Source organism: Pseudoxanthomonas sp. (genome assembly GCF_051953815.1).
In the GTDB taxonomy this organism is placed as follows: Bacteria; Pseudomonadota; Gammaproteobacteria; order Xanthomonadales; family Xanthomonadaceae; genus Pseudoxanthomonas_A.
In genome coordinates this window covers 1-51,116 of sequence record NZ_JBQCIJ010000053.1, presented here as the reverse complement: position 1 = coordinate 51,116, position 51,116 = coordinate 1, and the positions used below count along the sequence as shown (strand labels likewise).

Annotated in this window: 41 protein-coding genes; 25 read left to right on the top strand and 16 right to left on the bottom strand. The window is 67.2% G+C overall.

Translation table 11 applies throughout. The features are described from left to right. Nucleotides 1-108 precede the first annotated feature (108 nt). From carB to ACTHN1_RS16980, 10 genes are all read left to right on the top strand, one after another. Nucleotides 109-3,351 carry a carbamoyl-phosphate synthase large subunit gene (carB, locus tag ACTHN1_RS17025; protein WP_440472107.1) on the top strand — a complete coding sequence of 1,081 codons (3,243 nt, stop codon included), beginning with the start codon at nucleotides 109-111 and terminating at the stop codon, nucleotides 3,349-3,351. 8 nt (nucleotides 3,352-3,359) lie between these two features. Then, nucleotides 3,360-3,824 carry a transcription elongation factor GreA gene (gene greA / locus ACTHN1_RS17020; RefSeq protein WP_181444083.1) on the top strand — a complete coding sequence of 155 codons (465 nt, stop codon included), beginning with the start codon at nucleotides 3,360-3,362 and terminating at the stop codon, nucleotides 3,822-3,824. 7 nt (nucleotides 3,825-3,831) lie between these two features. Continuing rightward, nucleotides 3,832-4,776, top strand: a complete 945-nt coding sequence (locus tag ACTHN1_RS17015) for a phosphoglycerate mutase (protein ID WP_440472106.1) — start codon at nucleotides 3,832-3,834, stop codon at nucleotides 4,774-4,776. Beyond that, a complete protein-coding gene (gene recJ, locus ACTHN1_RS17010; RefSeq protein WP_440472105.1) occupies nucleotides 4,773-6,497 on the top strand; it encodes a single-stranded-DNA-specific exonuclease RecJ in 1,725 nt (574 codons plus the stop codon). Before ACTHN1_RS17015 ends, recJ begins: the two co-directional genes overlap by 4 nt. 90 nt (nucleotides 6,498-6,587) lie before the next feature. Continuing rightward, on the top strand, nucleotides 6,588-9,524 hold the full coding sequence (locus ACTHN1_RS17005) for a VIT domain-containing protein (RefSeq protein ID WP_440472104.1): 2,937 nt from the start codon (nucleotides 6,588-6,590) through the stop codon (nucleotides 9,522-9,524). Nucleotides 9,525-9,631: 107 nt separating this feature from the next. After that, a complete protein-coding gene (locus ACTHN1_RS17000; RefSeq protein ID WP_440472103.1) occupies nucleotides 9,632-10,513 on the top strand; it encodes a LytTR family transcriptional regulator DNA-binding domain-containing protein in 882 nt (293 codons plus the stop codon). Nucleotides 10,514-10,885: 372 nt separating this feature from the next. Next, a protein-coding gene (gene prfB, locus ACTHN1_RS16995; RefSeq protein WP_440472102.1) for a peptide chain release factor 2 occupies nucleotides 10,886-12,011 on the top strand; the annotation gives its coding sequence in 2 pieces (ribosomal slippage) (nucleotides 10,886-10,960 and nucleotides 10,962-12,011; 1,125 coding nt in all). An 82-nt stretch (nucleotides 12,012-12,093) separates the two neighbouring features. After that, nucleotides 12,094-13,620 (top strand): lysine--tRNA ligase, encoded by a 1,527-nt coding sequence (gene lysS / locus ACTHN1_RS16990; RefSeq protein WP_440472101.1) that lies wholly within the window; start codon nucleotides 12,094-12,096, stop codon nucleotides 13,618-13,620. Nucleotides 13,621-14,003: 383 nt separating this feature from the next. Continuing rightward, complete coding sequence (locus ACTHN1_RS16985) at nucleotides 14,004-15,089, top strand: response regulator (protein WP_295375686.1); 1,086 nt, start codon at nucleotides 14,004-14,006, stop codon at nucleotides 15,087-15,089. Between the two features lie 3 nt (nucleotides 15,090-15,092). Further along, a complete protein-coding gene (locus ACTHN1_RS16980) occupies nucleotides 15,093-17,276 on the top strand; it encodes an ATP-binding protein (RefSeq protein WP_440472100.1) in 2,184 nt (727 codons plus the stop codon). A gap of 116 nt (nucleotides 17,277-17,392) precedes the next feature. Here the strand turns inward: ACTHN1_RS16980 and ACTHN1_RS16975 are convergent, their stop codons facing one another. Next, the gene (locus tag ACTHN1_RS16975; RefSeq protein ID WP_440472099.1) at nucleotides 17,393-18,259 is read right to left on the bottom strand and encodes a crotonase/enoyl-CoA hydratase family protein; all 867 of its coding nucleotides are present in this window, start codon (nucleotides 18,257-18,259) and stop codon (nucleotides 17,393-17,395) included. Nucleotides 18,260-18,493: 234 nt separating this feature from the next. Further along, nucleotides 18,494-20,185, bottom strand: coding sequence for a long-chain fatty acid--CoA ligase (locus ACTHN1_RS16970; protein ID WP_440472098.1), 1,692 nt, complete (start codon nucleotides 20,183-20,185; stop codon nucleotides 18,494-18,496). A 132-nt stretch (nucleotides 20,186-20,317) separates the two neighbouring features. Here ACTHN1_RS16970 and ACTHN1_RS16965 point away from each other — a divergent pair, with 132 nt between their 5' ends. Further along, nucleotides 20,318-20,770: a nuclear transport factor 2 family protein gene (locus ACTHN1_RS16965; protein WP_440472097.1), complete on the top strand. Its 453-nt coding sequence runs from the start codon at nucleotides 20,318-20,320 to the stop codon at nucleotides 20,768-20,770. 13 nt (nucleotides 20,771-20,783) lie between these two features. Here ACTHN1_RS16965 and ACTHN1_RS16960 read toward each other — a convergent pair whose 3' ends face one another. From ACTHN1_RS16960 to ACTHN1_RS16950, 3 genes are all read right to left on the bottom strand, one after another. Next, nucleotides 20,784-21,140 (bottom strand): hypothetical protein, encoded by a 357-nt coding sequence (locus ACTHN1_RS16960; RefSeq protein WP_440472096.1) that lies wholly within the window; start codon nucleotides 21,138-21,140, stop codon nucleotides 20,784-20,786. Nucleotides 21,141-21,433: 293 nt separating this feature from the next. After that, nucleotides 21,434-24,193 (bottom strand): aconitate hydratase AcnA, encoded by a 2,760-nt coding sequence (gene acnA, locus ACTHN1_RS16955; protein WP_440472095.1) that lies wholly within the window; start codon nucleotides 24,191-24,193, stop codon nucleotides 21,434-21,436. A 198-nt stretch (nucleotides 24,194-24,391) separates the two neighbouring features. Next, complete coding sequence (locus ACTHN1_RS16950; RefSeq protein ID WP_440472094.1) at nucleotides 24,392-25,291, bottom strand: LysR family transcriptional regulator; 900 nt, start codon at nucleotides 25,289-25,291, stop codon at nucleotides 24,392-24,394. Nucleotides 25,292-25,382: 91 nt separating this feature from the next. On the opposite strand from ACTHN1_RS16950, the gene ACTHN1_RS16945 reads away from it, so the two are divergent. The 8 genes from ACTHN1_RS16945 to acnB all read left to right on the top strand — a co-directional run bounded on the left by ACTHN1_RS16945 (nucleotide 25,383) and on the right by acnB (nucleotide 34,193). Beyond that, entirely contained in the window at nucleotides 25,383-26,498 is a 1,116-nt protein-coding gene (locus ACTHN1_RS16945) for a 4-oxalomesaconate tautomerase (protein ID WP_440472093.1), read from the top strand. A gap of 50 nt (nucleotides 26,499-26,548) precedes the next feature. Further along, nucleotides 26,549-27,601: an ABC transporter substrate-binding protein gene (locus tag ACTHN1_RS16940; protein ID WP_440472092.1), complete on the top strand. Its 1,053-nt coding sequence runs from the start codon at nucleotides 26,549-26,551 to the stop codon at nucleotides 27,599-27,601. Nucleotides 27,602-27,697: 96 nt separating this feature from the next. Continuing rightward, nucleotides 27,698-28,468: an ABC transporter ATP-binding protein gene (locus ACTHN1_RS16935; protein ID WP_440472091.1), complete on the top strand. Its 771-nt coding sequence runs from the start codon at nucleotides 27,698-27,700 to the stop codon at nucleotides 28,466-28,468. Further along, nucleotides 28,452-29,225: an ABC transporter permease gene (locus ACTHN1_RS16930; RefSeq protein ID WP_440472090.1), complete on the top strand. Its 774-nt coding sequence runs from the start codon at nucleotides 28,452-28,454 to the stop codon at nucleotides 29,223-29,225. The genes ACTHN1_RS16935 and ACTHN1_RS16930 overlap by 17 nt, the downstream gene beginning before the upstream one ends. A 103-nt stretch (nucleotides 29,226-29,328) precedes the next feature. After that, nucleotides 29,329-30,774: an OprO/OprP family phosphate-selective porin gene (locus ACTHN1_RS16925; RefSeq protein WP_440472089.1), complete on the top strand. Its 1,446-nt coding sequence runs from the start codon at nucleotides 29,329-29,331 to the stop codon at nucleotides 30,772-30,774. Nucleotides 30,775-30,886: 112 nt separating this feature from the next. Beyond that, nucleotides 30,887-31,132, top strand: a complete 246-nt coding sequence (locus ACTHN1_RS16920; RefSeq protein ID WP_440472088.1) for an AbrB/MazE/SpoVT family DNA-binding domain-containing protein — start codon at nucleotides 30,887-30,889, stop codon at nucleotides 31,130-31,132. Between the two features lie 17 nt (nucleotides 31,133-31,149). Then, nucleotides 31,150-31,554, top strand: a complete 405-nt coding sequence (locus ACTHN1_RS16915) for a type II toxin-antitoxin system VapC family toxin (RefSeq protein WP_440472087.1) — start codon at nucleotides 31,150-31,152, stop codon at nucleotides 31,552-31,554. Nucleotides 31,555-31,601: 47 nt separating this feature from the next. After that, nucleotides 31,602-34,193 (top strand): bifunctional aconitate hydratase 2/2-methylisocitrate dehydratase, encoded by a 2,592-nt coding sequence (gene acnB / locus ACTHN1_RS16910; RefSeq protein ID WP_440472086.1) that lies wholly within the window; start codon nucleotides 31,602-31,604, stop codon nucleotides 34,191-34,193. A gap of 109 nt (nucleotides 34,194-34,302) precedes the next feature. Here acnB and ACTHN1_RS16905 read toward each other — a convergent pair whose 3' ends face one another. Then, a complete protein-coding gene (locus ACTHN1_RS16905; protein WP_440472085.1) occupies nucleotides 34,303-35,145 on the bottom strand; it encodes a LysR family transcriptional regulator in 843 nt (280 codons plus the stop codon). A 155-nt stretch (nucleotides 35,146-35,300) separates the two neighbouring features. On the opposite strand from ACTHN1_RS16905, the gene ACTHN1_RS16900 reads away from it, so the two are divergent. After that, a complete protein-coding gene (locus ACTHN1_RS16900; RefSeq protein WP_440472084.1) occupies nucleotides 35,301-36,809 on the top strand; it encodes an MFS transporter in 1,509 nt (502 codons plus the stop codon). 15 nt (nucleotides 36,810-36,824) lie between these two features. On the opposite strand, the gene hflD is transcribed toward ACTHN1_RS16900, so the two are convergent. The 4 genes from hflD to ACTHN1_RS16880 are packed head-to-tail and all read right to left on the bottom strand — an operon-like array spanning nucleotide 36,825 to nucleotide 39,521. Further along, nucleotides 36,825-37,436, bottom strand: coding sequence for a high frequency lysogenization protein HflD (hflD, locus tag ACTHN1_RS16895; RefSeq protein ID WP_440472083.1), 612 nt, complete (start codon nucleotides 37,434-37,436; stop codon nucleotides 36,825-36,827). Further along, the gene (gene mnmA, locus ACTHN1_RS16890) at nucleotides 37,433-38,551 is read right to left on the bottom strand and encodes a tRNA 2-thiouridine(34) synthase MnmA (RefSeq protein WP_440472082.1); all 1,119 of its coding nucleotides are present in this window, start codon (nucleotides 38,549-38,551) and stop codon (nucleotides 37,433-37,435) included. The genes hflD and mnmA overlap by 4 nt, the downstream gene beginning before the upstream one ends. Next, nucleotides 38,548-39,012 carry an NUDIX hydrolase gene (locus ACTHN1_RS16885; RefSeq protein ID WP_440472081.1) on the bottom strand — a complete coding sequence of 155 codons (465 nt, stop codon included), beginning with the start codon at nucleotides 39,010-39,012 and terminating at the stop codon, nucleotides 38,548-38,550. The genes mnmA and ACTHN1_RS16885 overlap by 4 nt, the downstream gene beginning before the upstream one ends. Nucleotides 39,013-39,032: 20 nt before the next feature. Next, a complete protein-coding gene (locus ACTHN1_RS16880) occupies nucleotides 39,033-39,521 on the bottom strand; it encodes a hypothetical protein (RefSeq protein ID WP_440472080.1) in 489 nt (162 codons plus the stop codon). A 74-nt stretch (nucleotides 39,522-39,595) separates the two neighbouring features. Between ACTHN1_RS16880 and clpS the strand changes: the two genes are divergently transcribed. Both clpS and clpA read left to right on the top strand, forming a co-directional pair. Then, nucleotides 39,596-39,916: an ATP-dependent Clp protease adapter ClpS gene (gene clpS, locus ACTHN1_RS16875; protein ID WP_440472079.1), complete on the top strand. Its 321-nt coding sequence runs from the start codon at nucleotides 39,596-39,598 to the stop codon at nucleotides 39,914-39,916. A gap of 125 nt (nucleotides 39,917-40,041) precedes the next feature. After that, the gene (gene clpA / locus ACTHN1_RS16870; protein ID WP_440472078.1) at nucleotides 40,042-42,324 is read left to right on the top strand and encodes an ATP-dependent Clp protease ATP-binding subunit ClpA; all 2,283 of its coding nucleotides are present in this window, start codon (nucleotides 40,042-40,044) and stop codon (nucleotides 42,322-42,324) included. 122 nt (nucleotides 42,325-42,446) lie between these two features. On the opposite strand, the gene ACTHN1_RS16865 is transcribed toward clpA, so the two are convergent. From ACTHN1_RS16865 to trxB, 6 genes are all read right to left on the bottom strand, one after another. Further along, entirely contained in the window at nucleotides 42,447-42,815 is a 369-nt protein-coding gene (locus ACTHN1_RS16865; protein ID WP_440472077.1) for a hypothetical protein, read from the bottom strand. A gap of 203 nt (nucleotides 42,816-43,018) precedes the next feature. Continuing rightward, on the bottom strand, nucleotides 43,019-43,237 hold the full coding sequence (gene infA / locus ACTHN1_RS16860) for a translation initiation factor IF-1 (RefSeq protein WP_079726088.1): 219 nt from the start codon (nucleotides 43,235-43,237) through the stop codon (nucleotides 43,019-43,021). 85 nt (nucleotides 43,238-43,322) lie between these two features. Next, nucleotides 43,323-44,069, bottom strand: coding sequence for a leucyl/phenylalanyl-tRNA--protein transferase (gene aat, locus ACTHN1_RS16855; RefSeq protein ID WP_440472076.1), 747 nt, complete (start codon nucleotides 44,067-44,069; stop codon nucleotides 43,323-43,325). A gap of 48 nt (nucleotides 44,070-44,117) precedes the next feature. Continuing rightward, nucleotides 44,118-45,272, bottom strand: coding sequence for a GNAT family N-acetyltransferase (locus tag ACTHN1_RS16850; RefSeq protein ID WP_440472075.1), 1,155 nt, complete (start codon nucleotides 45,270-45,272; stop codon nucleotides 44,118-44,120). After that, on the bottom strand, nucleotides 45,253-45,672 hold the full coding sequence (locus tag ACTHN1_RS16845; protein ID WP_440472074.1) for a GNAT family N-acetyltransferase: 420 nt from the start codon (nucleotides 45,670-45,672) through the stop codon (nucleotides 45,253-45,255). The genes ACTHN1_RS16850 and ACTHN1_RS16845 overlap by 20 nt, the downstream gene beginning before the upstream one ends. Continuing rightward, nucleotides 45,672-46,625, bottom strand: a complete 954-nt coding sequence (trxB, locus tag ACTHN1_RS16840) for a thioredoxin-disulfide reductase (RefSeq protein ID WP_141452944.1) — start codon at nucleotides 46,623-46,625, stop codon at nucleotides 45,672-45,674. The genes ACTHN1_RS16845 and trxB overlap by 1 nt, the downstream gene beginning before the upstream one ends. A 310-nt stretch (nucleotides 46,626-46,935) precedes the next feature. On the opposite strand from trxB, the gene ACTHN1_RS16835 reads away from it, so the two are divergent. The 3 genes from ACTHN1_RS16835 to ACTHN1_RS16825 all read left to right on the top strand — a co-directional run. Continuing rightward, entirely contained in the window at nucleotides 46,936-49,302 is a 2,367-nt protein-coding gene (locus ACTHN1_RS16835) for a DNA translocase FtsK (protein WP_440472073.1), read from the top strand. A 145-nt stretch (nucleotides 49,303-49,447) separates the two neighbouring features. Next, nucleotides 49,448-50,074 carry an outer membrane lipoprotein chaperone LolA gene (gene lolA / locus ACTHN1_RS16830; RefSeq protein WP_440472072.1) on the top strand — a complete coding sequence of 209 codons (627 nt, stop codon included), beginning with the start codon at nucleotides 49,448-49,450 and terminating at the stop codon, nucleotides 50,072-50,074. 184 nt (nucleotides 50,075-50,258) lie between these two features. After that, the coding region (locus tag ACTHN1_RS16825; protein ID WP_440472108.1) for a replication-associated recombination protein A at nucleotides 50,259-51,116 on the top strand (858 nt) is incomplete at its 3' end.

Below are 51,116 nucleotides of genomic sequence, written 5' to 3'. Positions count from 1 at the left end.
AGGACAGCCATTACCTGTTCCACCGATTCGTCGAATTGATGGGCAAGTGAGCCCCGATTCCATGCGTCTTTTCGCCCAGAACGTGATTTAAGTCCGGGACCCCTCGCCATGCCCAAACGTACAGACATCAAATCCATCCTGATCATCGGCGCCGGTCCCATCGTCATCGGCCAAGCCTGCGAGTTCGATTATTCGGGCGTGCAGGCCTGCAAGGCGCTGAAAGACGAAGGCTACCGGGTGATCCTGGTCAATTCGAACCCGGCCACGATCATGACCGATCCGGGTCTGGCCGACGCCACCTATATCGAGCCGATCACCCCCGAGATCGTCGCCAAGATCATCGAAAAAGAACGTCCGGACGCGCTGCTGCCGACCATGGGCGGCCAGACCGCGCTGAACTGCGCGCTGGACCTGGCCGACCACGGCGTGCTGGAAAAGTACGGCGTCGAACTGATTGGCGCTTCGCGCGAAGCCATCCGCATGGCCGAGGATCGCGAGCTGTTCCGCGTGGCGATGGGCGAGATCGGCCTGGAATGCCCGCGCGCGGCCGTCGCCCACACGCTGGAAGAGGCGATCGAGATCCAGGCCCGGGTCGGTTATCCCACCATCATCCGTCCCAGCTTCACCCTGGGCGGCAGCGGTGGCGGCATCGCCTACAACCGCGAGGAACTGATCGACATCGTCACCCGCGGCCTGGAACTGTCGCCGACCACCGAGGTGCTGGTCGAGGAGTCGGTGCTGGGCTGGAAGGAATTCGAGATGGAAGTGGTCCGCGACACCGCGGACAACTGCATCATCGTCTGCTCCATCGAGAACCTGGATCCGATGGGCGTGCACACCGGTGACTCGATCACCGTGGCCCCGGCGCAGACCCTGACCGACAAGGAATACCAGCGCCTGCGCGATGCCTCCATCGCGGTGCTGCGCAAGATCGGCGTGGACACCGGCGGCTCCAACGTGCAGTTCGGCGTCAACGCGCAGACCGGCCGCGTGGTGGTGATCGAGATGAACCCGCGCGTGTCGCGCTCCTCGGCGCTGGCCTCCAAGGCCACCGGCTTCCCGATCGCCAAGGTCGCGGCCAAGCTGGCGGTGGGCTACACCCTGGACGAGCTGAAGAACGAAATCACCGGCGGCAAGACCCCGGCCTCGTTCGAGCCGACGATCGATTACGTGGTCACCAAGATCCCGCGCTTCGCGTTCGAGAAATTCCCGCAGGCCGACGCCCGCCTGACCACCCAGATGAAGTCGGTGGGCGAGGTGATGGCGATGGGCCGCACCTTCCAGGAATCGCTGCAGAAGGCGCTGCGCGGCCTGGAGACCGGCAAGGTCGGCCTCGACCCCACCGGGCTGGACCTGGCCAGCGATGACGATCTGGCGCAGCTGCGCCGCGAATTGAAGTCGCCGGGTCCGGAACGCCTGTTCTACGTCGCCGATGCCTTCCGCGCCGGCATGAGCGTGGAGCAGGTCCACGCGCTGTCGTTCATCGATCCGTGGTTCCTGGACCAGATCGAGGAAATCATCGCCGACGAGAAGCAGATCGCCGCCGACGGCCTGGGTTCGCTGGACGCGCGCCGCATGCGCCGGCTCAAGCGGATGGGCTTCTCCGACGCGCGCCTGGCCCAACTGGCCGCCACCGACGAGGCCGCCGTGCGCGTGCTGCGCAAGGCGCTCGGCGTGAAGCCGGTCTACAAGCGGGTGGATTCCTGCGCGGCCGAGTTCGCCACCGGCACCGCCTATCTGTACTCGACCTACGAGGACGAGTGCGAGGCCGAGCCGACCAGCCGCGACAAGATCATGATTCTCGGCGGCGGTCCCAACCGCATCGGCCAGGGCATCGAGTTCGACTACTGCTGCGTGCACGCGGCGCTCGCCCTGCGCGAGGACGGGTACGAGACCATCATGGTCAACTGCAACCCGGAAACCGTGTCCACCGACTACGACACCTCCGATCGCCTGTACTTCGAGCCGCTGACCCTGGAAGACGTGCTGGCCATCGTCGAGCTGGAACAGCCCAAGGGCGTGATCGTGCAGTACGGCGGCCAGACCCCGCTGAAGCTGGCGCGCGCGCTGGAAGCCAACGGCGTGCCGGTCATCGGCACCTCGCCGGATTCGATCGACCTGGCCGAGGACCGCGAGCGCTTCCAGCAACTGGTCGAGAAGCTGGGCCTGAAGCAGCCGCCCAACCGCACCGCCCGCACCGACGAGCAGGCGCTGGCGCTGGCCCGCGAGATCGGCTATCCGCTGGTGGTGCGCCCGTCCTACGTGCTGGGCGGCCGCGCGATGGAAATCGTCTACGGCGAGTCCGACCTGGCGCGCTACGTGCGCGACGCGGTCAAGGTCTCCAACGATTCGCCGGTGCTGCTGGATCGCTTCCTCGACAACGCGGTGGAAGTGGATGTGGACATCATCGCCGACAGCACCGGCAAGGTGCTGATCGGCGGCGTGATGGAGCACATCGAGGAAGCCGGCGTGCACTCGGGCGATTCGTCCTGCTCGCTGCCGCCGTACTCGCTGTCGGCCAAGACCCAGGACGAACTGCGCCGGCAGGTGGTGGAACTGGCCAAGGCGCTGAACGTGGTCGGCCTGATGAACACCCAGTTCGCCATCCAGGCCAACGACGACGGCGACGATACCGTCTACCTGCTGGAAGTGAACCCGCGTGCCTCGCGCACCGTGCCGTTCGTGTCCAAGGCCACCGGCGTGGCGCTGGCCAAGATCGCGGCCCGCTGCATGGCCGGGCGCAGCCTGGAAGAACAGGGCGCCACCCGCGAAATCGTGCCGGATTACTACTCGGTGAAGGAAGCGATCTTCCCGTTCGCCAAGTTCCAGGGCGTGGATCCGATCCTCGGACCGGAAATGCGCTCTACCGGCGAAGTGATGGGCGTGGGCCGCAGCTTCGGCGCGGCGATGGCGCGCGCGCAGGAAGCCGGCGGCATCAAGGCCCCGCAACCGGGCAAGGCGTTCGTGTCGGTGCGGGATCCGGACAAGAAGCGCGTGCTGCCAGTCGCCCAGGCGCTGGTCGAGCGCGGCTTCAGCCTGGTCGCCACCCAGGGCACCGCGGCGTGGCTGCGCGAGCATGGCCTGGCCTGCGAGCAGATCAACAAGGTGGTGGAAGGACGCCCGCACATCGTCGACCTGATCAAGAACGGCGAAATCGTGTATATCGTCAACACCACCGAAGGGCGGCAGGCCATCGCCGACTCCTTCTCCATCCGGCGCGAGGCCCTCCAGCATCGCGTCACCTATTCGACCACGATCGCCGGCGCCAAGGCGCTGGTGCATTCGCTGGAATACCGTGGTACGGGCCCGGTCTGGGCCCTGCAGGAACTGCACAAGGAGCTGCAAGGGTGAGAGCACCACTGACAATGAAGGGCGCGCAGCGGCTGCGCCAGGAACTGGATCTGCTGAAGACGGTGAAGCGGCCGGAAGTGATCACCGCGATCGCCGAGGCGCGCGCGCACGGCGATCTGAAGGAAAACGCCGAGTACCACGCCGCCCGCGAGCAGCAGGGTTTCATCGAAGGCCGCATCAAGCAGCTGGAGAGCGAACTCTCGCACTCGGAGATCATCGACGTCACCAAGCTCAATGCCGGTTCGCGCATCGTGTTCGGCGCCACGGTGACCCTGGCCGACGTGGAGACCGACGAGGAGAAGCGTTACCAGGTCGTCGGCGATCTGGAAGCGGACATCAAGCAGGGCCTGATCGCGATTTCCTCGCCGCTGGCCCGCGCGCTGATCGGCAAGCACGAGGGTGACGCGGTCACCATCGACGCGCCGGCCGGACAGCGCGAGTACGAAATCGTCGGCGTCAGCTACACCGACTGAGCGGCCGATGGCGACCGCCACCCTGCTGCTGCCCGCACGCCATCGGCTGGCGGGCCAGTCGCTGCCGGCCGATGTCGCCAGGGCGCTGGGACGGGCAGATCGCCACACCGGGCAGGGCGGCGAACGCGAACAGCTTCGCCGCCATTTCCGGCTGGTGCCCGATCACTGGCCGGTGGCCGCGCTGACCCGGCAACTGGACGCCGGCGACGCCGAAGGCGCCATCTGGCTGCGCGCGGATCCGGCGCGGGTCTCGCCGGACATGAACGGTGCGCGCATGCTCGCCTACGGCGAGGCGCTGGGACTGGAGGGGGAGGATGCCGCGCAACTGCTGCCGGCGCTGAAGCCCCTGTTCGGCGACGCCGGCCTGCTGCTCGATGCGCCGCAGCCCACGCGCTGGTACCTGCGCCTGCCGCCGGATGCGCGGTTGCCCGCGTTCGCGCCGATTGGCGACGTGCTGGGCGATGATCTGTTCGCGCACCTGCCCGAAGGCGACGACGGCCGGCGCTGGCGCGCATTGCTGACCGAGGCGCAGATCGTGCTGCACAACCATCCGTGGAATGCGCGGCGCATCGCGACCGGCAAGGCGCCGGTCAATTCGCTGTGGTTCTGGGGCGGCGGCCGGCTGCCGCAATCGGTGACCACCCGCTTCCGCCAGATCAAGGGCCAGGACACCGTGCTGCGCGCGCTCGCGCGCGCGGCCGGCGTCACCGCCGAAGGCGAGGGCGGGGCGGTCGATGCGCTCATCGACCTGCGCCATCTGCGCCAGCTGGACACGCTGGCGCGCGACGCGCTGCAACCGTTGCTGGCGGCGCTGGCGCGCGGCGAACTGCACATGCTGGAACTGGATTTCGAGGATGGCGAACGGTTCACCCTGCGTCGCGATCAGCGCTGGCGCTTCTGGCGCCGTCCGCTCGCCCGCCTGGGCGGCGCGGACGCCGGATTGACCGCATGACGCCAACGGCGCGGATCCGCCGGCGCGAGGCGGTGGCCGGCGGGGACTGGCCGGCCGGCATGCTGCCATTGCTGCAACGCGTGTACGCCGGCCGTGGCGTCACCGCGGCGGCCGGCGCGCAGCCGCGCCTGGCGCAACTGCTTTCCCCCGACGCGCTGGGTGGCCTGGATGCGGCCTGCGAACTGCTGCGGGCCGCCATCGACGAACAACGCCACATCGTCGTGGTCGGCGATTTCGACTGCGACGGGGCCACCGCGTGCGCGCTGATGGTGCGCGGCCTGCGCGCGCTCGGCGCGGCGCGGGTCACCGCGACGGTGCCCAACCGGATGACGCATGGTTACGGCCTGTCGCCGTCGCTGGTGGACGAACTGGCCGCGCTCGAGCCGGAACTGCTGGTCACCGTGGATCACGGCATCGCCTGCCATGCCGGCATCGCGCGCGCCCGCGCGCAGGGCTGGCAGGTGCTGGTGACCGACCATCACCTGCCCGGCGAAACGCTGCCGGCCGCAGACGCCATCGTCAACCCGAACCTGCGCGAGGACGGCTTCCCCAGCAAGGCGCTGGCGGGCGTCGGCGTGGCGTTCTACGTACTGCTTGCGCTGCGCCGGCGGTTGCGCGACGCCGGCCGCTGGCCGCAGGGCGAACCGGATCTGACCGTGCTGCTGGATCTGGTCGCGGTCGGCACGGTGGCCGATCTGGTGCCGCTGGACGCGAACAATCGCGCCTTGGTCGGCGCGGGCCTGCGCCGCCTGCGCGCCGGCCAGGGCAGCGCGGGCCTGCAGGCCCTGATCGAAGTCGCCGGGCGTGACGCCCGCCATCTGACCGCGTCGGACATCGGTTTCGCCATCGCGCCGCGGCTCAACGCCGCGGGACGCCTGGAAGACATGTCGCTGGGCATCGAATGCCTGCTGTCCGACGACCCCGCGCAGGCGCGCGAAATCGCCGCCACCCTCAACGAAATCAACGCCGAGCGTCGCGGCGTGCAGCAGCAGATGGTGGACGAGGCCCAGATCGCACTGGCGAAGCTGGCCGCGCTGGAGGCGGATCCACCGTTGGCGCTGTGCCTGTTCGACGCCGAATGGCATCCGGGCGTGGTCGGCCTGGTCGCCTCACGGATCAAGGACGGCCTGCACCGCCCGGTGATCGCCTTCGCGCCGGCGGAACCCGGCGCGGATTCGCTGCGCGGTTCGGCACGCTCGATTCCCGGATTCCACATGCGCGATGCGCTGGCGGCCGTCGATGCGGCGAATCCGGGGCTGATCGAGAAATTCGGCGGCCATGCGATGGCCGCCGGCCTGAGCCTGGCGCAGGCGCGGCTGCCGGCGTTCGAGGCCGCCTTCCGCCAGGTCGCCGCGCAGTGGCTGGACGACAGCCTATTGCAGGCCGAATGGCTGAGCGACGGCGAACTGCTGCCGGAGGAGTTCGATCGCGTCCACGCCGAAGCGCTGCGCGATGGCGGGCCCTGGGGACAGGGCTTCCCCGAACCGCTGTTCGACGGTGAGTTCGAGGTGATCGACTGGCGCGTGGTCGGCGGCAAGCACCTGAAGTTCTCGCTGCGCCTGCCCGGGCGCGCGCAACCGCTGGGCGCCATCCAGTTCGGCGGCTGGCGCGACCAGGCCAGGCCCAGGCGCGTCCATGCCGTCTACCAGCTCGACACCGACGACTACCAGGACCGCCGGGGCATCCAGTTGCTGGTTCGCCATTGGGTGGCGCTGCCGTAGGCAGGCAAAAGCACGCGATCCCGGGTAACCCCAGGGAGCCGCGCCGGACGTTTGTCCGTTCCAGACCGGAAACAAGAAAGGGGATTGCATATGCAGGGGAAGCACGGGGCCGCGATGCTGGCCTGCCTGGTGGCGCTGGTGTTGTGGCTGGGATGCGGGGGCGGGGACCTGCGCTCCCAGCGGCTGTCCAGCGATGCCGTGCCGTTGCTGGAAGTCGCCGGCGCCGAACTTCCGGTGCGGCTGCGCCAGGCGCGGGTGGAGACGATGGTGGTCGGCGGCGTCGCCCAGACCACGGTCGAACTGGAGTTCCACAACCCCAATCGGCGGGTGCTGGAAGGACAACTGGCGTTTCCACTGCGCGACGGACAGCGCATCACCGGTTTCGCGCTGGATATCGATGGGCGCATGCGCGCGGCGGTGCCGGTCGAGAAGGCCAAGGGCCGGCAGGTGTTCGAAGCGATCGCGCGGCAGGGCGTGGATCCCGCGTTGCTGGAACAGACGGCCGGCAACCACTTCCGCCTGCGCATCTTCCCGATTCCCGCCGCCGGCAGCCGCCGGGTGCGCCTGGTCTACAGCGAGACGTTGGCGCGTGAAGGCGACCACTACCGGTTGCCGGTATCGCTGGCGTTCGCGCGTGGCGCCGCCGAGCTGAGCTGGGACATGCGTGTTGACGGTGCCGCCAGCGCGCCCCGGATCGCTGGAACGCTCGCGGGCACCTTGAGCGGGCGCATGGGCCCCCATGGCTGGGATGCCCGCTTCACGCGCCGTGATTTCAGCGGACAGGGCAGCCTGGAACTGCGTATCCCGCGCGCGAAAGGGCCACGCAGTCATGTGCAACGGATCGACGATCAGCTGTATTTCCTCGCCGAGTTGCCGGTGGAGGATGCGCCGGTGGCGCGCACGCCACCCAAGGCGGTGATGCTGCTGTGGGACAGCTCGGGATCCGCGCGCGGTCGCGATCACGAGGCCGAACTGGCGGTGCTGGATCGCTACCTGCGCACGGCCGGCGATATCGAAGTCAGCCTGGTGCGGTTGCGCGATGTGGCCGAACCTGCGGTGCGCTACCCGGTGCGCCAGGGAGACTGGTCGAGCCTGCGCGAGGAACTGCGCGCCACGATCTACGACGGCGCGAGCCGGTTGGGCGCGTGGCGGCCGCAGGCCGGCATCGACGAGTACCTGCTGGTCAGCGATGGCGTGGACAACTACGGCCCGTCCGCGGAGTTTCCCGAACTGCAGCCGGGACAACGCCTGTTCGCCCTGAGCGGCGCCGGCCCGCATGCCGACGGACGTCGCCTGCGCGACTGGGCCGAAGCGCGCGGTGGCCGCGCGATCCTGTTCGACGCCTCCGGCGTGGAAGCGGCGGCGCGCGACCTGCTCAGCGAGCAGGTCCGGCTGCAGGCGATCGAAATGGAAGGCGGCGAGGAGTGGATCGCGCCGTCGGCCACGCCCCAGGACGGACTGCTGCGCGTGGCCGGTCGCCTGACCGTGCCGGTGGCGGAGCTGCGGGTCAGCTATCGGGCGCCGGATGGTCGCCTGCGTCGGATCCCGATACCGGTCGATGGCACGCAGGCCGCGCTCAGCGGTCCGGTCGGGCAATTGTGGGCCGGTTACTGGGTGGATCGCTGGAGCCGTGACCGCGCCGCCAACGCGGGACGGATCCGAAGCCTGGGCCAGCGGTTCGGGCTGGTCACCGGCGAGACCTCGCTGATGGTCCTGGAGACCGTCGAGGACTACGTGGAGCACGAAATCGCGCCGCCGGTCGAACTGCGCGCCGCGTACGAACAGGCCTGGGCGTCGCGTGTGCGGGATCGCGAACGCAGCCAGCGCGAACGATTGGATGAAGTGGCGATCGCGTTCGGGGAGCGCCGGGAATGGTGGAACCGGGATTGGCCCAAGGGCCGGCCGCCGGCGCCGCCGAAGCTTGAACGTCGCCGGGGCGAAGCGGATCGCGTCACGGATGGATACGCAGCCGCGGACGCTGCAGCGGCACCGGTGGCCGCCGCGCCTTCACCCCCGCCGGCGCCCGCGTCGGTCACGCAATCGATGCCGGAGGGCAACCTGGCGCTGGCGAGGGAGAGATCGACGCTGGAGAGCGTGGCGGTGACCGGCGCCGCGGAAAGCGTGCAGGTGACCCTGCAGCCCTGGCAGCCGGATTCCCCCTACGCCCGTCGCCTGCGCGCCGCGCCCGCGGATCGCATCTACGCGCTCTACCTGGACGAGCGCGACGAACACGCGGCCAGCACCGCGTTCTACCTGGACGTGGCCGACATCCTGTTCGAGAAGGGACAGCGCGGACTCGCGCTGCGGGTGCTGTCCAATCTGGCCGAACTGGATCTGGAGAACCGCCATATCCTGCGCGTGCTGGCCTATCGCCTGATGCAGGCGAGGGAACCGGCGCTCGCGCTGGAACAGTTCCGGCGGGTGCGCGGGATGGCCGAGGAAGAACCGCAGAGTTTCCGCGATCTGGGCCTGGCGCAGGCGGAGGCCGGGGACCCGCAGGCCGCCATCGAGTCGCTGTACGAAGTGGTGCGACGCGACTGGGACGCCCGCTTCGACGGGGTCAAGATGATCGCGCTGACCGAACTCAACGCCATCGTCGCCAACGCCGGAAAACCGCTGGATACCCATGCCATCGATCCGCGCCTGCTGGGCAACCTGCCGCTGGATCTGCGCGCGGTGCTAACCTGGGACAGCGACAACAGCGACATGGATCTGTGGGTCACCGATCCCAACGGCGAGAAGTGTTTCTACAGCCATCCGGAAACCTACCAGGGCGGTCGCCTGTCGGATGATTTCACCGGAGGTTATGGTCCGGAGGAATTCGCGCTGCGGGTGGCCAAGCCGGGCAAGTACCGGGTCGAAGCCAATTTCTTCGGCGACCGCCAGTCGCTGGTGACCGGCGCGACCACCCTGCAGTTGGCTTTCATCACCCGGTTCGGCACGCCGCGCGAGCAGCGGCAAATCGTCACCCTGCGCCTCAAGGAGGCCAAGGAAACGGTTCTGGTCGGCGAGTTCGAGGTGCGTTGAGCGCCCGCGCCCCCGCGCGATGACGGGGGCGTCCATCGCGATTTCGGGATGGACGGTCCGGCGCGCCCGCGAACGCGGAAGCGGGCGCGCCCACCTACAATGCGCCGATGGCTTCCTCCTCCGACACGCTCTACCGCCGTTTCCAGCCCTGGCGCCGCAGCTTCGAGATCGGCTTCTGGGTGGTCGGTATCCTGGTCAACGTGATCGGCAACAGCATCACCACGGTGATGGACGTGCGCCGGGCCGGCTTGCGGATCGCGGATTGGGAACCGGTGGTCTGGGAAACCTCCAGCGGCCTGGTGCTGCTCGCGCTGGTGCCGGCGGTGGTCGCGTTCACCCGCCGGTTCCCGCTTCACTGGGATACGTTGCGACGGCAATGGCCGTGGTACCTGCTGGCCAGCGTGGTGTACTCGCTGCTGCACGTGGTGGGCATGGTCGCGTTGCGGATGCTGGCCTACCGCTGGCAGGGGAGCGACTACGACTTCGGTCCCTGGGCGCGGGAATTCTTCTACGAGTACCTCAAGGACGTACGCACTTTCATCTGGGCGGTGCTGACCATCGAGATCTACCGCTTCCTGCTGCGTCGCTGGCAGGGCGAGGCGAGCCTGCTCGACGAGCCGGACGAAGGCCCGGCGCTGGAACCGGTCGAGCGGCCGGAGCGCTTCCTGGTGCGCAAGCTGGGACGCGAGTTCCTGGTGGCCGCGCGCGACATCGAATGGCTGCAGGCCTCGGGCAACTACGTCAACCTGCGCGTGCGCGGCCATGATTACCCGCTGCGCAGCACCATCGCCGGCATCGAAGCCAAGCTGGACCCGGCGCGCTTCGCCCGCATCCACCGAAGCTACATCGTCAACCTGGACCAGATCGCGTCCATCGAGCCTCTGGAAACCGGCGACGCGCGCATCCACCTGAAGGACGCCACGGTGTTGCCGTGCAGCCGTCGCCATCGCGCCGACCTGCGCGGCCGCACGGGGGCCGATCCCGGTTGAGGCCAGGCAGCGGACCGCGTTGCCGCATCGTTGCCCAAGGCCCGGTTTCGCGTGAAAGAGAGCGCTGGCCGTGACGACGTGAAAGCCCCTGGAGGTCCGACAGCGTCCGGCTCAGTGGGACCCCGCGGGTGCTTCCAGCGTACGTTCCCGGCGCAGCCGGCCAGGAACAATCCGCCAGCATGCCTGGGGGAGGGGCTGGGGTCTCATGCGGGGCCACGCCTGAAAGGCGGGCGATGCCGCCTGCGGGGAACGGCGGAGGCCCATGGGAGTGCTTCCGGATCCCCGGACCTGCCGTTTCCGCCTGTCCCAGCGGGCGAGGGCGTCATCCGCTTGTTACAATCCCCGGTTCCTCTGTGTGCCCCACCTCCCGCCATGATCGAACTGAATCCCGTCCGCCAGCGCATCGCCGACCTGCAGAACCGGTTGGCCTCGCTACGGGGGTATCTTTGACTACGATTCCAAGCGCGAACGCCTGGAAGAAGTGAATCGGGAGCTGGAAAGCCCCGACATCTGGAACAACCCCGAATACGCCCAGCAACTGGGTCGCGAGCGCTCGCTGCTGGACAAGACCGTCAACGGCATCCGCGAGATCGATGAGGGTCTGGTGGGATCCAGCGAACTGCTGGAACTGGCCGAAGGCGAGAACGACGAGGAAACCGCGCAGGCGGTGGTCGAGGACGTGGAGCGCTTCGCCGGCCGGGTGGACAAGCTGGAATTCCAGCGCATGTTCTCCGGCGAGATGGACAGCGCCAACGCCTTCGTCGACATCCAGGCCGGCGCCGGCGGCACCGAAGCCCAGGACTGGGCGGAAATCCTCCTGCGCATGTACCTGCGCTGGGCCGAAGCGCGAGGCTGGAAGGTCGAGTTGATGGAAGCCAGCGACGGCGAAGTGGCCGGCATCAAGTCGGCGACCTTCCGGGTCGAGGGCGACTACGCCTATGGCTGGCTGAAGACCGAGATCGGCGTGCACCGGCTGGTGCGCAAGTCGCCATTCGATTCCGACAACCGCCGCCACACCAGCTTCACCTCGGTGTTCGTTTCGCCCGAAGTCGACGACAACATCGACATCGACATCAATCCGGCCGACCTGAAGACCGACGTCTATCGTTCTTCCGGCGCGGGCGGCCAGCACGTCAACAAGACCGAATCGGCCGTGCGCATCACCCATGTGCCCAGCGGCGTGGTGGTGGCCTGCCAGACCGAGCGCAGCCAGCACGCCAACCGCGATCGCGCGATGAAGATGCTGAAGGCCAAGCTGTACGAGATCGAGATCCAGAAGCGCAACGCCGAGAAGACCGCGCTGGAAGCCACCAAGTCCGACATCGGCTGGGGCAGCCAGATCCGCAACTACGTGCTCGACCAGAGCCGGATCAAGGATCTGCGTACCGGCATCGAGCGCACCGACACCCAGAAGGTGCTGGACGGCGACCTGGACGAGTTCCTGGAAGCCAGCCTGAAGGCCGGCCTGGAAGCCGGCGCCAAACGCGTCGACGCATAATCCGCGGGAAGGGGCTTCGGCCCCGGCCCGATTCCGCGGCCCCGGCCGCATCTCCTCCCGTTTCCACCAACCCAGACCCGCCATGACCGACGAGACCCCCGTGCTGCCGCCCCACGCCGACGAGAACAGCCTCATCGCCGAGCGCCGCGCGAAACTCACGGCCCTGCGCGGGCAGGGCATCGCCTATCCCAACGATTTCCGCCGCGCCGACTATGCCGGCGACCTGCAGGCGCAGTACGCCGACAAGGACCTGTGGACCGCCGAGAGCCTGGAAGCGGCCGACCGCCGCGTCCGCGTCGCCGGCCGCTTGATGGCCAAGCGGGTGATGGGCAAGGCCAGCTTCGTCCAGATCCAGGACGAGTCCGGCCGCCTGCAGCTGTTCCTGCAGGCCAACGCGCTGGGTGAAACCTACGAGGCCTTCAAGGGCTGGGACATCGGCGACATCGTCGCCGCCGAAGGCGCGCTGACCCGCACCAAGACCGGCGAACTGTCGGTCAAGGCCGACACGCTGCGACTGCTGACCAAGGCGCTGCGCCCGCTGCCGGACAAGTGGCATGGCCTGTCGGACGTGGAGCAGCGCTATCGCCAGCGCTACGTCGACCTGATCGTCACGCCGGAGGCGCGCGAGGTCTTCATCAAGCGCTCGCGCATCATCCGCGCGATCCGCGAATGGCTGGACGCGCGCCGCTTCCTGGAAGTGGAAACGCCGATGATGCATTACATCCCCGGCGGCGCCGCGGCCAAGCCGTTCGTCACCCACCACAACGCGCTGGACATGGATCTCTACCTGCGCGTGGCGCCGGAGCTCTACCTCAAGCGCCTGGTGGTCGGCGGGCTGGAGCGGGTCTACGAGATCAACCGCAACTTCCGCAATGAAGGCGTCAGCACCCGCCACAACCCGGAATTCACCATGCTGGAGCTGTACGAGGCCTACGCCACGTACAACGAGATCATGGATCTGACCGAATCGGTCATCCGCGACGTCGCCCATGAAGTGCTCGGCACCGGCGCGGTCAACTGGGAAGGGCAGGACATCGATCTGGAGCCGGCGTTCCGTCGCTGGCGGATGGACGAGGCCGTGCGTCATCACAATCCGGAGATCAGCGCGGCCGACTGCACCGACCGCGACGCGCTGGCGCGCCACTGCGAGCGGCTGAAGATCGCGGTCAAGCCGTCCTACGGCTGGGGCAAGCTGTTGCTGGAGATCTTCGAGCGCACGGTCGAGCACACCCTGATCCAGCCGACCTTCATCACCGATCATCCGGTCGAGGTGTCGCCGCTGGCCCGCGCCAACGACCAGAACCCCGGCTACACCGATCGCTTCGAGCTGTTCATCAACGGCAAGGAACTCGCCAACGGCTTCTCCGAACTCAACGACCCGGAGGACCAGGCGGCCCGGTTCCAGGCCCAGGTGGCGGCCAAGGAAGGCGGCGATGACGAGGCCATGCACTACGATGCCGACTACATCCGCGCGCTGGAAGTCGGCCTGCCGCCGACCGGCGGCCTGGGCATCGGCATCGACCGGCTGGTCATGCTGCTGACCGGTTCGGACTCGATCCGCGACGTGCTGCTGTTCCCCTACATGCGTCCGGAGCACCCGCCCGGCTGACCGCCAGGCCTGACGGGAGCGCCGCTGCGCGGCAACCCGGGTGACGCAAAGGGTCGGTTCCCGGCCCGGACCGGAATGGGACCCGCCGGAATCCCGGCGGGACGCCCCGGCGTTCAGAGGGATGAAGGAGAGCCGAAAATGCCGCACCTTGGGGCATTTTCGTGATGTTCGTCTCGATTCGCTCGCTGATGCTGAGGATGCGATTCCGCTGGCACGTTTCCTGCGTCAAAAATCCCACGTCGCCCCGTTCGACCCCCCGCGACAGCGGCGGCCGGACCGGTGAGGTGACGGGATCCCGAGCAGAGCGAGACACGCAGGAAACGGTTCCGATGCTAGATGCCAGTGCAGCCATCGCCGGAGTATCCTTGCCCGACAGTCACTTCATGTGGCCACAAGGGGCGGGAAGCGCTTTGAACATCGTCATCGTCGATGACCAGACTTCGGCGCGCACGATGCTGCGCCATGTAATCGAGGACATCGCCTCGGAGCTGAGCGTGCACGACTTCGGGGATCCCCAGGTCGCGCTGGACTGGTGCGAACGCAACCGCACCGACCTGCTGCTGCTGGACTACCGCATGCCGGGCATGGACGGGCTGGAGTTCGCCCGCCGTTTCCGCCGCCTGCCGCTGCACCGCGACATTCCCATCATCCTGATCACCGTGGTCGGCGACGAGCCGATCCGCCAGGCCGCGCTGGAAGCGGGTGTCATCGATTTCCTGGTCAAGCCGGTCCGTCCGCGCGAACTGCGCGCGCGCTGCCGCAACCTGCTGCAGCTGCGCCAGCAGTCGGAGAACGTCAAGCAGCGCGCCCTGTCGCTGGAACAGCGCCTGCTGTCGAGCATGCACGAGGTCGAGGAACGCGAGCGCGAGACCCTGTCGCGACTGGCCCGCGCCATCGAGTACCGTGACAGCGGCACCAGCGCCTATCTGGAGCGCATGGCCCACGTGGCCGCGCTGATTGCCGACGAACTGGGCCTGCCGGAAGACGAAGTCCGCGCGATCGAGCTGGCAGCGCCGCTGCACGACATGGGCAAGATCGCCATCCCCGATTCCGTGCTGATGAAGCCCGGCCCGCTGACCGAGGACGAGACCGACGTGATGCGCCGGCATCCGAAGATCGGCCACCAGCTGCTGTCGGGCAGCCAGAACCGCTTCATCCAGACCGGCGCGGTCATCGCCCTGCGCCATCACGAGCGCTATGACGGCAGCGGCTACCCGGATGGCCTGGTCGGCGACGAGATTCCGTTGGAAGCCAGGATAGTGGCGGTTGCGGATGTGTTCGATGCCCTGATCTCGCCCCGGCCTTACAAGAAGGCCTGGGAGAAGGACGCGGCGCTGGCGTACCTGTACGCGCAGCGTGGCCGCCTGTTCGACCCCTCCTGCGTGGATGCGCTCATCCGTGGGCGGGAACGTCTGGACGACATCTGCGAGCGCTACTCGACGGTGCAGAGCCGTCCAGGGATGGAATGAGTCATGGAACGCAATCTGGCCTCCTGGATCAAGAACCGCCTGGCCAACCGGCCGGACAGTGAGCACGGCCAGACGGCGATCCGCGTCATCATCTTCACCGGCGTGATCCTCTACATGGGCATCGCCGCCCTGTACGGCGCGCTGCCGCCGGATGTGTATCGCTGGTCGGCGACCATGAGCGGCGTCGGCGCCGCGGTCGGCCTGATGCTGTTCATCGCGATCCTGCTGGAACCGGGCAAATCGCACGTGCGCCGCATCATCGGCATGATCACCGACTACGGCCTGATGACCGTGGCGATGGTGCTCAAGGGCGAACCGCTGGCCTGGCTGTACGTGATCCTGATGTGGGTGACCGTGGGCAACGGCCTGCGCTACGGCAACCGTTATCTGGTCGGCGCGGTGGCGTCGGCGTGCATCAGCTTCGGCATCGTGCTGACGGTCAGTCCGTATTGGCAGCAGAACCTCAATCTCGGCCTGGGTCTGTGGGTCGGCCTGATCGCGGTGCCGATGTACCTGTCCGGCCTGCTGCGCGATCTGACCCGCGCCACCGAGGAGGCGCGCCGGGCAAACGAGGCCAAGAGCCGCTTCCTGGCCAACATGAGCCACGAGTTCCGCACGCCGCTCAACGGCCTGGCCGGCATGTCCGAACTGCTGGCGACCACCCGCCTGGACAGCGAGCAGCGCGAGTGCCTGCAGACCATCCAGGCCTCCACCCGCAGCCTGCTGGCGCTGGTGGAGGACGTGCTCGACATTTCGGCCATCGAGGCCGGCAAGCTCAAGCTCAACGTGGTCGAGTTCTCGCCGCGCGAGCTGGTCGAGAGCATCGGCCTGATCCTGCTGCCGCAAGCCCGGGGCAAGCAGCTCAATTACGAGGTGCAGTTCGACGATGCCGTGCCCGCGCTGCTGCGTGGCGATTCGGGCCATCTGCGCCAGGTGCTGTTGAACCTGGCCGGCAACGCGGTCAAGTTCACCGACAAGGGTGAAGTGCGCCTGCAGGTCACCCTGGCCGGCAGCCCGAACCGGTTGCGCTTCACCGTGACCGACACCGGCATCGGCATTCCCGCCTCGGTGCGCGAACGCCTGTTCGAGGCTTTCGAGCAGGCCGACGCCAGCCTGGCGCGCCGCTATGGCGGCACCGGCCTGGGCACCACCATCGCCAAGGGCCTGACCGAGGCGATGGGCGGCACCATCGGTTTCGAGAGCAGCGAACAGCGCGGCAGCTCGTTCTGGGTCGAACTCCCGTTCGAGCCGGTCCAGCCGCGCGAAGTCACCCCGGCCATCCAGGTGCCGGCGAACTGGCTCGACGACGCCAATGGCAAGCCGGGCGCCGAGAACATCATCGCGTTCTCGGATCCGTTCCTGCGTCATCGCGCGCGCGTGCGCAGCATGCAGATCCTGGTCGCCGACGACCACGAGGCCAACCGGATGGTCGTGCAGCGCCTGCTGCAGAAGGCCGGCCACCGCGTCACCTGCGTCAACGGCGGCGAGGACGTGCTCAACGCGTTGGATTCCTTCGATTACGACGCGGTCATCTGCGATCTGCACATGCCCGACGTCAGCGGCCTGGATCTGCTCAAGCAATTGCGGGTGATGGAGGCCGGTTCCGGCCAGCGCACGCCGGTGGTGATCCTGAGCGCCGACGTGACTCCGGACGCCATCCGCAACTGCGAACGCGCGGGCGCCCGCGCGTTCCTGGCCAAACCCGTGGTCGCGACCCGCCTGCTGGACACCCTGGCGGAAATCGCCACCAACGGCGCGGTCGCCCCGCAGCAGGCTCCGATGCCGACCACCGCGGTGCGGGTGGGCGACGAGATCCTGGACATGACCGTGCTGGATGAACTCAGCGCGCTGGGCATGGGCGAGGCCTTCGAGCGCGAATTCATCGCGCAGTGCCTCAACGATGCCGATGGCTGCATCGGCGCGATGGCGCACGCGATGGAGCATGGCCAGGGCGAACACCTGCGCGATCATGCGCATGCGCTGAAGGGCGTGGCCAGCAACCTGGGTCTGGTCAAACTGGCGGCGGCCGCGAGCGAGCTGATGCGGCTGGCCGACTGGCAGGTCGCTCGCGAGTGGCGGCAGCGGCTGGCGGCGGTGAATTCCTATCTGGCCCAGGGCAGGGCGGCATTGGAGGCGCGCGAGCGGTCGCGCCATTCGCCCGACCACGGCAGCCACGAGCGCAATTGATCCGTTTGCGCGATAGCAGAGGGCAATGACTCAGGCGGGCGGCCACGGCCGTCCCGCCATCCGGGGTGCCTTGCGCAGTCCCCGCCCCCTGTGGTGGCTGCGATTCCGGTTTTCGGTCAGGCGGCCTGCATGGCGCGCTTTTCCTGCGCGCGCACGATGCGCTCCATCATCCGCAGGGACTTGTCGCCCAGCGCCAGCGCGGTGTCGACCCAGACTTCCGTGATGTTCATCAGCTCGTCGTAGCTGACCCGCTGGGCCAGGCCGCGGACGGTGTTCATCGCCAGATGGGAGTAGGGGGCGCGCTGCTGCTGGCGGATCAGATCCTGCACGGCGGCTTCGCCCTGGCCCTTCGGCACCAGGATGTCGACGATGCCCATCTTGTAGAACTCGTCGCTGGAATACATGTTGCCTTCCAGGATGATGCGCTCGGCCAGCTGCGGCGCAACGCGCTTGCACAGGAACGAGTAGGCGCCCATGCCCGGGAACAGCCCGAACAGGACTTCCGGCAGGCCCATCTCGACGCCTTCCTCGGCGACGATGGTGTGGCAGGCCAGCGCCATTTCGAGACCACCGCCCAGCGCATCGCCCTGCAGCAGCGCGATCGTGCGGACGTCGCCGCCCAGGCCGGTATGCAGGGTGTACACGCCATCGATGCAGCGGCGGGCATAGGCCAGCAGGTGCTCGCGGTCGTTGGCGCGGATCAGCTTGGCGAACAGTTCCAGATCGCCGCCCAGGTTGAAGGCCGACGCCGACGAGGCGAGCACGAAATGACGCAGGCGACCGGACTGACGCTCGCTTTCGCGCAGGGTGATCGAGGAAGTGAAGCTCCACATTTCATCCAGCAGTTCGCTGCGGAAGCACGGCCGGGAGCCCTTGCCAGCGTCGTTGTGCATATACATCCAATGGCTGTTGCCATCGGGCGCGGATTCCACCTTGATGGTGGAGAAATTGCGGGTGCGCTGCAGTTTTTCGACGTTGTTCATGACGACTCCTCGGTGGCCTGTGGGCCGATGGTGTGGGGATTGGTATTGGGGACGTGCTGGGCACGGCGCGATGCTACACCTGAACGATTAGTGAAAAGACGACGCACACTGACTGGACCGCCAAGTACAGGGTTTATCCCTTCCCGTTGTTCATAAATGTGATGATAATCTCAAAAACAACCCTAAAGTTTTGAGAATCAAAAAGAAAGGCCGGCTTGCGCCGGCCTTTCGATTTCAGTGGGCGGCCCCGGACGGGGGCGGTTCGCGAAGCTCCTTGCGGAGGATCTTGCCGACATTGGTCTTGGGCAGTTCGGTCCGGAACTCGATGTACCGCGGCTGCTTGTAGCCGGTGAGGTTGTCCCGGCAGTAGGCCTTGATCCGTTCCTCGGTGAGGGCAGGGTCCTTCTTGACGATGAAGACCTTGACCGCTTCGCCGGAGCGCTCGTCCGGCACGCCGATGGCGGCCACCTCCAGGACACCCTCCAGGCCCGCGATGACGTCCTCGACCTCGTTCGGGTACACGTTGAAACCCGACACCAGGATCATGTCCTTCTTGCGGTCGACGATGTAGAAGAAGCCGTCGGCGTCCATCTTGGCCATGTCGCCGGTATGCAGCCAGCCGTCGGCGTCGATGACCTTGGCGGTTTCTTCCGGGCGCTGCCAGTAGCCGCGCATGACCTGCGGTCCCTTGATGCACAGCTCGCCGACCTCGCCCAGTCCGACCAGATTGCCGTCGTCATCCTTGAGGCAGGCGTCGGTGGACGGAATCGGCAGGCCGATGGCGCCGTTGTAGTCCTTCAGATCCATGGGATTGATGCACGCCGCCGGCGCGGTTTCGGTCAGGCCGTAGGCTTCCACCAGGGTAATCCCGGTGACCTTCTTCCAGCGATCGGCAACCGCTCGCTGCACGGCCATGCCGCCGCCCAGGGTTAGATGCAGGCGGGAGAAGTCCACCTGGTCGAAACCGGGCGTATTCAACAGGCCATTGAACAGCGTGTTGACACCGGTAATCGCGGTGAACTGGATCTTGCTGATCTCCTTGACGAAGTTCGGCATGTCGCGCGGGTTGGTGATCAGGTGGTTGGACGCACCGAATTTCATGAACACCAGGCAGTTCGCGGTGAGCGCGAAGATATGGTAGAGCGGCAACGCGGTGACGATCAGTTCGCCCTCCGCCTTGACGTCACGGCCGATCCAGGCCGAAGCCTGCTGCATGTTGGCGACCATGTTGCGATGCGTGAGCATCGCGCCCTTGGCCACGCCGGTGGTGCCGCCGGTGTATTGCAGGAACGCGATGTCCTCCGGGGCGATCTCGACCTCGGGCAACGCATGCAGGCGGCCCAGGGTGAGCGTGTCCTTGAAACGGACCGTGCCCGGGATGTCGTAGTCGGGCACCATCTTCTTGACGTACTTCAGCACGAAGTTGATCAGCGGGCCCTTGGGAAAGCCGAGCAGATCGCCCAGTCCGGTGGTGATGACCTGCTTGAGCGAGGTCAGGCCGGGGATGGCTTCCTGCACTGTCTTGCCGAAGTTGTCCACGACCAGCAGCACGCTGGCGGCGGAGTCGGACAACTGGTGGCGCAACTCGCGCGGCGTGTACATCGGATTGACGTTGACCACCGTCAACCCCGCGCGCAGCACGCCGAAGATGGCGATCGGATACTGCAGACAGTTGGGCATCATGATCGCGACGCGATCGCCTTTCTTCAGCTTCAGCTCATTGAGCAGATAGGCCGCGAACTGCTTGCTGAGCGTATCCACGTCGCCATAGGTCAGACTCTTGCCGAAGTTCGAGAACGCCGGGCGATTGCGGTAGCGATCAATGGCGCTTTCCAGCACCGAGACGATGGAGCGGTACTCATCCAGATCGATTTCGCGCGGAACGCCTTCCGGATAGCTCTTGAACCACGGACGGTCTTGACTCATCTTCTACTCCCTCCCCAGGGCCATGCTTCGGGTATGTTTGCGGTGTCGGCGCGAGCGCCGCGTGGGGGTCACGAGAGTGAGCATACCGTTCCGGATGGAAAAGGCGAAGGGAGTGTGAAAAACGTAATCGCGGTGCCCCGACCCCTCGGCGCCCGGAAGGGATGGCTGCCCGCGCTGTTGATCCTGCTGGCGCTGCTGGCCGGCTGTTCGCGGACCACGCCGGAGCAGCAACTGCGGAACCGCTTCGACGCGCTGCAGGGCGCGGTGGAGCAGCGGAACCCGGCCGATGCGATGGCGATCATCGCCGAGGATTTTTCCGGCCCGCAGGGCATGGATCGTGCTGCGCTGCACAACCTGCTGCGCGCTCAATTGCTCGCCCGCGACAGCATCGGCGTCACCACCGGTCCCTTGGAAGTGGTGATGCAGACGGATACCGCGATGATCCGTTTCGATGCGCTGCTCACAGGCGGCGGGCGCGGACGGTGGCTGCCGGACAGCGCGCAGAGTTACCGGGTCACCACGGGCTGGCGCCGGGTCGACAACGAGTGGCAGCTCTATCACGCCGACTGGCAGGCCGGACGCTGAGCACCAGCCTCATTCAGCGGCAACGCAGGTAGGGCGAGCCGGCGACCAGCGCACGGTGGCGCGGGTTCAGCGCCGGACCGCCGGGATAGCCTTCGTCGTGCGGCGCCACCGTCAGCACGCCCGGCTTTTCGTCGGCGTTGAAAGTCATCAGCACCGGATGGTGGCCTTCGCGACCGAACGGGAAGAACCACTGGCTGTTGCCTTCATAGAAGTTGCCGCCGTAGCTGGCCGCGTACTCCATCCGGCTCACCCGTTCACCGCGTCCCTCGATCTCGAAGGCCATGCCTTCGGCATCCACAAGAATGCGTGGCTGGCGCCGGCAGTCGCCGGCCGGCGCGTAGCGGCCATGAAGCAGGGGGAAGTCCTTCATGCCGGTGATTTCGACGGCATGGGCCACGGGCATACAGAAAAGCAGGGGCGGCAGAAGGCATCCGGGCAGCAGTGATGCGCGCATGATGTTTCCTCGCTGGGCCGGCGAATCCGTCCCGTCACCGGATACCACGCAAACGCCGCCCGGAACCGGCAACCGCCGGGGAGCTGGTTTTCCTTGATCAGGCCCGCCGTGGCGGGCGAGACCGGTGCGCTTGCGAGCCATTGGCTCGCGCGCCGGTAGAGCGCCCCGCGTGCTTCGCGGGGCGGGGCTTCCGTGATGTCGGCGCTCGATCAGGCCGCCTTGCGCGCCGCCAACTGACGGAGCACGTAGTGGAGCAGGCCGCCGTGGCGGAAGTACTCGACTTCCTTCGGCGTCAGCAGCAGCACCTTGACCTGGAAACGGATCTCCTGCCCGTCGGTACGGCGCGCGGTGACGGTGGCGACCTTCGACGCGCCGTCCTGCAGCCCGGCGATGTCGAACACTTCCGATCCGTCCAGGCCCAGGGTCTGTGCGTTCTGTCCGTCGATGAACTGCAGCGGCAGCACGCCCATGCCGACCAGATTGGAGCGGTGGATGCGCTCGAAACTCTCCGCGAACACCGCCTTCACGCCGAGCAGGTTGGTGCCCTTGGCGGCCCAGTCGCGGGAGGAGCCCGTGCCGTACTCCTTGCCGGCCAGGACCACCAGCGGCACGCCGTCGGCCTTGTACTTCATCGCCGCGTCGTAGATCGACAGCTTCTCCGGCGCGCCGCCACCGGGCGGGTGGTACAGCGTGTTGCCGCCTTCCTCGCCGCCGAACATCAGGTTCTTGATGCGGATGTTGGCGAAGGTGCCGCGCACCATCACGTCGTCGTTGCCGCGGCGGCTGCCGTAGCTGTTGAAGTCCACCGGCTGCACGCCGCGCGAGATCAGGAAACGACCCGCCGGGGAGTCCTTCTTGATGTTGCCGGCCGGCGAGATGTGATCGGTGGTGATCGAGTCGCCGAACAGGCCCAGCACGCGGGCGCCATACACGTCGTCGATGCCGCCGACCGCCATCGTCATGCGCTCGAAGTAGGGCGGATTCTTGATGTAGGTCGAGTCCGAATCCCACGCATACAGATCGCCGTCCGGCGAGGCGATGGCGTTCCAGCGGGTATCGCCCTTGAACACGTCGGCGTAGTTCTTGGCGAACATCTCCGGCCCGATGGTGCGGGCGATGAAATCGCCGATCTCGCTGTTGCTCGGCCAGATGTCCTTCAGGTAGACCGGCTGGCCGTCGTTGCCCACGCCCAGCGGCTCGGTGGTGAGATCGATGTCGGTGGTGCCGGCGATCGCGTAGGCGACGACCAGCGGCGGCGAGGCCAGATAGTTCATCTTCACTTCGGGGTGCACGCGGCCTTCGAAGTTGCGGTTGCCCGACAGTACCGAGGTCACCACCAGATCGCCGGCGGCGATGCCCGCGCTGACTTCCACCGGCAACGGGCCGGAGTTGCCGATGCAGGTCGTGCAGCCGTAGCCGACCACGTAGAAGCCCAGCTTCTCAAGGTCATCCAGCACGCCGGCCTTTTCCAGGTAATCGGTGACCACGCGCGAGCCCGGTCCCAACGAGGTCTTGACCCAGGGCTTGCGGTTCAGCCCCTTGGCGGCCGCGTTGCGGGCGAGCAGGCCCGCGCCGATCATCACCGCCGGGTTGGAGGTGTTGGTGCAGGACGTGATCGCCGCGATGACCACGGCGCCGTCCTTCAGCCGCACCTTCTGGCCTTCGGTCTCGATGTCGGCATAGCCGCGGCTCAGCGCCTCGTTGCCCACCGCCGAACCGCCGCCTTCGGACACGAAGTCGGAAATCGCCTGGCTGCGCTTGTCGCGGGCTTCGGCGAACGGCTGCAGGTTGTCGCGGAAATTCTTCTGCACATCCTCCAGCAGCACGCGATCCTGCGGGCGCTTGGGACCGGCCAGCGACGGCTTCACGTCGCCCATGTCCAAGTGCAGGGTGGCGCTGTACTGGGCGTGCGGGCTATCGGCGTCGTGCCACAGGCCCTGGGCCCTGGCATAACTTTCGACGAGCGCGATCTGATCCTCGCTGCGGCCGGACAGGCGCAGGTAGTTCAGCGACTCGGCATCGATCGGGAAAATGCCGCAGGTCGCGCCGTATTCCGGCGCCATGTTGCCGATGGTGGCGCGATCGGCCAGCGGCAGGTGCTGCAGGCCATCACCGTAGAATTCGACGAACTTGCCCACCACCCCGAGCTTGCGCAGCATCTGGGTGACGGTCAGCACCAGGTCGGTCGCGGTGGCGCCCTCGGGCAACTTGCCGGTCAGCTTGAAGCCGACCACCTGCGGGATCAGCATCGAGGAAGGCTGGCCCAGCATGGCCGCCTCGGCTTCGATGCCACCCACGCCCCAGCCCAGCACGCCGATGCCGTTGATCATCGTGGTGTGCGAATCGGTGCCGAACACGGTATCCGGATAGGCGATGGTCTCGCCATCCCGCTGCGCGGTCATCACCACCCGCGCCAGGTTCTCCAGGTTCACCTGGTGGACGATGCCGGTGTTGGGCGGCACCACCTTGAAGTTGTCGAACGCCTTCTGGCCCCAGCGCAGGAAGCCGTAGCGCTCCTTGTTGCGGTCGAACTCGATCTTGCCGTTCAGATCCAGCGCGTCGGGCTTGCCGAACACGTCCACCTGCACCGAGTGGTCGATGACCAGCTCGGACGGAATCAGTGGATTGATCTGATCCGGATTGCCGCCCAGCTTGACCACCGCGTCGCGCATCGCCGCCAGGTCGACCACGCAGGGGACGCCGGTGAAATCCTGCAGCACCACGCGGGCGGGCATGAAGGCGATTTCGGTGTCCGGCTCGCGGGTCGCATCCCATTTCGCGACCGCTTCGATGTGCTCGGGGGTGACGCTGACGCCGTCCTCGCAGCGGAGCAGGTTCTCCAGCAGGATCTTCATCGAATAGGGGAGGCGGGCAATGTCGAAGCGCTGGCCCAGCTTGGGCAGGCTGAAATAGGTGTACGCCTTGCCGTTGACGTCCAGACGGCTGCGGGTGGAGAAAGAGTCGCTCATGCGGGGGCTCCTGTGACGGTGGCTGGCGATGACGACGGCCAGAGGCCGGCTGGCTTGGCGCCGGCGGCGAGGCCGTCGGCGATGCAAGCGATTGTCCCTCAAATGGAGCCGGAGCGCGCGTTCCCCAAGGGCCGCGGGATGGACTTCACTGTTGCCGGCAGGTGCTTGCTGCGCGTCCCGGCGCCATGGCCGGCGGCTTCAACCGTCCCGCCATTCGTGCCGCAACAAGTCCAGGAAGCGCTCCGCCACCGGGGACAACTGCGCGCCGCGCCGGCGCACCACGCCGATGGTGCGCGATATGTCGGGGTGGCTCAGCGGACGTGTCACCAGGGAGGGATGTTCGCCTTGCGGGGTGGCCATCCGTGGCAGGACGGAAATGCCGACGCCGGCTTCGACCAGGCCCAGCGACGTGGACAGATGGGTGACCTCGTAGAACCAGTTCAGGCGCAGGTTCTCGCGCGCCAGCGCGCCGTCCAGCAGGGTGCGGTTGCCGCTGGTGCGGTGCACCGTGATCAGCGGATAGGGCGCCAGATCGCTCCAGTGGATGCGCCGTTTCCTCGCCAGCGGATGATCCCGCCGGCACGCCAGTACGAACGGATCCTCGAGCAACGCATCGAAGGCCAGTTCCGGATGCGAACTGCCCATGAAGTTGATGCCGAACTCGACTTCGCCGCGTTCCACCGCCTGCAGGCCCTCGGTGGCCGGCAGATCGAGGATGCGGAACCGCACACGCGGGTGATCTTCATGGAAGCGGGCGATCACGCTGGGCAGGAAATAGAACGCGGCGGTGGGCAGGCAGGCGATGGTGACCTGGCCGCCACGATGTTCGTCGCTGCCACGCAGCGAAAACAGCGAGCCATCGAACTCCTCCAGCATGCGCCGGACCAGCGGCAACAGATCCTGGCCGACCGCGGTCGGCACCACGCTGCGGGTGGTCCGTTCCAGCAGCGGCGCGCCCACGTTCTGTTCGAGTTTCTGGATGCGCCGGCTGAGCGCCGGTTGCGACAGATGGAGGGTTTCGGCGGCGCGGTGGAAACTGCGGGTCTCGCTGACCAGCAGGAACGCGCGCAGATCCAGGATCTCGCAATTGATGCTCATGGCCTATCAATTCGGGAAAAATTAGCAATTAATCGTCGCATGGCTTCATGCCAGTATCGAATCACAGGGGCAATATTAATGTGATTCAAGCATGAGTCGTGATGCATCGTCCAACGAGCCGCTGGGCATTCCATGTGTCCTGATGCGGGGAGGCACGTCGAAGGGGCCGTTCTTCCTCGCCTCCGATCTGCCGCCGGATCCCGCGATGCGCGATCAGCTGCTGCTGGACCTGATGGGCTCCGGCCATCCCTTGCAGATCGATGGTATCGGCGGCGGGAATCCGCTCTCCAGCAAGGTTGCCATCATAGACCACGCATCGCGACCCGACGCCGACATCGACTACCTGTTCGCGCAAGTGAAAGTGGACGAGCGGCAGGTCGACACCAGTCCCAACTGCGGCAACATGCTGTCGGCCGCCGCGCCCTTCGCGATCGAGGCCGGACTGGTGCCGGGCGTGCATCCAAGGACACAGGTCCGCATCCACAACGTCAATACCGGCAAGATCATCCGCGCAACCGTGCAAACCCCATCGGGGCGCGTGACCTATCAGGGCGATACCCGCATCGCCGGGGTGCCGGGCCGTGCTGCGCCGATAGAACTGGCCTTCCTGGATGCCGCGGGCACCCGCGGAGGCCGATTACTGCCAACGGGGGCTGCACAGGAGCAGATCGAAGGCGTCGACGTCAGCTGCATCGACTGCGCGATCCCGATGGTGCTGATCCCCGCGGAGGCGTTGGGATTGCGCGGCGATGAACCGCCTTCGAAATTGAACGGCGATGCGGCATTGCTGCGTCGCCTGGAAGCGATCCGCATTGAAGCGGGCCGACGCATGGGCATACCGGACGCCGGCAGCCGTGTCATTCCAAAGCCTGTCCTGCTGGCCGCCAGGGAGTCGGCTCCCGGCCTGCGGGTACGTTACTTCATGCCACACCAATGTCATCGCGCTTTGGCCATCACCGGAGGGGTCGGCATCGCCACGGCGGCCGTTACTGCAGGCACGGTGGCGCACGCGCTTGCCGGCCCCATCGAGACGACCGGCGTTGTGCTGGAACACCCCGGCGGCTGTCTGGAGGTATCGCTCGAACGCGCGAAACCCGATGGTCCCTGGATCGCCAGCGTGGTGCGCACCGCCCGGCGATTGTTCGAAGGAAAAGTGTTCACGCATCTGCCGGCCAGGGAGGCCAGCTCCTGGACGCGCGCCGCATGAGTGCGGATACATAGCCATCCAATCATCACCATTCCTCGGGAGGGAACACGATGTACGCAAGACTGCTGTGCCTGGGCGCGATGCTCGCCCTGCTCTTCACCGGATGCGACGGCAGGAATGCCGCCGGCCCGCCGTCGGGCAACGCGGATTCCCCGGCGGTGACCGGCGCGCCGGTGCGCATCAGCGTGGGCTCCTACAACCTCAACAATCTGCCGTTCTTCATCGCCGATTCCCAGGGTTATTTCAGGGATGAAGGCCTCGATGTACGGACCGAGAACTTCGCCCAGGGCGGCGCCAAGGTCCTGCAGGCGCTGGTCGCCGGTTCCACCGACGTGGCGGTGGGCTTCTACGACCACACCATCCAGATGCAGGTCAAGGACAAACCGGTGACGGCCTTCGTGCTGCTGTCGCGCAATTCCGGCCTGGTGCTGGCGGGCGGCAAGCGCAGCCGCTTCGATCCGGCCCGGCCGGACACCATCCGCGGCGCGCGTGTCGGCATCACCTCGCCCGGATCCTCGTCGGACTTCTTCATCCGCTACTACCTGGAACGCCACCGCATCCCGGCCTCGGCGGTGTCATTGATCGGCGTGGGATCGGGCGCCGCGGCGGTCGCGGCGCTGGAGCAGGGCAAGGTTGATCTGCTGGTGAACTACGATCCGGCCGCGACCCTGATCCAGGAACGCGGCGTCGGCCGGATCCTGATTGACGCGCGCAGCGACGCTGGCGCGCGCGAGGTCTACGGCGGCATCTATCCGACCTCGGTGCTGTACGCCCAGCCGTCGTTCATCGAGGCGCGCCCGGACGCCATCCAGAAGATCGTTCGCGCCGAGCGGCGAGCCCTGAAATTCATCGCCGAGAACAGCGCGGAGGCCATCGTCGCGGCGCTCCCGGACAGCTATGTCTCCGGTGATCGGGCCGTCTACGCCAAAGCGGTGGAATCCGCGCGCGGCATCTTCTCCCCCGATGGCCGGTTCGCCGAGTCGGACATGGGTACTCCGCTGACGGTGCTCTCGGAGTTCAACCCGGACATCGCGGCGGCCCAGGTGGATCTGGCGAAGACCTATACGAACCGCTTTGTCGACCGCGCGTCGAGCGGACATTGAAGATTTTGTCTGGAGGGCAATGTCATGGCAGCACTGAATCCCGTGCGTGAGCACAGGAAGGAAACAGCCTTCGCGGCATCCCCGATACCCAATCCGATGGTATCGATCGAAGGCATGACGATGGCGTTCGGCGACTTCGTCGCGGTGCGTGACGTCGATATCCGGGTAGGCGACGGCGAGTTCCTCGCCATCGTCGGGCCCACCGGCTGCGGCAAGAGCACCATCCTCAACGCCGTGGCCGGTTTGCTGGCGCCGGCGGCGGGAGGGGTGAGCATCGACGGCCGGCCGGTGGCAGGTGTCCAGAACAGCGTGGGTTACCTGTTCCAGCAGGATGCGTTGCTGCCGTGGAAAACGGCGCTCGAGAACGTCGAACTCGGCCTTCGCTTTCGCGGCATCGGGGCGCTCGAACGCGGCCGACAGGCGCGCGACTGGCTCGCCAAGGTCGGCCTGGCGGGGTTCGAGCACCGCTATCCGCATCAGCTTTCCGGCGGGCAGCGCAAACGCGTGCAGATGGCGCAGGCGCTCATCGTCGAGCCCAAGGTGATCCTGATGGACGAGCCGTTCTCGGCGCTGGACATCCATACCCGGCACCTGATGCAGAACAAACTGCTGCGGCTGTGGCAGGAGGACCGCCGCTCGGTGATCCTGATCACCCATGATCTCGAGGAAGCCATCGCCCTGGGCGATCGTGTGGTGGTGCTGGCCTCGGGGCCGGGTAGCCGCGTGGTGGAGAGTTTCCGGGTTGCGCTGGAGCGGCCGCGCAACGTGGCCGAAATCAAGCTGGATCCGCGCTTCACCGATCTGTATCGCGATATCTGGGCCTGCCTGCGTGGCGAAGTGGAGAAGAGCTATGCGTACGGCGACTGAGCGGTTCATCCAGGCGGGGCTGGTGGTGGCCGTGTTCGGCGGCTGGCAGGCGGGCGTGTCCTTGCGCATCATCGACCCGTTCTTCTTTCCGGCGCCGTGGGACATCGTCCGCCAGATGTATGTCTGGCTCAGCGACACCGGTTTCTACAAGCATGTGTCGGTAACGTTGACCGAGACCGCGCTGGGCTATGTCATCGGCACGGTGATGGGCGTGGCGGCCGGTGTCTGGCTGGGCCTCAATACCACCGTCGCACGCATCCTGGATCCTTTCATCAAGAGTTTCAACGCGATACCGCGCGTGGTGCTGGCGCCCATCTTCGTGCTGTGGCTGGGACTGGGGTTATGGTCGAAGGTCGCGCTGGCGGTGACGCTGGTGTTCTTCATCACCTTCTTCAACGCCATGCAGGGCGTGCGCGAGGTCAATCCGACCGTGCTGGCGAACGCGCGCATCCTCGGCGCCAACCGGCGAGATCTGCTGCGGCATGTCTATTTCCCCGCCGCGGCCAGCTGGATCCTGTCCTCCCTGCGCACTTCGGTGGGCTTCGCGGTGGTCGGCGCGATCATCGGCGAATACCTGGGCGCATCGGCGGGGCTCGGATACCTGATCGCGCAGGCCGAGGGCAACTTCAACGCGGTGGGCGTGTTCGCCGGAATCGTCGTGCTGGCGATGTTCGTGCTGCTCATCGATCAAGTGCTTGATATCGCCGAACACCGCCTGATCACGTGGCGTCCACGCGGGGCGGAAGGCACCCGTTAGCGGGCAGGTTCCCGTCACCGGCATGCGTCCGGTGGCGGCTTCTCTCCCTTTGATCGCTCAACGGCATCGGTGCCGAGGGCGCCGCTTTGCCTGGAGAAACATGATGAACACGAAACGGACGCCAACGCTGTTGGCAACGGCTTGCCTGTCCTTGTGCGCGCCGGCCTGGGCGCAGCCCGGCTCCGGTGCGGATGACGCGCAGGCCACGACGATTGAGCAGATCGTCAGGCAACAGGCGGACCACATCCAGATGCTGGAGGCACGTCTGGCCGACATCGAGTCGCGTCTTGCCCGGACTTCGGTGCACGCGGCGGATGCGGCCGCGGAGCCCTCGACGCAGGCCACGGGTACCGATGCCCTGGCCACGCGGCTGGACCGGCTGGAAGCCACCGCGTCGACGCAGCCCAAAATCAGCCTGGCCAAGGGCGCGCCCGAATTCACCAGTGCCGACGGCAAGGCGCGTTTCCGTCCGCGTGGCCGATTTTTCGTGGATGCATCCAGCACGGGTGGATCCGACGCCGCTTCGCGCAACCTGTCCGGAACCGAGGTCAGCTCGGCCCGGCTCGGCGTGGAAGGCAATCACGGGCGGCTGGGCTACGTGCTGGAAGCGGACTTTGCCGGCAACGCGGTCAGCTGGAAGTCGGCCTTCGGTGCGTTCGAGCACCAGTTGTTCGGCATTCCGGCCGAGTTCTCGGTTGGCCTGCGCCTCAATGACCGGAGCATGGACGGCGCCAGCGGGGTATCCAGTACGCCGTTCCAGAGCCGCAACGTGGTGGGGGCGGTGATCCTTCCGCAGCACGGCGCTTCCGACCTGGGCGTGATGCAGCGGCTCCAGGGCCGGGACTGGCACGCGGCGCTGCATGTCAGCGGGGATGGGCCCGATGAACCGGGCAGCGGCAACGGCGCGCTGGCCTACACGCTGCGCGGCCACTGGAATCCCATACGTACCGAGCGCATGACCGTCCATCTGGGGGGCTGGGGTTTCCGCGAGCAGATCCGGGGCCCGGTCCGGGCCGTACGCGGTGCGGCCATCGGCGGCACCTTCAACGACAACCTGCGGATCGCCCCCGGCCGGGTCGCCGATGCCGACCGCGGCGAGGCGCTGGGACTGGAGTTGGCGACGTTCGCCGGGCCGGCATGGGTCCAGGGAGAATGGGGCGCACGGCGGGTGCGCGGCTGGGATGACGGCGCGCGTGGAACGTTCACGCATCGTGCGCATGCGTTGGCGGCGGGGTGGTTCCTGGGCGAGGCCAGGCCGGCTTATTCGGCCAGGACCGGGACCTGGGGACGGGTCAAGGTCGACGCGCCGGTGAGCGACGGCGGGCCCGGTGCATGGGAATTGAAGGCCCGCTACGACACCGCCGACTACACCGACCTGCCGGGAGGCGGGCGGGGCAGCGCCTGGACGGTGGGCACCAACTGGTACCTCAACAACTGGAGCCGGTTGATGCTGGACACCGTGCGCTGGCGGACCCGCCAGCCGGCCGGACGCTACGCCGGGGACGACCGCGGGTATACGGTCAACATGCGTTTCCAGGTGTCCTTCTGACACGATGTCGGCCGGGGCCCGGGAGCGCCCTGGCCGACATTTCCCGACGGCGGCGGTTTGGGTATGCCGGGGAAAGTATGTATACTTCATGCATACTTCGCAGGAGTCCCGGATGGAAGCGACCGTCGCCGAGCGTGGCCAGATCACCCTGCCCAAGGCCGTCCGCGATGCCCTGGGCCTGACCAAGGGCAGCGTGCTCAAGGTCGAACTGGAAGGCAGCCGGATCGTCCTGCGCAAGAGCGTGGACGACGCCATCTCGCGCGCCCGCGGTCGTTTCAAGCTGGATGGTTTCGACAGCACCGATGCGGCCATGCGCGCCCTGCGCGGCCATGCGCCCGGCGAATCCACGGAACAGTGAGCGCCTGAGCCGACGCCATGATTGCCCTGGATTCCTCCGTCCTCATCGACCTGCTGGCCGACGGCCCGCAGGCCGACGCCGCCGAAGCCTGCCTGCGCCAATGCCTGAGCGCCGGGCCGGTGGTGATCTGCGAGGTCGCCCTGGCCGAAGTGTGCAGCGCGCTGCGCGACGGTTCGGAGGCGCTGGCGGTGCTGGAGGAAATGAGCATCCGCTTCAGCCCGCTGGAAGCCAAGTCGGCCCTGCGCGCCGGCGAAATGCAGCGTCGCTACCGCCAACGCGACGGCGCGCGTGACCGCGCCGCGCCCGATTTCCTGATCGGCGCCCACGCACTGCTCCAGTGCAACGGGCTGATCACCCGCGACGATCGGTTCTACCGCGATTACTTCAAGGGGCTGAAGTTGATTGTTCCCGCCGCGGAATGAAGCCCCACCCGTTGTTTCCCGTCACTTCACCGAATACCGGAGTCACCATGTTGGAAGCCTATCGCCACCACGTAGCCGAGCGCGCCGCGCTGGGTATCCCGCCGCTGCCGCTGTCGGCCCAGCAGACCGCCGACGTCATCGAGCTGCTGAAGGCGCCGCCGGCCGGCGAGGGCGACTTCCTGCTGGATCTGATCACCCACCGCGTGCCGGCCGGCGTCGACGACGCCGCCAAGGTCAAGGCGTCCTACCTGGCCGCGGTCGCCTTCGGCACCGAGCAGTGCCCGCTGATCAGCCGCGAGCGCGCCACCGAACTACTGGGCACCATGCTCGGCGGCTACAACATCCATCCGCTGGTGGAACTGCTGGACGACGCCCAAGTCGGCACCATCGCCGCCAACGCGCTCAAGCACACCCTGCTGATGTTCGATGCCTTCCACGATGTGCAGGAAAAAGCGCAGAAGGGCAACGCCAACGCCCAGGCCGTGCTGCAGAGCTGGGCCGACGCCGAATGGTTCACCAGCCGTCCGGAAGTGCCGCAGTCGCTGACCGTCACCGTGTTCAAGGTGCCGGGCGAGACCAACACCGACGACCTGTCGCCGGCGCCGGACGCGACCACCCGTCCCGACATCCCGATGCACGCCCTGGCGATGCTCAAGAACAAGCGCGATGGCGCGCCGTTCACCCCGGAGGAAGACGGCAAGCGCGGCCCGATCGCGTTCATCCAGTCGCTGACCGAAAAGGGCCATCCGGTCGCCTACGTCGGCGACGTGGTCGGCACCGGCTCCAGCCGCAAGTCGGCCACCAACTCGGTGCTGTGGTGGACCGGCGAAGACATCCCGTTCATTCCGAACAAGCGCTTCGGCGGCGTCTGCCTGGGCAGCAAGATCGCTCCCATCTTCTACAACACGATGGAAGACGCCGGCGCGCTGCCGATCGAACTGGACGTGTCGAAGATGGACATGGGCGATGTCGTCGAACTGCGTCCGTATGAAGGCAAGGCGCTGAAGAACGGTGAGGTCATCGCCGAGTTCCAGGTCAAGAGCGACGTGCTGTTCGACGAAGTGCGCGCCGGCGGCCGCATCCCGCTGATCATCGGTCGCGGCCTGACCGCCAAGGCGCGCGAGGCGCTGGGTCTGCCGGCTTCCACGCTGTTCCGCCTGCCGCAGAACCCGGCCGACACCGGCAAGGGCTATACCCTGGCGCAGAAGATGGTTGGCCGCGCCTGCGGCCTGGCCGAAGGCCAGGGCATCCGCCCGGGCACCTACTGCGAGCCGAAGATGACCTCGGTGGGTTCGCAGGACACCACCGGCCCGATGACCCGCGACGAACTGAAGGATCTGGCCTGCCTGGGTTTCAGCGCGGACTTGGTGATGCAGTCGTTCTGCCACACCGCCGCCTATCCGAAGCCGGTCGACGTGAAGACCCACCACGAGTTGCCGGCGTTCATCAGCAACCGCGGCGGCATCTCGCTGCGCCCGGGCGACGGCGTGATCCACAGCTGGCTCAACCGCATGCTGCTGCCCGACACCGTCGGCACCGGCGGCGACTCGCACACCCGTTTCCCGGTGGGCATCTCGTTCCCGGCCGGTTCGGGCCTGGTCGCCTTCGCCGCCGCCACCGGGGTGATGCCGCTGGACATGCCGGAATCGGTGCTGGTCCGCTTCAAGGGTGAAATGCAGCCGGGCGTGACCCTGCGCGATCTGGTCAACGCCATTCCGCTGTACGCCATCAAGCAGGGCCTGCTGACGGTCGCCAAGCAGGGCAAGAAGAACATCTTCTCCGGCCGCATCCTGGAAATCGAAGGCCTACCGGATCTGAAGGTGGAGCAGGCGTTCGAGCTGTCCGACGCCTCGGCCGAGCGTTCGGCCGCCGGCTGCACCGTGCACCTCAACAAGGAACCGATCATCGAGTACATCAACAGCAACATCACGCTGCTGAAGTGGATGATCGCCGAGGGCTATCAGGATCCGCGCAGCCTGCAGCGCCGCATCAAGGCGATGGAAGCGTGGCTGGCCGATCCGCAACTGATGAAGGCCGACGCCGACGCCGAGTACGCGGCGGTCATCGAGATCGACCTGGCCGACGTGCATGAGCCGATCGTGGCCTGCCCGAACGATCCGGACGACGTGAAGACCCTGTCGGAAGTGTCCGGCGCGGTGATCGACGAAGTGTTCATCGGTTCGTGCATGACCAACATCGGCCACTTCCGCGCCGCGTCCAAGCTGCTGGAAGGCAAGCGCGACATCCCGACCAAGCTGTGGGTCGCGCCGCCGACCAAGATGGATGCCGCCGAACTGACCAAGGAAGGCCACTACGGCACCTTCGGCACCGCCGGCGCGCGCATGGAAATGCCGGGCTGCTCGCTGTGCATGGGCAACCAGGCGCAGGTGAAGGAGGGCGCGACCGTGTTCTCCACCAGCACCCGCAACTTCCCGAACCGCCTGGGCAAGAACTCCAACGTGTACCTGGGTTCGGCGGAACTGGCCGCGATCTGCTCGCGCCTGGGCCGCATCCCGACCAAGGCCGAGTACATGGCCGACATCGGCGTCATCAATGCCAACGGCGCTCAGATCTACCGCTACATGAACTTCGATCAGATCGCCGACTACAAGGACGTCGCCGACACCGTCGCCGCGTAAGCGTCGCGATGGTCACGGCTCCACGAAAACCCCGGCGAAAGCCGGGGTTTTTCGTTGCCGGAGCCCTGTGCCCTGGACCGATGCGGCCGCGCCGCGGGCGGCTCAGCGCCTACGCGTGATCCTGCAGCAGGCGGGTGAACTCGTCGGCGGCGGCGGTCTGCTCGCCGGGGCGACGCACCAGCACGTACTCGGCTTTCGGCAGGGCCGGCAGGCCCAGTTCGTCGTTGACGATCTTCAGGCCCTGGACCAGTTCGGTGCGGGTCATCACCGCCACGCCCAGCCCGGCGAGGGTGGCCGCACGCAGGCCTTCGTTGCTGGCCGAGGTGAAGGTGAAGTGCCAGGGCTGCGCGGCGCGTTCCAGCGCGGCGAGGCCGATCTGCCTGCGCAGGCAGGGCGCCGGCGCGAACGCGAGCGGCAGCGAGTCGCCCGCGGGTGGCGCGAAGTTCTCCGCGGCGCTCCACACGAACTCGGTACTGCGCAGCAGCAGATCCTCCTCCTGGCCCGGCTCGGCCAGCACCACCGCCATGTCGAGTTCGCCGGCGGCGACCATCGCGCGGAAATCCGGGCAGGACGAGACGTTCACTTCCAGCCTCACGCAGGGATGGCTGCGCGCGAACTGGCCGAGCAGGCTGGGCAGGCGCGCGCCCAGGTAGGTATCGGCCACGCCGAAACGGATCACGCCGGACACCGGCGACAGATGGAATCGCCGGGTCAGCGCGTCGGACGCGTCGAGGATGCGCTGCGCGTGGCTCAGGAACTCCTCGCCGTCCTCGGTCAGGGTCAGGCGGCGGGTGGTGCGATTGAGCAACGGCCGACCGACCTGCTCCTCCAGCCGGCGGATCTGGTGGCTGATCGCCGACTGGGTCAGGTGCAGGCGCTCGGCGGCGCGGGTGAAGCCGCCGGAGTCGTTGACCGCGATGAAGGCACGCAGCAGGGTGGGGTCGAAGTCCATGGGGGTGGCATGATGGAAATTACTGAATTGGAATAAATTAAATCATTTCCATCATTCCAAGGCGATGCCGACAATGGCGCCCAGCCAGCGCCACCCCGGCCGATGCAATGGACCGTGCCGTGCCGCTTCCCGCGCCACCCTCGTCGGAGTCCCCCATGTCCGCGTCCCTTTCCCGCCGGAACAGGACGGCGTTGTTCGCCGTCTGTCTCGCTTCCCTGATGTTCGGGCTGGAGATCTCCAGCGTGCCGGTGATCCTGCCCACCCTGGAGCGGGTCCTGGGCGGGGATTTCCGCCAGATGCAGTGGGTGATGAACGCCTACACGATCGCCAGCACCACGGTGCTGATGGCTGCCGGCGCGCTGGCCGATCGGTTCGGACGGCGGCGGGTGTTCCTGATCAGCGGCGCGTTGTTCGGCGCCAGTTCGGTGCTGTGCGGTCTGGCCGGCGGCGTGGGCCTGCTGATCTTCGCGCGGGTGCTGCAGGGCCTGAGCGGCGGCGTGCTGCTGATCTGCATGCTGGCCATCCTGTCGCACCAGTTCCGCGATGGGCGCGAGCGTAGCCGCGCGTTCGCCGCCTGGGGCGTGGTGTTCGGTTTCGGGCTCGGATTCGGCCCGCTGATCGGCGGGATGATCGTGGCGATCTCGGATTGGACCTGGGTGTTCCTGGTGCACGGTCCCATCGCGGCGCTGACGTTGCTGCTGGTGCTCACCAGTGTCGAGGAGTCGCGTGATCCCGATGCGCGGCGCCTGGACGTGGGGGGCATGCTCACCCTGTCGCTGGCGGTGCTGGGACTGGCGTTCTATCTGACCCAGGGCGACGCGATGGGTTTCGCGACACCGCTGGCGCTGGCCATCCTGGTGGCATCGTTGGCGTGCCTGGCCGCGTTCGTCGCGGTGGAGCGGCGGATGGAGCATCCGATGTTCGATTTCTCGGTGCTGCGCAACCGCAGTTTTTCGGGCGCGCTGCTGGGATCGATGGGCATGAATTTCAGCTTCTGGCCGTTGATGGTCTACCTGCCGCTGTACTTCCACGGCGTACTGGGGCTGGGCGAACTGCCCTCGGGCATGGCGTTGCTGGCCTATACGCTGCCGGCGCTGGTGTTCCCGCCGCTGGGCGAGCGCCTGGCGCTGCGCCACGGACCCGGCGTGGTGATTCCGGCGGGCCTGTTCACCATCGGTGTCGGTTTCCTGTTGATGCATTGGAGCGTCGGCGTCGCCGAACCGGGATTATGGACGGTGCTCCCCGGCGCGCTGATCGCGGGCATCGGCCTGGGCATCACCAACACGCCGGTCACCAACACCAGCACCGGCTCGGTCTCGCCGGATCGCGTGGGCATGGCGTCGGGCCTGGACATGAGCGCGCGCCTGATCTCGCTGGCGGTCAACATCGCTTTGATGGGATTGCTGCTGGTGCGCGGCGTGCAGACGGGATTGCGGCAGGTGGGCGTCGACACGATGTCGGACGCGGATCTGCGCCCGTTGGCGGAACGGATCGCGGCCGGGGATCCGGCGGGTGATCCCGCCGGCGTGGCGGCGTTGGCGCATGGCTTCGGCTGGATCACCCTCTACGGAGGCGTGAGCGTCTGTCTGCTGGCGTTCGTCAGCCTGATCGTGTTCGGCACGCTGGGCGTGCGCCGGAGGCGGCCGGTGGCCTGCACGGGGTGAGCGCGGGACCGCGTTTCAGTTGAGCCAGCCGTCGATGGCGGCGGCCATCGCACGGCGCGAGAACAGGAAGTCCCAATAGCTGCCGCCCAACTGCCGCCACAACACGGCCGCGCGTACCGCCGCCAGCAGGATGGCGCGAATCTCGGCGACCACGCCCGGCTGTCCCAGGTAGTGCGGATTGCCCTGGACCATCACCCGCGGGCGCAACTGGCTGAGGGTCTCGGCATAGAGGTTGCCGAGCGTGGCGATCACTTCCGGATGGGTGCTGCCGAGTTGCTGCGCCTGTGGCGCGAGCCGGTCCACGCCCTGGCTGACGGCGTCGCCCAGATCTGTGCGGCGGATAAACCGGCGCTCCAGTTGCAGCACCGCCATTCCGAGCCGGGGCAGGGTGTCTTCCTTGTTTTCGCCGATCAGGTAGCCGCGCAGCAGGCGCAGACCCGGATTGAGTTCGGAAACGCGACCGAACACGCCGGCGGCATCGACGGCGTCGATCCGGAACACGCTGTCCAGCGCGGTCTGCACCACGCCGGCTTCGGAGTGGCCGGTCTCGGCGATGCGGCGGACCTGGTGGAGGGCCTGCGCCAGCCCGGCCAGGGCCAGCACGCGTTCGGAAAACTGGTTGCTCAAGCGGCTTGCTCCGCGATTCTTCGTTCCAGGGGGGCGTCGGTGGCGGCGATGACCGCGCCGCCGAGGCAGATGTCGCCGTCGTACAGCACCACCGACTGGCCGGGCGTGACCGCCCGCTGCGGCCGCGCGAATGCGACCTCGAGCCGGCCATCGTCGGTGACGGTCACCGAACAGGGTTCATCGGCTTGCCGGTAACGCGTCTGCGCGGTGCAGTCGAAGCGCGCCGCCGGCGCGCTGCCGGCGGTCCAGTGGGCCTGCTCGGACCACAGCCGCTGCGATTGCAGGTAGGGACTCCGGGTGTCCTGATCGACGTACAGGATGTTGTTGGCGACGTCCTTGCCGACCACATACCAGGGCGCGGCGGGCCGGCCGCGCACGCCGCCGATCTGCAGGCCTTCGCGCTGGCCCAGGGTGAAATAGAAAACGCCGGGGTGCTCGCCGATGCGCTGGCCCTGCGGGTCGCGCATCTCGCCGCGACGGGCCGGCAGGTAGCGGCCGAGGAACTCGCGGAAGTCGCGCTCGCCGATGAAGCAGATGCCGGTCGAGTCCTTCTTGTCGTGCGTCGGCAGGCCCGCGTCGCGGGCGACGCCGCGCAGGTCCTGCTTCTGCATGTCGCCAATCGGGAACAGGGTCGCCGACAACTGCGCCTGGCCCAACTGGTGGAGGAAGTAGCTCTGGTCCTTGCCGCGATCCACGCCGCGCAGCAGCTGCCAGCGGCCGGCATGGAAACCGATGCGCGCGTAGTGGCCGGTGGCGATCTTCTCCGCGCCCAGTTCGCGCGCGGCGTCCAGGAAATGCTTGAACTTGACCTCGCGGTTGCACAGCACGTCAGGGTTGGGCGTGCGACCGGCGGCGTACTCGGCCAGGAAGTGCTCGAACACGCCCTGCCAGTACTCGGCCGAGAAGTCGCGGAAATGGAACGGGATGCCGAGCCGGCCGCATACGGCGACCGCGTCGCGGCGATCTTCCTCGGCACGGCATTCACCGCTGCCGTCGTCGGCCCAGTTCTGCATGAACAGGCCGGCCACGGATTCGCCGGCCCGGACCAGGCGCAGCGCGGCCACCGACGAGTCGACCCCGCCCGAGACACCGACGATGACGCGGGGCGTGCTCATGCCAGGTGGTGGAGCATGTCCAGCGGATAGCGGCGGCCGCCGAGATAGTCCTCGACCGCCTGCCAGACCAGCGGGCTGCGATGCCGCTCGCGGGCCTGCTGCAGCTCGGCCGGGGTCAACCAGTGGGTCTGCAGGATGCCTTCGTCCAGCGTCCGCGCCGGGTCATGGCGCACCGGTTCGGCGGCGAAGGCGAAGCGCAGGTAGTGCCGACCGGTCTCGGTGGCCTTCCACTGGTAGGCGCCGACGAAGGCGGTCAGGCGCACGTCCCAGCCGGTTTCCTCGCGGGTTTCGCGCAAGGCCGCCTCCAGCAGGGTCTCGTCCGGCTCCAGGTGTCCGGCGGGCTGGTTGAACACCAGCCGGCCCTGGGCGCGTTCCTCGACCATGAGCAGGCGCCCGTCGCGCACCACGATGGTGGCGACGGTGACGTCGGGTTGCCAGAACCGGCCTTCGCGGTAGCTCATGGGGGTGTTCCAGTGGGGGCTCAGTAGTCGTCCGAAGCCGGATCCTCGGCCAGTTCCACTTCCATCGCGTCCGCCGAGACGGCGGCGGCGGAAATGGCGTCTTCCAGCAGTTCGGTGCTGGCGTCGGCCGGAATCTTGGCCACATAGACCGCACTGCGCTCCTGCTTGGCCCAGGAGCCGATGATCAACGCGTTGGAGGCGTCCAGCAGGCGGTTGGCGATCACCGCCGGCAGCGAATCGCTCGGCGACCGGTAGGCGTAGGACCACAGCTCGCGGACCCGGTGCTTGCCATAGGTTTCCACGGTCGAGCGGATGTAGACGATCTGGCTGCGCTCGTCGTTGTCGCCGGTGGCCATCAGCAACTTGTAGTCGCCGTCTTCGTCCACCTCGTATTCGTAGCCCAGCGCCTTCAACTGCTTGGCGATGGCCGGGTCGGCATCCGCGGCATGCGCGCCGGACACGCCCGCGAGGGCGGCGACGAGGGCAAGGGCGAGGGCGACTGGTTTCATCGGGTTCAATCCATTGGGGAAAGGGTTAATTGTGCGTGCAACCTCGGTGGGCGTCCAATCCGTATAATCGCGGCATGTCACGCAAGAACGAAAACGAACGCGACCACGGCGTGCTGGTGGAGACCAGTAAGCCCGAAGTGGCGCCGCCGCCGCTCTACCAGGTGGTGCTGCTCAACGACGATTACACCCCGATGGATTTCGTCGTGGTCGTGCTCCAGCAGTTCTTTTCCATGGATCTGGAAAAGGCCACCCAGATCATGTTGCATGTCCATACCCGGGGCCGCGCCATCTGCGGGGTCTATACCCGCGAGGTGGCGGAGTCCAAGGTGGCCCAGGTCAACGAGTTTTCGCGGGTGAACCAGCATCCGCTGCTGTGCACGATGGAAAAATCCTGAGGTTTCGGTGTTGGGGCGCCGTGGGGCCCTTGCAAGGCAACGATTCCTGAACACTGAAATCCGGGCGGGTGATGGAAATCCACCCCTCAGGCCGCATATTGTCGGCATCGGCCCCGGAGGCGACCATGTTCAGCAAAGATCTCGAGCAAACCATCGGCCAGTGCTACAAGCGCGCCCGCGAAGCACGGCACGAGTTCATGACGGTGGAGCACCTGCTGCTCTCGCTGTTGGAGAACCCGTCCGCGCAGGCGGTGCTCAAGGCCTGTGGCGCGGATTCGACCCGCCTGCAGCACGACCTGGAACAGGCCATCGAGGCCTCCGTGTCGCGCCTGGCCGAGGATGACGGCCGCGATACCCAGCCCACCCTGGGCTTCCAGCGCGTGCTCCAGCGCGCGGTCTACCACGTCCAGTCCTCCGGCAAGAAGGAGGTCACCGGCGCCAACGTGCGGGTGGCGATCTTCGGCGAGAAGGATTCCCACGCGGTCTACTTCCTCAACCAGCAGGACGTCACCCGGCTGGACGTGGTGAACTACCTGTCGCACGGCATCGCCAAGCAGGGCGAGGAGGGCGAGGGCCAGGGCGCGCACGAGGGCGAGGCGGGCAAGACCGAGGCCGGCGAAGGCGACGGCAAGGGCGATGCCCTGACCGAGTTCGCCAGCAACCTCAACGACCTGGCCCGGCAGGGCAAGATCGACCCCCTGGTCGGCCGCGCCGACGAGGTCGAACGGACCATCCAGGTCCTGTGCCGGCGCCGCAAGAACAACCCGCTCTACGTCGGCGAGGCCGGCGTGGGCAAGACCGCCCTGGCCGAAGGCCTGGCCAAGCGCATCGTCGAAGGCGAGGTGCCGGACGTCCTGCTGGACGCCACCATCTACTCGCTGGACCTGGGCGCCCTGGTGGCGGGCACCAAGTACCGCGGCGATTTCGAGAAGCGCCTGAAGGGCGTGCTGGCGGCGATCCGGAAAATCCCGGGGGCGGTGCTCTTCATCGACGAGATCCACACCATCATCGGCGCCGGTTCCGCCAGCGGCGGCACCATGGACGCCAGCAATCTGATCAAGCCGGCGCTGGCGTCGGGCGAACTGCGCTGCATCGGCTCGACCACGTTCCAGGAATACCGCGGCATTTTCGAGAAGGACCGCGCGCTGGCGCGGCGCTTCCAGAAAATCGACATCGTCGAACCGACCGTGGGCGAGGCGTTCCAGATCCTGCAGGGCCTGAAGCCCAAGTACGAGGCCCACCACGGCGTGACCTACGCCGACGAGGCCTTGCAGGCGGCCGTCGATCTGTCGGTCAAGCACATCGGCGACCGGCTGCTGCCGGACAAGGCCATCGACGTGATCGACGAGGCCGGCGCGCGCCAGCGGCTGCTGCCGGAAGACCAGCGCAAGGCGCTGATCGACATCGAGGAAATCGAGACCATCGTGGCCAAGATGGCGCGCATCCCGGCCAAGCAGGTGACCTCGTCCGACAAGGACGTGCTGCAGCACCTGGAGCGCAACCTGAAGATGGTGATCTTCGGCCAGGATCCGGCCATCGAGACCCTGGCGTCGGCCATCAAGCTGGCCCGCTCGGGCCTGGGCAATCCGGACAAGCCGATCGGCAACTTCCTGTTCGCCGGTCCCACCGGCGTGGGCAAGACCGAGGTGACCAAGCAGTTGGCGCTGCAGCTGGGCATCGAGCTGGTCCGCTTCGACATGTCCGAGTACATGGAACCGCATTCGGTCAGCCGCCTGATTGGCGCGCCTCCGGGCTATGTCGGTTTCGACCAGGGCGGCCTGTTGACCGAGAAAATCGTCAAGACCCCGCACTGCGTGCTGCTGCTGGACGAAGTCGAGAAGGCGCACCCGGACATCTTCAACATCCTGTTGCAGGTGATGGACCGCGGCGTGCTGACCGACACCAACGGCCGCGAGGCGAACTTCAAGAACGTGATCCTGGTGATGACCACGAATGCGGGTGCGGCACAGGCGTCTCGCCGTTCGATCGGTTTCACCCAGCAGGATCATTCCACCGACGCGATGGAAGTCATCCGCCGCAGCTTCACCCCGGAATTCCGCAACCGCCTGGATGCGGTGGTGCAGTTCCAGGCGCTGGGCTTCGACCACATCCTGCGGGTGGTGGACAAGTTCCTCATCGAGCTGGAAATGCTGTTGCAGGAGAAGCACGTCAGCCTGTCGGCCACGCCGGTCGCGCGCGACTGGCTTGCCCAGCATGGTTTCGATCCGCTGATGGGCGCGCGCCCGATGGCGCGGTTGCTCCAGGACAAGGTCAAGCGTCCGCTGGCCGACGAACTGCTGTTCGGCAAGTTGATCAACGGTGGCCGGGTGAGCATCGACGTGCGCGATGGCGAACTGGTGGTGGAAAGCCAGGCCGAGCCGGAGAAGCTGCTGCCGGTGACGGTCTGAGTCTCGCGAGGCGGACGGCGACGCCTGCCTCGCCCGCACGGGAAAATCCGCGGAACGAAAACAAGGCCGGCGCCCCGGGGCGCCGGCTTTTTTGTTGCCCCGGGGCAATGACTGGCGCTGGATCAGCGGCGCAGACGCGTCTTCTGGCGGGCGAACTCTTCGGCGGTGATGCTCTCGAAGCTGGCGATGTCGCACTTGCCGCGATTGGTGTCGACCCGGCTGCCGGTGGGGCACAGGCGGTTGTCCCGGCCTTCGGCGGTCACCAGCAGACGCGAGGCGAGCGGAAGGCCGTCGCAGGTGCCGCGCAGCTTGACCCGGTAGTGCTGATCGCCATCCTTGAGGAAGAAGGACTGGGTGCCGTTGCGGACGATTTCGTGGCCGGCGGCCAGATCGACGCAGGCGGTGGTCGGGGTGTCGCGAGCCTGGGCGGGCGCGGGCAGCGCCATGGCCAGCGCCAGGGCCAGGGCAGCGCACGACAGGAAACGAGTCATCGGAATCTCCGCTTGGGGTGGGAGCCGCCACCTTAGGTGGGATGGCGTAACCCCGAATCTGGCGGAAGTGCCCCTGACTGAAGACCCGGACGCGGCGCGCAGCGCGACCCTTTGCCGCGCCCGCGCATCCTCGCCGCCGGCCTTGACCGCAAGAACAAAAAAGGGCGACCAAGTCGCCCTTTTTCATCAATGGTTTACCGCAATTATTTCATGCGATAGGTGATACGACCCTTGGTCAAGTCGTAGGGGGTCATCTCGACCTTGACCTTGTCGCCGGTGAGGATGCGGATGTAGTTCTTGCGCATGCGGCCGGAAATGTGGGCGATGATTTCGTGCCCGTTTTCCAGTTTGACCCGGAACATGGTGTTCGGCAGCGTTTCGGTGACGGTGCCTTCAAATTCGATGGAATCGTCTTTCGACATGCAGACCTGTGCAGTGCGGCCGGAGCGGCCGGGGCGATAAAGTCCGCCATTGTACGCCGCCGCGGCGTCTGGCGCAAAAATCCCGTTAATCCCCGGACAGGTCGGCCAGTCGCGCCGCAGGCAGCTCGCCGAAGCGCGCGGTCCAGTTCGCCACTGGCTCGGGAACCTGCACCAGCTCCCGCACCCGTTCCAGGAACATGCCGCGTGGCCAGCGTTGCGCGCCGAGGGTCAGCAGGTGCGGATTCTCCACCTGCGCGTCGATCAGCGGCCAGCCCCATTCGCGCAGGGTGGCCGCCAGGGCGGCGATGGCAACCTTGGATCCGCCGCTCTCCGCGCTGAACATGCTTTCGCCGAAGAACATCCGGCCGATCGCCACGCCATAGAGACCGCCGACCAGGCGTGCGCCATCGAATACCTCGATGGAATGGGCATGGCCCGCCCGGTGCAGGACGCCATACGCCTCCCGCATGGCATCGGTGATCCAGGTGCCGTCCTGGCCCGGGCGCGGCCGCGAGGCGCACTCGGCGACCACCGCGTCGAAGGCGGTATCGGCGTGGACCCGCCAGCTCGATCGGCGCAGCCCGCGGCGGAACCGCGAGGCCAGATGCAAGTGATCGGTCCGGAATACCATGCGCGGATCCGGCGACCACCACAGCAGCGGCTGGCCTTCGGAGAACCAGGGAAAGATGCCACCCCGGTAGGCATTGAGCAGCCGCGACGGGCTCAGATCACCGCCGACCGCCAACAGGCCGTCGGGTTGGCGCAGGGCGAGTTCCGCCGGTGGAAACGGCGCGTCGGATTCCGGGGCGAGCAGGAAAGGGCGCTGGCTCATGCCGGCATTATCGGGGCCAGTGCCGGGCTTCCACCATGCCGGTCCGGATCAGGACGCCGCTGCCTTGAAGGGCGAATGCGCCGACAGGGTGGCGGCATAGCGGCGCACGGCGAGGCTTTCCTCCTCGCACCAGCGGCCGAGCGCTTCGGCAAACGCGGGATCGGCGATCCAGTGCCGGCTGCGCACGAACGCGGGCAGGAAGCCGCGGGCGATCTTGTGCTCGCCCTGCGCGCCCGGTTCGAACGCACGCAGGCCTTCGCGCAGGCAGTACTCGATACCCTGGTAGTAGCAGGTCTCGAAATGCAGGCCGGGCAGGTTGCGGCGGCAGCCCCAGTAGCGCCCATACAGGGTGTCGCCACCGCGCAGGCACAGCGCGCCGGCAATGGGCTCGCCCTGGTGTTCGGCCAGGAACAGCACCAGTTGCCGGGGCAGGGCGCGGGCCAGGTGCCGGAAGAAGTCGAAGGTCAGCGCCGGCGAATTTCCGTAGTCCTGGAAGGTCTGCAGGTAGAAACCGAACATGGCTTCCAGATCGGCTTCGCTGGCGTCATCGCCGCGTACGGTCCGGAACGCGACACCCGCGCGCGCGACCCGCGCGCGTTCCTGGCGGATGTTCTTGCGGTGCTTGTGATCGAAGGCGGCCAGGAAGGTTTCGAAGTCCGCCCAACCGGCGTCGTTGCGCCAGTGGTACTGCACGTCGGTGCGGGACAGCCAGCGATCGTCGAATGCGCCGTCTTCGCCTTCGGGATGGAAGTTGACGTGGACGGAGGACAGGCCGGCTTCCGCCGCCTGCGCGGCCAGCGCCGCAACCAGCTGCCTTTGCCGCGCCGGCGTCGATGCGAGCAGGCGCGGACCGGTCACCGGCGAGTAGGGCACCGCGCACAGCCACTTGGGGAAGTAGTCGCGTCCATAACGCGCATAGGCCTGGGCCCAGGCGTGATCGAACACGAACTCGCCGTGGGAGTTGTTCTTCAGGTAGGCCGGCGCGGCGGCAATCAGCGCGCCGTCTTCCCACAGGGTGGCGTGATGCGGGGTCCAGCCCCAGTCCTCGCGCAGGCAGCCATGTTGTTCCAGCCCGGCCAGGAAGGCGTGCGAGAGGAACGGATTGTGGCCGTCGTGGAGGGCGTCCCACGCGCTGGCGGGGATCGCTGACAGGGTATCGAGCAGGCGCAGGCGGGGCACGGTTTCAGCCGTGGCGGTAGACATCCGGATCGTGCTTCTGCATATGCCGTTCCGGTTGGCTCAGCGGTTCAAACCCCAGGCCCGCATACAGACGCTGCATGTCCCGGGTCACCAGGTGCAGGCGGCGCAGGCCCTGCAGGCGGGGATCGGCGAGCAGCGCGGCCACGATCGCACGCCCATGTCCTTGGCCGCGGTGGGTGTCGCTGACGAAAACATCGGCGACATAGGCGAAAGTCGCCTGATCGGTGACCGCCCGGGCAAAGGCGACCTGCTCTCCGTCGATGAAGCCGCTATAGCAGACGGAATGATCCAGTGCGCGGCGCAGGGTGGCAGCGGGGATGCCCGCCGCCCAGTAGGAATCCCGCAGGAACGCGTGGACCCGCTCGAAGTCCAGCTCCGCCGGGTCCGCGCTGATCCTGAGCATCAGGCGTCCTTGTCGAGGAATCGCTCGGCGTCCAGCGCGGCCATGCAACCGAAGCCGGCGGAGGTGATGGCCTGGCGGTAGTGCTGGTCGGCCACGTCGCCGGCGGCGAACACGCCGGGCACGGTGGTGGCGGTGGCGCCGCCGTCCAGCCCCGACTTGATGGTCAGGTAACCGTTGTTCATCCCCAGCTGGCCCTCGAACAGGCTGGTGTTGGGAGTGTGGCCGATGGCCACGAAGAAGCCGTGCACGTCCAGGTCGCGGGTGCTGCCGTCCTGCACCGACTTGACCCGCAGGCCGGTGACCCCGGCCTCGTTGCCCAGCACTTCGTCCACGGTGTGGTGCCAGACCGGTTCAATCTTGCCGGCCTGGATTTTGGCGAACAGCTTGTCCTGCATGATTTTCTCCGCGCGCAGGGTGTCGCGGCGGTGGACCAGGTAGACCTTGCGGGCGATGTTGGCCAGGTACAGGGCTTCCTCCACGGCGGTGTTGCCGCCGCCGACCACGGCCACGTCCTGGTCGCGGTAGAAGAAGCCGTCGCAGGTGGCGCAGGCGGACACGCCGCGGCCCTTGAAGGCTTCTTCCGAGGGCAGGCCCAGGTACTTGGCGGTGGCGCCGGTGGCCAGGATGAGGGCGTCGGCGGTGTACTCGCCGTTGTCGCCGATGAGCTTGAACGGGCGCTGGCCCAGGTCGGCGGTGTGGATGTGGTCGAAGATGACCTCGGTGTCGAAGCGCTCGGCGTGGGCCTGCATGCGCGCCATCAGGTCCGGGCCCATCAGGCCGTGGGCGTCACCGGGCCAGTTGTCCACCTCGGTGGTGGTCATCAGCTGGCCGCCCTGCTGCAGGCCGGTGATGACGACGGGCTTGAGGTTGGCGCGCGCGGCGTAGACGGCGGCGGTCCAGCCGGCCGGGCCGGAGCCCAGGATCAACAGGCGGCAGTGCTTCGAAGTGCTCATGTATACTCGCGGAGAAGGTGGATTGGCCTTGCGATTGCAACGGCTGGCACGCCATCGCAGGCGACATAGAGTGCGGGTGTGATCAGGTTCGATCAAGGCGCGCGGATGGAATGCGGTGATGCGGAACAACAGGCAAGCGACAGGCCGGCGTCACGCCGGCGATCTGCGACAGGGCGCCACCGTAGCGCCTTTTTTTCTGCGGGCCTTTCGCGGCGCGATGCCGGACCGAACCGATTCCGGGGGCTGAAATTCGCCAATGTTTCGTTTATTATCAAAGACTAATGGCATATTCCTAAGGTCTAATCGAAAGGTGGCGAAGCCAGCACCCGAAAACAGCAAGGGCAAGGGCGCCAACGCGGCGGCGCGCAAGCAGGCCACCGCGGCGGCGAATCCGCGTCGGCAACGCCTGTGGCGTGATCTCGCGTTGATCGTGATCGCGCCGCTGCTGCTTTATCTCTTCGCCAGCCTGTTCTCTTATTCGCCCGACGATCCCAGTTGGTCGCAGGCGGGCAGTCTCACCGCGCCGATCCACAACTGGGGCGGCAAGGTCGGCGCCTGGTTGTCGGCGCTGCTGCTGTCCCTGTGCGGCTACGTGGCGTTCCTGTTGCCGGTGATTCTCGGCGCAGTCGCCTGGATCGCGTTGTTCGGCATGGACACCGATGGCGATAGCGAGGCCGATCTGGGGCCGGCGCTGCGGTTGATCGGCATGGTCGGTTTCCTGATTTCCTCGACCGGCCTGCTGTTCCTGCGCGGCGTGCCCGCCGAGCATTTCTCCGATGGCCCCGGCGGCATCCTCGGCACCCTGGTCGGCAAGTCGCTGCTCAGCGGCTTTGGCGGACTGGGAGGGAACCTGTTCCTGCTGGCGCTGTTCCTGGTTTCGGTGACCCTGGCCACGGGCCTGTCCTGGCTGGCGGTGATGGAGCGCATCGGCAAGGGCGTGCTGGCGCTGCCGGCGATGTTCCGCCGCGGCAGCCAGCAGGCGGCCGAATGGCAGCAGACCCGGGTGATGCGCGAGGAGCGCGAGGAAGTGCGCCGCGCCGACGCGGTCCTGCGCGCCAAGCGCGAGCCGGTGAAGATCGAGCCGCCGCCGGCACCGGTGATCGAAAAGAGCGAGCGCGCCAAGCGCGAGCAGCAGATCCCGTTGTTCCATGGCACCGGCGGCGACGCTTCCGGACTGCCGCCGCTGTCGCTGCTGGACGATCCCAAGCCGCAGGCCAAGGGCTATTCCGAGGAAACCCTGGAAACCCTGTCGCGCCAGATCGAATTCAAGCTCAAGGACTTCCGCATCGACGCGCAGGTGGTCGGCGCCTATCCCGGGCCGGTGATCACCCGCTTCGAAATGGAGCCGGCGCCGGGCGTGAAGGTCAGCCAGATCAGTTCGCTGGACAAGGACATCGCGCGCGGCCTGAGCGTGAAGTCGGTCCGCGTGGTCGACGTGATTCCGGGCAAGTCGGTGATCGGCCTGGAAATCCCCAACACCAGCCGCGAGATGATCTTCCTCAGCGAGCTGCTGCGCTCGAAGGAATACGACAAGTCCGGCAGCGCGCTGACCCTGGCGCTGGGCAAGGACATCGCCGGCCGGCCGACCGTGGCCGACCTGGCGCGCATGCCGCACCTGCTGGTGGCCGGCACCACCGGTTCGGGCAAGTCGGTGGCGGTCAACGCGATGGTGCTGAGCCTGCTGTACAAGGCGTCGCCGAAAGAACTGCGGATGCTGATGATCGACCCGAAGATGCTGGAACTCAGCGTCTACCAGGGGATTCCGCACCTGCTCGCGCCGGTCGTCACCGACATGAAGGAGGCCGCCAACGGCCTGCGCTGGTGCGTGGCGGAAATGGAACGCCGCTACAAGCTGATGAGCGCGGTCGGCGTGCGCAACCTGTCCGGCTTCAACAAGAAGGTCCGGGACGCGCAGGACGCCGGCCAGCCGCTGATGGACCCGCTGTTCAAGCCCAATCCGGATCTGGCCGAGGCGCCGCGTCCGCTGGAGCCGCTGCCGTTCATCGTCATCTTCATCGACGAATTCGCCGACATGATGATGATCGTCGGCAAGAAGGTGGAGGAACTGATCGCCCGCCTGGCGCAGAAGGCGCGTGCCGCCGGCATCCACCTGATCCTGGCCACCCAGCGCCCGTCGGTGGACGTCATCACCGGCCTGATCAAGGCCAACATCCCGACCCGCATCGCGTTCCAGGTCAGCTCGAAGATCGACTCGCGCACCATCCTGGACCAGTCCGGCGCCGAAACCCTGCTGGGCCACGGCGACATGCTGTACTTGCCACCGGGTACCGCGATGCCGGAGCGCATCCACGGCGCATTCGTCAGCGACGATGAAGTGCATCGCGTCGTCGAGCACCTCAAGGCCACCGGCAGCGCCGACTACATCGAGGGCGTGCTGGAGGAAATCCAGACCATGGGCGATGGCGTGGTGGTCGGTCCGACCGGCCTGCCCGAAAGCAGTGGTGGCGGTGGCGACGAAAGCGATCCGCTGTACGACGAGGCGGTGCGCATCGTCACCGAAAGCCGGCGCGCCTCCATCTCCGGCGTGCAGCGCCGCCTGAAGATCGGCTACAACCGCGCCGCCCGCCTGATCGAGGCGATGGAAGCGGCCGGCGTGGTGTCGCCGCCCGAACACAATGGCGATCGCCAGGTGCTGGCGCCGCCGCCGCCGCGCTGAGGCCCGTCCCCCGGAAACCCGTCGATTCCGGGGGCCTGAACACCGGTTCACGCCGGTGTCGCCGGCCGGGAATGCCGATGCGCGCTATTCAGACTCGCCGGGGCACACTCGGCACCGACTCCGAACCCCAATCCCACCACCGCCCATGACCCGCATCGTCCGTCCCGCGCTTCTCATCGCCGCCGCGCTGTTCGCCGGCAACGCCTTCGCCGGCGCCCGCGATCAGCTCAAGAACTTCACCACCGGCCTGAAGGGCCTGGATGGCCAGTTCGTCCAGCAGGTCCACGACGGTGGCGGCAAGCTCAAGGAAACGTCCAATGGCCGCGTCGCGCTGTCCGCGCCGCGCCTGTTCCGCTGGGAGTACAACAAGCCCTACGAACAGTTGATCGTCGCCGACGGCAAGCAGGTCTGGGTGTACGACCCGGATCTGAAGCAGGCCACCGTGCGAGAGCAGGGCGTCGAGGAACAGAACAGCCCGCTGTCGGCGCTGATTGATCCCGGCAAGCTGGACCAGCAGTTCAACGTCAAGGAAACCGGCAGCCAGAACGGACTCGAGTGGCTGACCCTGACGCCCAAGCGCGATGGCGACGCCAATTTCCAGTCCGCGCGGCTGGGTTTCGATGGCAAGGGACTGGCGCAGATGGAAGTGATCGACGCCGTCGGCCAGCGCACCACCATCAAGTTCAGCGGCTGGAAGCGCAATCCGTCGTTCGCCGGCGGCACCTTCAAATATGCGCCGGGGCCGGGCGTGGATGTGGTCGGCGGTTCCTGAGCGACCGTCCAGGCGAGACACCGGAGGGCCGGGTTCCCCAGGAATCCGGCCCTTTTGTTTTGGCGGGCTGGCTCCGGCGCTGCATGGACGCCACGGACGGTAGAATTGCCCGGTGGCGAGATCTCCCAAAACCCGAAATCCGTTTCCGCAGGAAACCGATCTGCTGAGCGTCGATCGCTCGGCGATGCGGCCGCTGGCCGAGCGCATGCGGCCGCGGACCCTGGACGAAATGGTGGGGCAGCGAAGACTGCTCGCGCCAGGCAGCGCGCTGCGGCGCGCGGTGGAGTCCGGGCGCGTGCATTCGATGATCCTGTGGGGGCCGCCAGGCTGCGGCAAGACCACCCTGGCGCTGTTGCTGGCGCAGTACGCGGACGCCGAGTTCCAGGCCATCTCGGCGGTGCTGTCGGGGTTGCCGGACGTGCGCGCGGTGCTGGCCGAAGCGGCGCAGCGTTTTGCCGAGGGACGGCGCACCGTGCTGTTCGTCGACGAGGTGCATCGTTTCAACAAGGCCCAGCAGGACGCGTTCCTGCCGCACATCGAGCGCGGCACCATCCTGTTCGTCGGCGCGACCACCGAGAATCCTTCCTTCGAGCTCAACTCGGCGTTGCTCTCTCGCTGCCGCGTCCATGTCATGGAGGCGGTTTCGGCCGAGGACATCCGGCATGCGCTGCGACGCGCGGTGGAGGACGAGGAGCGCGGCCTGGGCGGGCAGGGCTTGCAGGCCGGCGATGACGCCCTCCGGGAAATCGCTGGCGCGGCCGATGGCGACGTGCGTCGCGCGTTGACCCTGCTGGAAATCGCCGCGGAACTGGCCACGGGCGAAGACAACACCATCACCCCGCAGACCCTGCAGCAGGTGCTGGCCGATCGCACGCGCCGGTTCGACAAGGGCGGCGAGCAGTTCTACGACCAGATCTCGGCGCTGCACAAGTCCATCCGCAGTTCCAATCCCGACGGCGCGCTGTACTGGCTCGCGCGGATGCTGGACGGAGGCTGCGACCCGGTCTATCTGGCGCGCCGCCTGACCCGGATGGCGGTGGAG

What these genes read in the sequence shown, in the direction of transcription:
- carB (WP_440472107.1), top strand. Translation starts at nt 109, where the DNA reads ATGCCCAAACGTACAGACATCAAATCCATCCTGATCATCGGCGCCGGT.
- ACTHN1_RS17015 (WP_440472106.1), top strand. Translation starts at nt 3,832, where the DNA reads ATGGCGACCGCCACCCTGCTGCTGCCCGCACGCCATCGGCTGGCGGGC.
- recJ (WP_440472105.1), top strand. Translation starts at nt 4,773, where the DNA reads ATGACGCCAACGGCGCGGATCCGCCGGCGCGAGGCGGTGGCCGGCGGG.
- ACTHN1_RS17005 (WP_440472104.1), top strand. Translation starts at nt 6,588, where the DNA reads ATGCAGGGGAAGCACGGGGCCGCGATGCTGGCCTGCCTGGTGGCGCTG.
- ACTHN1_RS17000 (WP_440472103.1), top strand. Translation starts at nt 9,632, where the DNA reads ATGGCTTCCTCCTCCGACACGCTCTACCGCCGTTTCCAGCCCTGGCGC.
- lysS (WP_440472101.1), top strand. Translation starts at nt 12,094, where the DNA reads ATGACCGACGAGACCCCCGTGCTGCCGCCCCACGCCGACGAGAACAGC.
- ACTHN1_RS16985 (WP_295375686.1), top strand. Translation starts at nt 14,004, where the DNA reads ATGTGGCCACAAGGGGCGGGAAGCGCTTTGAACATCGTCATCGTCGAT.
- ACTHN1_RS16980 (WP_440472100.1), top strand. Translation starts at nt 15,093, where the DNA reads ATGGAACGCAATCTGGCCTCCTGGATCAAGAACCGCCTGGCCAACCGG.
- ACTHN1_RS16975 (WP_440472099.1), bottom strand. Translation starts at nt 18,259, where the DNA reads ATGAACAACGTCGAAAAACTGCAGCGCACCCGCAATTTCTCCACCATC.
- ACTHN1_RS16970 (WP_440472098.1), bottom strand. Translation starts at nt 20,185, where the DNA reads ATGAGTCAAGACCGTCCGTGGTTCAAGAGCTATCCGGAAGGCGTTCCG.
- ACTHN1_RS16960 (WP_440472096.1), bottom strand. Translation starts at nt 21,140, where the DNA reads ATGAAGGACTTCCCCCTGCTTCATGGCCGCTACGCGCCGGCCGGCGAC.
- acnA (WP_440472095.1), bottom strand. Translation starts at nt 24,193, where the DNA reads ATGAGCGACTCTTTCTCCACCCGCAGCCGTCTGGACGTCAACGGCAAG.
- ACTHN1_RS16950 (WP_440472094.1), bottom strand. Translation starts at nt 25,291, where the DNA reads ATGAGCATCAATTGCGAGATCCTGGATCTGCGCGCGTTCCTGCTGGTC.
- ACTHN1_RS16945 (WP_440472093.1), top strand. Translation starts at nt 25,383, where the DNA reads ATGAGTCGTGATGCATCGTCCAACGAGCCGCTGGGCATTCCATGTGTC.
- ACTHN1_RS16940 (WP_440472092.1), top strand. Translation starts at nt 26,549, where the DNA reads ATGTACGCAAGACTGCTGTGCCTGGGCGCGATGCTCGCCCTGCTCTTC.
- ACTHN1_RS16935 (WP_440472091.1), top strand. Translation starts at nt 27,698, where the DNA reads ATGGTATCGATCGAAGGCATGACGATGGCGTTCGGCGACTTCGTCGCG.
- ACTHN1_RS16930 (WP_440472090.1), top strand. Translation starts at nt 28,452, where the DNA reads ATGCGTACGGCGACTGAGCGGTTCATCCAGGCGGGGCTGGTGGTGGCC.
- ACTHN1_RS16925 (WP_440472089.1), top strand. Translation starts at nt 29,329, where the DNA reads ATGAACACGAAACGGACGCCAACGCTGTTGGCAACGGCTTGCCTGTCC.
- ACTHN1_RS16920 (WP_440472088.1), top strand. Translation starts at nt 30,887, where the DNA reads ATGGAAGCGACCGTCGCCGAGCGTGGCCAGATCACCCTGCCCAAGGCC.
- ACTHN1_RS16915 (WP_440472087.1), top strand. Translation starts at nt 31,150, where the DNA reads ATGATTGCCCTGGATTCCTCCGTCCTCATCGACCTGCTGGCCGACGGC.
- acnB (WP_440472086.1), top strand. Translation starts at nt 31,602, where the DNA reads ATGTTGGAAGCCTATCGCCACCACGTAGCCGAGCGCGCCGCGCTGGGT.
- ACTHN1_RS16905 (WP_440472085.1), bottom strand. Translation starts at nt 35,145, where the DNA reads ATGGACTTCGACCCCACCCTGCTGCGTGCCTTCATCGCGGTCAACGAC.
- ACTHN1_RS16900 (WP_440472084.1), top strand. Translation starts at nt 35,301, where the DNA reads ATGTCCGCGTCCCTTTCCCGCCGGAACAGGACGGCGTTGTTCGCCGTC.
- mnmA (WP_440472082.1), bottom strand. Translation starts at nt 38,551, where the DNA reads ATGAGCACGCCCCGCGTCATCGTCGGTGTCTCGGGCGGGGTCGACTCG.
- ACTHN1_RS16885 (WP_440472081.1), bottom strand. Translation starts at nt 39,012, where the DNA reads ATGAGCTACCGCGAAGGCCGGTTCTGGCAACCCGACGTCACCGTCGCC.
- ACTHN1_RS16880 (WP_440472080.1), bottom strand. Translation starts at nt 39,521, where the DNA reads ATGAAACCAGTCGCCCTCGCCCTTGCCCTCGTCGCCGCCCTCGCGGGC.
- clpS (WP_440472079.1), top strand. Translation starts at nt 39,596, where the DNA reads ATGTCACGCAAGAACGAAAACGAACGCGACCACGGCGTGCTGGTGGAG.
- clpA (WP_440472078.1), top strand. Translation starts at nt 40,042, where the DNA reads ATGTTCAGCAAAGATCTCGAGCAAACCATCGGCCAGTGCTACAAGCGC.
- ACTHN1_RS16865 (WP_440472077.1), bottom strand. Translation starts at nt 42,815, where the DNA reads ATGACTCGTTTCCTGTCGTGCGCTGCCCTGGCCCTGGCGCTGGCCATG.
- infA (WP_079726088.1), bottom strand. Translation starts at nt 43,237, where the DNA reads ATGTCGAAAGACGATTCCATCGAATTTGAAGGCACCGTCACCGAAACG.
- aat (WP_440472076.1), bottom strand. Translation starts at nt 44,069, where the DNA reads ATGAGCCAGCGCCCTTTCCTGCTCGCCCCGGAATCCGACGCGCCGTTT.
- ACTHN1_RS16850 (WP_440472075.1), bottom strand. Translation starts at nt 45,272, where the DNA reads ATGTCTACCGCCACGGCTGAAACCGTGCCCCGCCTGCGCCTGCTCGAT.
- ACTHN1_RS16845 (WP_440472074.1), bottom strand. Translation starts at nt 45,672, where the DNA reads ATGCTCAGGATCAGCGCGGACCCGGCGGAGCTGGACTTCGAGCGGGTC.
- trxB (WP_141452944.1), bottom strand. Translation starts at nt 46,625, where the DNA reads ATGAGCACTTCGAAGCACTGCCGCCTGTTGATCCTGGGCTCCGGCCCG.
- lolA (WP_440472072.1), top strand. Translation starts at nt 49,448, where the DNA reads ATGACCCGCATCGTCCGTCCCGCGCTTCTCATCGCCGCCGCGCTGTTC.